The 57,671-nt window shown below is 45.7% G+C and carries 59 protein-coding genes (2 of these 59 running past the window's edge); 19 read left to right on the plus strand and 40 right to left on the minus strand.

Annotated elements, in window-relative coordinates; genetic code table 11:
* The 7 genes in view from SIK69_RS21590 to SIK69_RS21620 are tightly spaced (at most 45 nt apart) and all read right to left on the minus strand, a layout consistent with a single transcriptional unit that may run on beyond the window.
* Positions 1-374, minus strand: the 5' portion of a protein-coding gene (locus tag SIK69_RS21590) for a DUF8377 family phage-derived protein (RefSeq protein WP_319787062.1). 283 nt of this gene lie to the left of the window's left edge; the window shows 374 of its 657 coding nt (coding positions 1-374); its start codon is at positions 372-374; its stop codon lies off the left edge, out of view.
* Position 375: 1 nt separating this feature from the next.
* Positions 376-672, minus strand: coding sequence for a hypothetical protein (locus SIK69_RS21595; RefSeq protein WP_319787063.1), 297 nt, complete (start codon positions 670-672; stop codon positions 376-378).
* 45 nt (positions 673-717) lie between these two features.
* Positions 718-1,161 carry a phage tail tip fiber protein gene (locus SIK69_RS21600; RefSeq protein WP_319787064.1) on the minus strand — a complete coding sequence of 148 codons (444 nt, stop codon included), beginning with the start codon at positions 1,159-1,161 and terminating at the stop codon, positions 718-720.
* A 14-nt stretch (positions 1,162-1,175) separates the two neighbouring features.
* Complete coding sequence (locus tag SIK69_RS21605; protein ID WP_319787065.1) at positions 1,176-3,920, minus strand: hypothetical protein; 2,745 nt, start codon at positions 3,918-3,920, stop codon at positions 1,176-1,178.
* Complete coding sequence (locus tag SIK69_RS21610) at positions 3,913-4,314, minus strand: DUF6950 family protein (RefSeq protein ID WP_319787066.1); 402 nt, start codon at positions 4,312-4,314, stop codon at positions 3,913-3,915. Before SIK69_RS21610 ends, SIK69_RS21605 begins: the two co-directional genes overlap by 8 nt.
* The gene (locus SIK69_RS21615) at positions 4,314-4,937 is read right to left on the minus strand and encodes a DUF2163 domain-containing protein (RefSeq protein ID WP_159773642.1); all 624 of its coding nucleotides are present in this window, start codon (positions 4,935-4,937) and stop codon (positions 4,314-4,316) included. Before SIK69_RS21615 ends, SIK69_RS21610 begins: the two co-directional genes overlap by 1 nt.
* A complete protein-coding gene (locus SIK69_RS21620; RefSeq protein ID WP_319787067.1) occupies positions 4,937-5,494 on the minus strand; it encodes a hypothetical protein in 558 nt (185 codons plus the stop codon). The genes SIK69_RS21615 and SIK69_RS21620 overlap by 1 nt, the downstream gene beginning before the upstream one ends.
* 35 nt (positions 5,495-5,529) lie before the next feature.
* Here SIK69_RS21620 and SIK69_RS21625 point away from each other — a divergent pair, with 35 nt between their 5' ends.
* Positions 5,530-6,159, plus strand: coding sequence for a DUF6216 family protein (locus tag SIK69_RS21625; RefSeq protein WP_319787068.1), 630 nt, complete (start codon positions 5,530-5,532; stop codon positions 6,157-6,159).
* A gap of 7 nt (positions 6,160-6,166) precedes the next feature.
* On the opposite strand, the gene SIK69_RS21630 is transcribed toward SIK69_RS21625, so the two are convergent.
* The 12 genes from SIK69_RS21630 to SIK69_RS21685 are packed head-to-tail and all read right to left on the minus strand — an operon-like array spanning position 6,167 to position 19,387.
* Positions 6,167-8,377 (minus strand): hypothetical protein, encoded by a 2,211-nt coding sequence (locus SIK69_RS21630; protein WP_319787069.1) that lies wholly within the window; start codon positions 8,375-8,377, stop codon positions 6,167-6,169.
* Positions 8,364-8,729: a hypothetical protein gene (locus SIK69_RS21635; protein ID WP_319787070.1), complete on the minus strand. Its 366-nt coding sequence runs from the start codon at positions 8,727-8,729 to the stop codon at positions 8,364-8,366. Before SIK69_RS21635 ends, SIK69_RS21630 begins: the two co-directional genes overlap by 14 nt.
* A 32-nt stretch (positions 8,730-8,761) precedes the next feature.
* Positions 8,762-9,061, minus strand: a complete 300-nt coding sequence (locus SIK69_RS21640) for a hypothetical protein (protein ID WP_159773646.1) — start codon at positions 9,059-9,061, stop codon at positions 8,762-8,764.
* A gap of 52 nt (positions 9,062-9,113) precedes the next feature.
* Entirely contained in the window at positions 9,114-9,578 is a 465-nt protein-coding gene (locus SIK69_RS21645; protein WP_319787071.1) for a phage tail tube protein, read from the minus strand.
* Positions 9,579-9,634: 56 nt separating this feature from the next.
* Entirely contained in the window at positions 9,635-12,454 is a 2,820-nt protein-coding gene (locus tag SIK69_RS21650; RefSeq protein WP_319787072.1) for a tail fiber domain-containing protein, read from the minus strand.
* 17 nt (positions 12,455-12,471) lie between these two features.
* Entirely contained in the window at positions 12,472-12,864 is a 393-nt protein-coding gene (locus tag SIK69_RS21655; RefSeq protein WP_319787073.1) for a hypothetical protein, read from the minus strand.
* 1 nt (position 12,865) lies between these two features.
* Entirely contained in the window at positions 12,866-13,189 is a 324-nt protein-coding gene (locus SIK69_RS21660; RefSeq protein ID WP_319787074.1) for a hypothetical protein, read from the minus strand.
* 5 nt (positions 13,190-13,194) lie between these two features.
* Entirely contained in the window at positions 13,195-15,030 is a 1,836-nt protein-coding gene (locus tag SIK69_RS21665) for a phage major capsid family protein (protein ID WP_319787075.1), read from the minus strand.
* On the minus strand, positions 14,978-16,486 hold the full coding sequence (locus tag SIK69_RS21670; protein WP_319787076.1) for a phage portal protein: 1,509 nt from the start codon (positions 16,484-16,486) through the stop codon (positions 14,978-14,980). Before SIK69_RS21670 ends, SIK69_RS21665 begins: the two co-directional genes overlap by 53 nt.
* Complete coding sequence (locus tag SIK69_RS21675; RefSeq protein WP_319787077.1) at positions 16,486-17,016, minus strand: hypothetical protein; 531 nt, start codon at positions 17,014-17,016, stop codon at positions 16,486-16,488. The genes SIK69_RS21670 and SIK69_RS21675 overlap by 1 nt, the downstream gene beginning before the upstream one ends.
* A 12-nt stretch (positions 17,017-17,028) precedes the next feature.
* Entirely contained in the window at positions 17,029-18,816 is a 1,788-nt protein-coding gene (locus SIK69_RS21680) for a terminase gpA endonuclease subunit (protein ID WP_319787078.1), read from the minus strand.
* A 19-nt stretch (positions 18,817-18,835) separates the two neighbouring features.
* Positions 18,836-19,387 carry a terminase small subunit gene (locus SIK69_RS21685; RefSeq protein WP_319787079.1) on the minus strand — a complete coding sequence of 184 codons (552 nt, stop codon included), beginning with the start codon at positions 19,385-19,387 and terminating at the stop codon, positions 18,836-18,838.
* Between the two features lie 76 nt (positions 19,388-19,463).
* Between SIK69_RS21685 and SIK69_RS21690 the strand changes: the two genes are divergently transcribed.
* Positions 19,464-20,024, plus strand: coding sequence for a hypothetical protein (locus SIK69_RS21690; protein WP_319787080.1), 561 nt, complete (start codon positions 19,464-19,466; stop codon positions 20,022-20,024).
* A gap of 182 nt (positions 20,025-20,206) precedes the next feature.
* Positions 20,207-20,578 carry a hypothetical protein gene (locus tag SIK69_RS21695; RefSeq protein ID WP_319787082.1) on the plus strand — a complete coding sequence of 124 codons (372 nt, stop codon included), beginning with the start codon at positions 20,207-20,209 and terminating at the stop codon, positions 20,576-20,578.
* 120 nt (positions 20,579-20,698) lie between these two features.
* On the opposite strand, the gene SIK69_RS21700 is transcribed toward SIK69_RS21695, so the two are convergent.
* Genes SIK69_RS21700 through SIK69_RS21710 form a run of 3 tightly spaced genes read right to left on the minus strand, consistent with a single transcriptional unit; the run spans position 20,699 to position 21,970 of the window.
* Entirely contained in the window at positions 20,699-21,085 is a 387-nt protein-coding gene (locus SIK69_RS21700) for a hypothetical protein (protein WP_319787083.1), read from the minus strand.
* Positions 21,085-21,450: a hypothetical protein gene (locus SIK69_RS21705; RefSeq protein WP_319787084.1), complete on the minus strand. Its 366-nt coding sequence runs from the start codon at positions 21,448-21,450 to the stop codon at positions 21,085-21,087. Before SIK69_RS21705 ends, SIK69_RS21700 begins: the two co-directional genes overlap by 1 nt.
* Positions 21,451-21,460: 10 nt before the next feature.
* The gene (locus SIK69_RS21710) at positions 21,461-21,970 is read right to left on the minus strand and encodes an EAL domain-containing protein (RefSeq protein ID WP_319787085.1); all 510 of its coding nucleotides are present in this window, start codon (positions 21,968-21,970) and stop codon (positions 21,461-21,463) included.
* A gap of 180 nt (positions 21,971-22,150) precedes the next feature.
* Here SIK69_RS21710 and SIK69_RS21715 point away from each other — a divergent pair, with 180 nt between their 5' ends.
* Positions 22,151-22,462, plus strand: coding sequence for a hypothetical protein (locus SIK69_RS21715; protein WP_319787086.1), 312 nt, complete (start codon positions 22,151-22,153; stop codon positions 22,460-22,462).
* 100 nt (positions 22,463-22,562) lie between these two features.
* Here SIK69_RS21715 and SIK69_RS21720 read toward each other — a convergent pair whose 3' ends face one another.
* The 5 genes from SIK69_RS21720 to SIK69_RS21740 form a co-directional block, all read right to left on the minus strand.
* Positions 22,563-23,354, minus strand: a complete 792-nt coding sequence (locus SIK69_RS21720) for a hypothetical protein (protein WP_319787087.1) — start codon at positions 23,352-23,354, stop codon at positions 22,563-22,565.
* A gap of 107 nt (positions 23,355-23,461) precedes the next feature.
* Positions 23,462-23,941 (minus strand): hypothetical protein, encoded by a 480-nt coding sequence (locus SIK69_RS21725; RefSeq protein WP_319787088.1) that lies wholly within the window; start codon positions 23,939-23,941, stop codon positions 23,462-23,464.
* A gap of 511 nt (positions 23,942-24,452) precedes the next feature.
* On the minus strand, positions 24,453-25,832 hold the full coding sequence (locus SIK69_RS21730; RefSeq protein ID WP_319787090.1) for a hypothetical protein: 1,380 nt from the start codon (positions 25,830-25,832) through the stop codon (positions 24,453-24,455).
* Positions 25,833-25,869: 37 nt separating this feature from the next.
* The gene (locus tag SIK69_RS21735; RefSeq protein WP_319787092.1) at positions 25,870-26,418 is read right to left on the minus strand and encodes an HNH endonuclease; all 549 of its coding nucleotides are present in this window, start codon (positions 26,416-26,418) and stop codon (positions 25,870-25,872) included.
* A 105-nt stretch (positions 26,419-26,523) separates the two neighbouring features.
* Positions 26,524-26,676, minus strand: a complete 153-nt coding sequence (locus SIK69_RS21740) for a hypothetical protein (RefSeq protein WP_319787093.1) — start codon at positions 26,674-26,676, stop codon at positions 26,524-26,526.
* 998 nt (positions 26,677-27,674) lie between these two features.
* Here SIK69_RS21740 and SIK69_RS21745 point away from each other — a divergent pair.
* On the plus strand, positions 27,675-28,211 hold the full coding sequence (locus SIK69_RS21745; RefSeq protein WP_319787094.1) for a hypothetical protein: 537 nt from the start codon (positions 27,675-27,677) through the stop codon (positions 28,209-28,211).
* A 231-nt stretch (positions 28,212-28,442) separates the two neighbouring features.
* Here SIK69_RS21745 and SIK69_RS21750 read toward each other — a convergent pair whose 3' ends face one another.
* Positions 28,443-30,179 (minus strand): recombinase family protein, encoded by a 1,737-nt coding sequence (locus tag SIK69_RS21750; protein ID WP_319787095.1) that lies wholly within the window; start codon positions 30,177-30,179, stop codon positions 28,443-28,445.
* Between the two features lie 162 nt (positions 30,180-30,341).
* Here SIK69_RS21750 and rlmI point away from each other — a divergent pair, with 162 nt between their 5' ends.
* Positions 30,342-31,532 carry a 23S rRNA (cytosine(1962)-C(5))-methyltransferase RlmI gene (gene rlmI, locus SIK69_RS21755; RefSeq protein ID WP_319629877.1) on the plus strand — a complete coding sequence of 397 codons (1,191 nt, stop codon included), beginning with the start codon at positions 30,342-30,344 and terminating at the stop codon, positions 31,530-31,532.
* Positions 31,533-31,595: 63 nt separating this feature from the next.
* Complete coding sequence (gene hspQ, locus SIK69_RS21760; protein ID WP_319630566.1) at positions 31,596-31,913, plus strand: heat shock protein HspQ; 318 nt, start codon at positions 31,596-31,598, stop codon at positions 31,911-31,913.
* A 29-nt stretch (positions 31,914-31,942) separates the two neighbouring features.
* Here the strand turns inward: hspQ and SIK69_RS21765 are convergent, their stop codons facing one another.
* Positions 31,943-32,356 carry a CoA-binding protein gene (locus SIK69_RS21765; RefSeq protein WP_319629876.1) on the minus strand — a complete coding sequence of 138 codons (414 nt, stop codon included), beginning with the start codon at positions 32,354-32,356 and terminating at the stop codon, positions 31,943-31,945.
* A 168-nt stretch (positions 32,357-32,524) separates the two neighbouring features.
* Between SIK69_RS21765 and csgI the strand changes: the two genes are divergently transcribed.
* Positions 32,525-33,187, plus strand: coding sequence for a curli synthesis inhibitor (gene csgI / locus SIK69_RS21770; protein ID WP_319787097.1), 663 nt, complete (start codon positions 32,525-32,527; stop codon positions 33,185-33,187).
* Between the two features lie 94 nt (positions 33,188-33,281).
* The gene (gene mgsA / locus SIK69_RS21775) at positions 33,282-33,740 is read left to right on the plus strand and encodes a methylglyoxal synthase (RefSeq protein ID WP_319629874.1); all 459 of its coding nucleotides are present in this window, start codon (positions 33,282-33,284) and stop codon (positions 33,738-33,740) included.
* Between the two features lie 56 nt (positions 33,741-33,796).
* On the opposite strand, the gene helD is transcribed toward mgsA, so the two are convergent.
* Positions 33,797-35,851, minus strand: coding sequence for a DNA helicase IV (helD, locus tag SIK69_RS21780; RefSeq protein ID WP_319787098.1), 2,055 nt, complete (start codon positions 35,849-35,851; stop codon positions 33,797-33,799).
* Between the two features lie 124 nt (positions 35,852-35,975).
* Between helD and SIK69_RS21785 the strand changes: the two genes are divergently transcribed.
* Positions 35,976-36,422, plus strand: a complete 447-nt coding sequence (locus SIK69_RS21785) for a YccF domain-containing protein (RefSeq protein ID WP_319787100.1) — start codon at positions 35,976-35,978, stop codon at positions 36,420-36,422.
* A gap of 17 nt (positions 36,423-36,439) precedes the next feature.
* A complete protein-coding gene (yccS, locus tag SIK69_RS21790; RefSeq protein WP_319787101.1) occupies positions 36,440-38,575 on the plus strand; it encodes a YccS family putative transporter in 2,136 nt (711 codons plus the stop codon).
* On the opposite strand, the gene SIK69_RS21795 is transcribed toward yccS, so the two are convergent.
* Complete coding sequence (locus tag SIK69_RS21795) at positions 38,556-39,185, minus strand: TfoX/Sxy family DNA transformation protein (protein ID WP_319629870.1); 630 nt, start codon at positions 39,183-39,185, stop codon at positions 38,556-38,558. The genes yccS and SIK69_RS21795 overlap by 20 nt on opposite strands.
* 217 nt (positions 39,186-39,402) lie before the next feature.
* Between SIK69_RS21795 and sulA the strand changes: the two genes are divergently transcribed.
* A complete protein-coding gene (gene sulA / locus SIK69_RS21800; protein WP_319629869.1) occupies positions 39,403-39,900 on the plus strand; it encodes an SOS-induced cell division inhibitor SulA in 498 nt (165 codons plus the stop codon).
* A 354-nt stretch (positions 39,901-40,254) separates the two neighbouring features.
* Positions 40,255-41,307: a porin OmpA gene (ompA, locus tag SIK69_RS21805; protein ID WP_319629868.1), complete on the plus strand. Its 1,053-nt coding sequence runs from the start codon at positions 40,255-40,257 to the stop codon at positions 41,305-41,307.
* A gap of 100 nt (positions 41,308-41,407) precedes the next feature.
* Here ompA and matP read toward each other — a convergent pair whose 3' ends face one another.
* Entirely contained in the window at positions 41,408-41,860 is a 453-nt protein-coding gene (gene matP, locus SIK69_RS21810; protein WP_319787102.1) for a macrodomain Ter protein MatP, read from the minus strand.
* A gap of 184 nt (positions 41,861-42,044) precedes the next feature.
* Here matP and SIK69_RS21815 point away from each other — a divergent pair, with 184 nt between their 5' ends.
* Together SIK69_RS21815 and fabA are read left to right on the plus strand one after the other, a co-directional pair.
* On the plus strand, positions 42,045-43,802 hold the full coding sequence (locus SIK69_RS21815) for an AAA family ATPase (protein WP_319629866.1): 1,758 nt from the start codon (positions 42,045-42,047) through the stop codon (positions 43,800-43,802).
* A gap of 69 nt (positions 43,803-43,871) precedes the next feature.
* A complete protein-coding gene (gene fabA, locus SIK69_RS21820; protein WP_319629865.1) occupies positions 43,872-44,390 on the plus strand; it encodes a bifunctional 3-hydroxydecanoyl-ACP dehydratase/trans-2-decenoyl-ACP isomerase in 519 nt (172 codons plus the stop codon).
* An 80-nt stretch (positions 44,391-44,470) separates the two neighbouring features.
* Here fabA and rmf read toward each other — a convergent pair whose 3' ends face one another.
* The 6 genes from rmf to rlmKL form a co-directional block, all read right to left on the minus strand.
* A complete protein-coding gene (rmf, locus tag SIK69_RS21825) occupies positions 44,471-44,638 on the minus strand; it encodes a ribosome modulation factor (RefSeq protein ID WP_054179110.1) in 168 nt (55 codons plus the stop codon).
* A 255-nt stretch (positions 44,639-44,893) separates the two neighbouring features.
* Complete coding sequence (gene pqiC / locus SIK69_RS21830; RefSeq protein WP_319629864.1) at positions 44,894-45,460, minus strand: membrane integrity-associated transporter subunit PqiC; 567 nt, start codon at positions 45,458-45,460, stop codon at positions 44,894-44,896.
* Entirely contained in the window at positions 45,457-47,097 is a 1,641-nt protein-coding gene (pqiB, locus tag SIK69_RS21835; RefSeq protein WP_319629863.1) for an intermembrane transport protein PqiB, read from the minus strand. The genes pqiC and pqiB overlap by 4 nt, the downstream gene beginning before the upstream one ends.
* Before the next feature lies 1 nt (position 47,098).
* Positions 47,099-48,355, minus strand: a complete 1,257-nt coding sequence (gene pqiA, locus SIK69_RS21840; protein ID WP_319629862.1) for a membrane integrity-associated transporter subunit PqiA — start codon at positions 48,353-48,355, stop codon at positions 47,099-47,101.
* A gap of 14 nt (positions 48,356-48,369) precedes the next feature.
* Entirely contained in the window at positions 48,370-50,274 is a 1,905-nt protein-coding gene (locus SIK69_RS21845; protein WP_319629861.1) for an ABC transporter ATP-binding protein, read from the minus strand.
* 12 nt (positions 50,275-50,286) lie between these two features.
* Positions 50,287-52,392 (minus strand): bifunctional 23S rRNA (guanine(2069)-N(7))-methyltransferase RlmK/23S rRNA (guanine(2445)-N(2))-methyltransferase RlmL, encoded by a 2,106-nt coding sequence (rlmKL, locus tag SIK69_RS21850; protein WP_319629860.1) that lies wholly within the window; start codon positions 52,390-52,392, stop codon positions 50,287-50,289.
* A gap of 93 nt (positions 52,393-52,485) precedes the next feature.
* On the opposite strand from rlmKL, the gene SIK69_RS21855 reads away from it, so the two are divergent.
* Entirely contained in the window at positions 52,486-53,595 is a 1,110-nt protein-coding gene (locus tag SIK69_RS21855; RefSeq protein WP_319787103.1) for a YcbX family protein, read from the plus strand.
* Here SIK69_RS21855 and zapC read toward each other — a convergent pair.
* A complete protein-coding gene (zapC, locus tag SIK69_RS21860) occupies positions 53,592-54,134 on the minus strand; it encodes a cell division protein ZapC (RefSeq protein ID WP_319629858.1) in 543 nt (180 codons plus the stop codon). The two genes, SIK69_RS21855 and zapC, sit on opposite strands and share 4 nt — an antisense overlap.
* Before the next feature lie 167 nt (positions 54,135-54,301).
* Positions 54,302-55,312, minus strand: a complete 1,011-nt coding sequence (gene pyrD, locus SIK69_RS21865) for a quinone-dependent dihydroorotate dehydrogenase (RefSeq protein WP_319629857.1) — start codon at positions 55,310-55,312, stop codon at positions 54,302-54,304.
* Between the two features lie 235 nt (positions 55,313-55,547).
* Between pyrD and ssuE the strand changes: the two genes are divergently transcribed.
* The 3 genes in view from ssuE to ssuD are tightly spaced (each overlapping or abutting the next) and all read left to right on the plus strand, a layout consistent with a single transcriptional unit that may run on beyond the window.
* On the plus strand, positions 55,548-56,123 hold the full coding sequence (ssuE, locus tag SIK69_RS21870) for an NADPH-dependent FMN reductase (protein ID WP_319787104.1): 576 nt from the start codon (positions 55,548-55,550) through the stop codon (positions 56,121-56,123).
* Entirely contained in the window at positions 56,116-57,105 is a 990-nt protein-coding gene (locus tag SIK69_RS21875; RefSeq protein ID WP_319787105.1) for a sulfonate ABC transporter substrate-binding protein, read from the plus strand. The genes ssuE and SIK69_RS21875 overlap by 8 nt, the downstream gene beginning before the upstream one ends.
* Positions 57,102-57,671 carry the 5' portion of an FMNH2-dependent alkanesulfonate monooxygenase gene (gene ssuD, locus SIK69_RS21880; protein WP_319629854.1) on the plus strand. It continues 576 nt past the right edge of the window, so only the first 570 of its 1,146 coding nucleotides appear in the window; the start codon lies at positions 57,102-57,104; its stop codon lies beyond the right edge, outside the window. The genes SIK69_RS21875 and ssuD overlap by 4 nt, the downstream gene beginning before the upstream one ends.

Below are 57,671 nucleotides of genomic sequence, written 5' to 3' on the forward strand. Positions count from 1 at the left end.
GTAGCCGCCGATGCAGCAGACCATATCAAAGTACCAGAAGCATTAAACACATCGAGATAACCAGATGTAGGCGTTGCTGTGTGCGTACTCGTCATAAATCGCCCTATCCCCGGCTGGAACAACTCAGCACCGGGAAAACACCAGCCGCCATCTTTCTGTATCTGAAACCAGTACTGCGTAGTGTTCCTGCTCACGATAGTTGCAGGTGGCAAGAAGCCAAGAGCACCACCGTTACCAAAAGCACATGTAAAGCCAGTGTAGTACCCCTGATCAGTCAGTGTACCCATTGCCTTAACAGCACCTGTGAGAATTGACTTGTTAGTACTGTCAATCGTCAGAGCACCCGCAGAATTATAAACTTCAAAACCTGACATATTACACCGCCCACTTATATACGCTGAAACTATACGTACCAGCAAACGGTGATCCCGTTGGGAGATAAATGATAGTCATTGAGCCATTATTACAAATAACAGACCACTCATTAAAAACATCAGTAGACGGGGCATAATAGGCAATCCATCCTGTTGTTTTCATTCCAGGTACAGTAACAGTATAACTTGATGCAGTAGTAGCAGTAATTGAGTAACTACCCATATACCGCATATTATAATCACCGAGGTCTACTACTAATACCCCTGCACTATTCCAGCATTGTAATCCTTGTGCCATATTAAATCCTTTAAGTCATAGGGGAAGTTATCCCCTTGATATTTATTACCATAATCCCATACGTACACGTAACACATTATTATTATCATAGATTTGGATAATGTTATTACTGATAACCATACGACCAGTACCGCCACTACCATTAATCAAAATAGTTCCGGCTTTATTGATTTGCCAGCCTGTAGAGTTAGCAACATAGTTAGTTGATTGAATAGTACTGGCTATCTTCGCCGTAGTAATTGTTCCGTCAACTATTTTAATGGTATTGACTGATCCATTGGCGAGCTTTAAATTTGTAATCGCGGCATCAGCAATATAACCAGTACCGATACTTGCCGCCTGAATCATTGCGGTTTTCAGATAAGTAGTACCGTTAACAATTGCGAAAGGTGCAGTACCGCCCACGGTCGCCGCATCAGTACCAGATACAATAAATTTGTTCGCCGCAAAGTAGATAGCACTGTTGTTACTCGTTCCTGAACTCGCCACCAGACGTATACCCGCTACCGTACCATTAGCCGCACTGATAGAGAGTACTGGCTGTCTACTGTGCTTGCAGTTGCCTTTGTGCTCATCTGTTGGTTAACGGTAGCTATCTGCCCATTCACATCACTACGTAGCTGTGTGACGGCCTGTGATTGTGCTGTGTTGTTAGTCGCTACTGTCTGTGAAAGGTTACTGATTGATGCCGTGTTTCCATTTACTGTATTTTTCAATGTCGATATTTGCGTATTGGTGTACTCGTTCGATTCATTGACGGCGTTCTCTAACGTCTCTGTTAGTCGGTCATCGAGATCCAGAATACCGTTTATCGCATCTGCATCTTCTTCAGTGAACTGGTATTTGCTGTTAATACTAATCGTCTGCTCTGGACAGTACTGAATATTGTCCGTGCCGAATACGTCAAAGAATCCCATCTTAACCTTATATTCACCATCAACGATGTTCGGTACTGAATCGAATTCAGGTGCATAACTGGTAAACAATCGGCTGGTATTCCCGTTAACAATACTGATAACAGCCCCAGCATAATCACGTTCAGTTGATTGTGTCCATGAAGCAAATAAATTACCAAAACCTCCAGTGAATGATACGCCTTGTACTAATCCACATTGTTTGTTTTCTACTGTGATTTTCACTTCCTGTGAATACGTTCCATCATTAAATCCCTGTGCGATAATACCAATAGTTGGTTTACGTACTTTTAAACGATTCATCGCAAGAGCGAAATTGAAACTATTACTTTGCGTATAGAAAGTATCTACAAGGGTTATACCGTTATAGATTTTAATGATGTAGTACTTAAAGTAATCAGAAAACGAGCGACCATTAACGATTAAGTTCTTCTGTGAATCCCATGCAATATTAAAATCAGGTGCATCGGTGATTAACGCTGATTCAGTACGATTTGCCAGTACTACACCAGTTACGGAAGGTAAAGCAAAGTTATAAGACGGCACGATACCGTTAAGGGTTACACGCTGTGAAACAAGACCAAGGTTGTTATACGCCTCTACCCCAAAGTCATAGCTTGCAGTGTCAGACAATCCGAACAATTCGTAATCAAGTTTCTGTACGCCAGTTTGCCCCGCATATGTCCATGTACTGGCACTGTGAAGTTTGTAGTAAAGATAATAGCCCCGTAGGTACGGATCTTCTGAAGCCGTCCAGGTCAAATCAATGATAGAACCGCTGGTAGTGTTGCCCTTGCGTACTGCCTGTAGATTCGTTGGAGCCTTCACAGTAAGTTCAGGGAAGTTAATCACACCACCCGGCGACCATATGCCCGGATCTACCCCGTCATACATCTGGTCAGGGGCTTCTACGGCGGTGATAGTCACATAGCCTACGTTTTCTTGATCGGTGGCAATGTCCTTGTTCAGTACTTTAAATTTACCTGAGATATTCAATTCGGCATTACTGACATTGATAGCATCCCATACCTTGAGATCCCAGCCTTCGGACGTGGTAAAGCTGATAGTACGTAAAGCATACTTTGCCTTGAGTACATCAACGTTTGCCATCTTAGCGATGACATCAGGATCATATGACCAACTGTAATCACGACTAAGTGCGATTACCTGCCCGTCTTGCCGAACGGCTTCATCAACGGTGATATCTGAAGGTATGCGTACAACATCAGTTGTGTACATCGTTTCAGGGTTAGTGAATTTGCAATCAACCACATTGAAGTAGTCAGTACCGCCACTGGTTGAAATCTGTACCGCACCAACCATATTAGATTCATTAAATGACGCTACTGAAACTGTTTTACGGTCTGTCGTAATACAAATCTGTCCGGCGTGAACATACATAATACCGCCAAATGATTGACAGATATTTTCTATGTTTTCTTTATAGCTTGATTGATAACTGATCGCACCATTCGCGTAGTACTCAAAAGCATCACAATATGCCGCAGTTTCTTTGAATGTATCAAGATTAACTAATGCAGGATCAATACCCATCCCATATGTAGTATTTGTTAAATAATCATAGATAATTGACGGTGGATTACTACTTGCTTTAATACTGCCATCCACTAAATCAAAAATACGTTGCCCTTTCATTTCAACTGTCAAAGCAAACTGATCATTAACGAGAATGTTATTTTCTAATGATTTCTGTGTTTTCTTGATAACTGTACTGATACTAACAATTCCTTTACCAAGAAATTTGTTAGTCCATTTTGGCCCTGCATATTGGCTGGCTAACGTTTTAGTACTGGTATAATCACCACCAAAGCGTACTTCTAATTGCAGAAATTCCTGATACTTTGCCGCAATACTGGCTTTCGGTACTATGCCATCTTGTGTAATCGGTACGGCTAAGACTGGTTCGTTATCGATATAAATCTGTAGAATATTCTTTTCAGTACCAGCATATGCTACAGCCTGTTCTGAAAAGAGATTTTGAGAATCACTATTCGGTACGTTGTACCATGACACAATTGAACCTGTCAGTACGTATGAACCGCCTGATACCCCGTTTTTATGCGGTAACTCACCACCATAGATAACAGGTAATCCCGTCGTCGGAGAAGTACTACGGCTTAGTGAGTCCGACACATCCCCATAACCACTTACGCCTATTTGCCCCAACATTGATGTAGCGACCAGTGAAGCAGCTCCCGCAGCAGCACCCCAGGAAACTGCTACTAATACTGTACCGCCAGTAAAATAAACTGCTGCCGCGACAATTACCGCAGTTATGATAGCTCCAAAGAAGCCCCCTAAACTCTTACCCATTGTGTTTCCTTACTCTATAAAATGTTCCCTTCGTTGGTTTTGGATGAAGTTCAAAACCATCATGGTTTTCATTCACTCCAAGTACCCGACCTGATACAACCACTGCCATAAGTAAAGGGTTATCAGGATCTAGCCATATATCACCATCTATAACGACCTGTACGGGGTAACAATACTGTTCAACTATCTTCCCTGTATGATTCCATCCTTCAGCCTTTAGACCTGCTATACCTTCCTGTACGCTTGTATATTGGCGATCTGATAGAGTTGTTGTACCATTAATTAAATCGATAATACGTAATACAATAATATTGCAATCGTTATCTCCAAACTGATACGGGTTATCAATGGCGTACTGAATGATATTCATAATTTCATTGTGTAGATTTTTCATTATTTGTACTTCCAGTTTTGATTTTGATTAACTTGCCCTAACAGACTAAAGTACTCATCACCTTTGTAGTAAGATTGGTATACTGAGTTAGCAGCAATTAAGGCTGGTTGTCGGTCTAGCTTTTTATAAACACTGTTAACGTATATCGTCATTTCGTTAGTTTTCTGATTTGGGTCTGCTACGGCCTGAACGTAATCAATGAATCCTGAGAACATAAGCATTGAATCAATTACAGTACTGTCATATGGATTCAAGATTACTAATTTGATATTCATTTGAGCATCTTTTAAAAATCCACCTAATGCAAGAGCACGTACTGATTGATTCACATTACTGACTTTGAAGTTAATAGCATCATTCGTGATGCCCTTTTGTTCTGAATAGGAAGGAAGTGAACCACTGATAATATCGGGGAAACTAATATATTGATAACCGTCTAAATTGATATCTATAAGTGAATCAGTCCAGTGAAAACCATTTGTGCCTTTTGGGAGTACATCAAAGCAAGTTACCTGTACACCCAAGCTCATTACATCCATTAGTGATAATCGTGTCTTCGTCGTACCTTTAACTAACTTCCAGTACTTCAAAAGATTAGCATTAGTAAAAACTGCATCATTCATTATGTAATATTCTCCGTTGCCTTAAATGTCATATTCATTATGTTACCGACTGGCAATGTATATTCATTATCAGGGTCCAGCACTGCTTCGATCATCAAATTGTTATATTTAATAATCTCGCTTGCCTGTACTGTATTTTGTAAGACAGGGAAAATAGTAATTGATGTACTGGTACGTTCTATAATGCGATAGATTTTATTGTGGTTAGTAAATTGAATCCATTCACCTACCGCCAGTGTATTAGTACTGGTATTGATTACCCTATTGCCTTTGTTAACAAGTACAGTACTGGTTAACGAACCCGTTTGTGTGCCTCTGTACGTACTCAACAATCCAAGAGAAAAAGTGAAGGGCTTACCCTGTGAGTACTGAGCAAGGAAGTTTTGAACCTCGCCAACACTGACAGGATTGAAACTTAACTGAAACTGAATCTCATAGTATTGAATACCCGTACTTCTCATGATACGTTGACCTGTCCATGTCTGATTTGAATAGACAGGCTCAGTACTTTTAATCTGGAAGTTTGTTATTTTTATTTGATTTGAAAAAGATGCCATTGTAACCTCAACAATCCTTGTTTCGAGTATTTATTATGATTGACTTCTTGAACCACATATTGAAAATATTGCCTATATTATCTGCTATTGCATTCCCTATAGTTGTGGTAGTTGTAACTCTTTATATAGTCTACAGGAGTGGAAGCACATCCATCATTGCTAATAAGATATGGGGGATATTCATTGGTGAGAAGAATTTCTTCAATGAAGAATTAGCATTAAAGGAAAAGGTTGAACATGATGTTGCCAAATTCAATTTTAAAGTAAATCTGAAAACCAGGAACCTCACTCAAATTGAACTGTTTTATAAATTCCTGGGAAAATTCGATCTGGATATAGATAACTTTAAAGGACTTCGTGACTGCTACTTGCCATCATTGCAGAAGGTCAAAAAAACATCTAAAACTGAAATGTTTAATATTTGTCTGGTTGTAATATTAGTAGGTGGCTTTTTGTTACCTATATTCGTCGGAGTCTTTATATTCAAAGACATTTCTACTTTCGACGGTGGCAAATTAGCAAACCTATTCATTTATACTTTTCTCATTTCAGCCAGTACTGTGTTAAGTTTTAGTCAGTTACTTAGAAAGATTAAGTCGATCAAAACCCGTAAAATAATCTATAAAAAGAAATGCGAATATCTTGCAAAACGAAAGCCCACATAGGGCTTTCTTAAGTATTACGTCTCTGACTGCTTCTTACTGCCTGTGTAACGCTGTTAGCGTGCTTTTGCAACATCTCATTGAATTTCTTATCATCACCTGCAACGTCACCCTGAATTATTAAGGGAGCGTTAACGGTGATGTCACCAGCAGTACTACCGCCTTTGTCCTGAGTATCGAGGAACTTAGTCAGCTTCTTGTTAGCTTCTGGCTGTACTACACGCTCACCTGCTTTCAGTACAAAACTTTTGTTATCATACCCGGCTGGTAGGTCATCTACGCCGCCGTGGAACTGCCCCGCATCAGCACCTTTTGCAGTACTGATAATGCTCAATCCAAGAGAGGCTACCTGTGCATAGTTCGCAAGGTTTTGAGGCCACGGCGTAGCAAGTGCCTGTGCAAGTGCTGACTGAATTGATAGTACTGTCTGAGCTATCGTGATCCCACGTGAAACCATGAATGCCGCTTCGGCTGCACCAGACGATTCCCCAAATGCGGCCACCATCGCCCCACTAAGGTTTTGTGCAGTATCTGAGAAGATTGTGAGCTGTTGCTGTGCGTTCTGGTTACTGATATCAATGGCCTGAGCATTGTACTTTGCTGTTATCTGAGCCTTACGCTTTTCGTAGTCTTCATGACCTTTCAGCAGTAAATCATTCTGTGCTAATTCAGCATTCATCGCGTCCTGATTATCATTCAGGCGTTGATCAGTATCATCATAAGCAAATGGATTACCACCATTGATACGCTGATTTTGCTGTTGTGATAAGTACCCTTTCTGCTGATCATTTAGCAATCCAGAACCAATTAGAGAATTAGTATCTTTAAGACCTTGATTTGGATCTGAATAGCCAACCATAGAATTAATTAGATCAGTACGTTGTTTAGCACCAGAAGTATTAGCATTCTTTAGCATTTCATCAGGATTAATACCGAGTACTTTAGCTGAATCTGCAATCGTTTTAAGAAGTGCCTTTTGCTGTCTGTCAAACTGCTGTAGGCGTACTTTAAAACCATCTTCCCCAACCTGAGCAAGAGCAGTTTCTAAATTACGTTGAGCCTGTAGGCGTTTTGCATCGGCTTGCTTTTGGGCTTGTTCTGCTTGCTTGCGTAGCTGATCGGCTTTCTTCTGTGCATCTTCACGCTCTTTGCCCTGATCTACCCAACCACCTTTAGGGGCTGTCACTGTAGCAATATCATTCTGAAAGTTGCTCACCAGACCTTCAAGATTCTTTTTAGCGTCGGCGTACTGGTTCCCCTTGCCGTTATCCATCGAGCCAGTATGAAGGGCTGCACCTTGATAGTTTAACGCCCCTGCCATGCGTAGCTTCTCCCAGATATCTAACATATCCTGTAGACTACCTTTGGATTCCTTTATACGTTGGTTAAGATCCTCAAATAATCCCGCCTCATGTGGCTTTTGATTGGCGGCATCATATACACCGTTCATTGCATCAACTAAAGGTGAAAGACCATCGGCGATAGTACCTTTAATATTAGTGGTTAGCTTAGTTAGATTCTTATCAAATTCGGCGTACTTTTCGGCTGCCTCATTAGTAACATCGGCATTCTGTTGCTGGATATACGCAGTTGCATCTGCTTCATTATTGAACTGCTGTAAAGTACTAATCATATGAGATGAATCACTTGCTAATGTTTCCATTACGTTGACAATTTCACCCTGAGATTTACCCGCATCACGCATAGCATAAAACGTATGAATAACGGCTTTCATACCGCCATCAGTTTGTTTCAAGTACTTGTTATAGTCCTGTAGATTCAGGCCAAACTCTTTTAAATCATCAGACACGCCACCGCCAGCACGAAAGGCATCACCGAGTTTATCTAAAGTATCCTTGTTAAAGTCTCCAAACTTGTCCATTTCAAGACCAAGACCACTAAACGCCGATGATAGCTGTTGTAGCTGTACTACTGATAGACCAGTACTTTTACTGATTTCATTCATCTCGCGAACATACTCACGTGAAGACTGTACAAGTGCAGCAAGTCCACCAATACCAATAGCCGCAGCACCTGCAAGGCCAGTCATAGCAGTGCTGAACCCGCCAGCCATCCCACTAAAGCGACCTGTGAACTCTTCAACTACACCGCCAGCCTTACCACCAAATTCTTCAACTGCTTCAGTACCTTGCTGTAAAGCACGCTGTAAGCCACCGGAATCACCGTCAATTTCTACACGGATTACATTATTCTTTGCCATTCTGTTTCTTCCCTAAAACCTGAGATTTAATTAACTCTCCTATTGATTTAATATCACTGGATTGTTTATCTTTTGATTTCTCTTTCCGTTCCTGTTCTTTATCAGCAGTAGTTTTAGTACTGTCACCGAGTACATCCAGAAAATCGAAATCAGCTATTTTTATACTTTTTCTTGCTTCTGGTGTTAAGTTCCCATTACTGATAGTAGTGTAATAACACTGGTACGCATGTTTCATCATTTCAATCTGAGTACCGGACGGTTCAATAAAAGTATCGTAGATCATTAGCATATTAAGTACTTCAGGTTCTAAGTTAAAGTACTCTTCTGGTGATAAGCCTCTTTTGTTAACCATCTTACAAAAGTACTTTAATTCGATATCACCTCTTACTTTTTTTCTACTTCATCCGTAGGATTTGAATCATTTACAAGTTTGATAATTGCTGCGTAGATTTCATTTTGAATGACAAAATCAATACTGTTTACATTAATGCGTCCATCAATATCTTCATCTGAAAAGATAGGATCACCATTTTCATCTTTCGCACATAGGATTAGTGTTTGTGCAACATCAGTACATTTTGCAAAGTCTCTGCCATTTGGACGATGAATATAGATAGTTTCACCTTCCACTTCGTAGGGTTGTAGTACTGGCTGTAGTTTCTTCATAAGCTGGTTTAAGTTCATTTATTTCTCCAAAAAAAAAGGGAAAGTACAATACCTTCCCTTTATTTATTTTTTATTCACCAGTACCAGCAGTGATTAGACCTGAATCGATAGCAGCCCCATCTACAGCAAGTGTGAATGTCTTAGTTACTACTTCGTCTTTGTCACCACCGATAGTAGTACTAGAAACAAAGCATGTATAAATCACATAGAAGCCATTCTCTTTAGTAGCATCTTCAAAATAGCTTAGTTTGATTTGGCAACGTTTTTGATCATCTGCCAGTTGTTCTAATTTTTGGTGTACTGTGTTATCTGCAAGATAGTTAACCGCAAGTGAAATATCAGGGATAGATTTAGTACCCAATAGTTTACGGTCATATGCTGAGTTAAATGTTTTAACACTAATTACAGTACTTTCAAAACCGGAAGTTGTGAAGGTATTCACCTCTGGTACTTCTGCAAAATCAGTAGCAACGGTAGTACCCGCAGAACCTACCTCTACAGTAATATTAGCACCAGAAAAAATATCCATAGCCATAGTTTTTATATCCTTATATAAGTTTAATCGGGCAACGTCCTGTCACCCTTTTATATTTATTTATTATCGATTAGAGATTGTACTAATACTTTCAAGTTTTCAATTTCAGTACTGAGATCATCATTCATCTGTTTTAATGCTTTAATTGCAGCTAAACCATCTAACATCATTGGTGTTTCATCAAGATGGTAGAGATCACCAACTTCTTTTACGTATTGTGGATCTATATCCATAATCTGTTGTGAAACTACCCCACGGCGTGGTGTCTCGTCCTCATCAAATTTAAAGGTAAAGTTAACAAAGTCCATTCGAGAAATATTATCAAGAGCAATATTGAGATCTAATGGTTCCCCAATATTTTTAGCCCTTTCATCAGAGACAGAAGTTGTAGTTATCTGTGACCAAGGTTGCCATGCTTGTGCATTAGTTTGCACACGGCTATATATACGATTATTCGTATCGTAGAATCTTTGCTGAAACCATGTTTGAGCGGTATTCACTGCCGATGTACCACCTATCTGTAGTCCTTGGGTACATTGAGTGAAAAGTGAGCCATAAACATTAGTAGATGCAGAACCTAAAGGTGAATTAGTCCATGAGCCACCAACAGCACGCCATCCTTGAGCACCTATATTCATATCCGTACCGGAAGAATCGTATGATGTGCCATTAGGGGCAAGTCCTCCAGCAAGACCAATGGGAGAACCATAACCAGAAACTGGCGGTAGATACGCCCAGCCCTGTCCAGTAACTGACCCAATTTTATCTCTGAAATAGAAAATAAGTCCTTTTCCGGCTTCCTGGCTATTCTCAATTCTTACCCGGCGACCGACAACATCACTACCGCCAGTAACATCTAAGTTGATTGCAGCCCAATCATCACGCGATACCGTGAGTTGATTGTTAACCACTTGAGGTTGATTGAACGTATTTGACCTGTCCAATGTCGGTACTTCATGCCACTGCCATTTACCACTGTTCTGTGATGGCTGTACGCCTCCAGCAAAGACACGATTCCCATCAGGCTGAACAAGCATTCCAGAATAAGACGGTGAACCATCATACTGAGCAACAAAACCTGCACCGCCGAATGATGAAGGGGAATCAATAGTTGCTGTAGTCGTTCGAATGAACCCTTTCGGTGCATCTTTCATATCGGCAACATGGCGAGGATCGATTCCAAGCCCAACTTCAGATAATGTGTTATCAATTGAGTAAATTTGCTGTCCGTTCAACGTTGCAGTACTGGCAACTATTCCCAAAGTACCTTTGCCTGTAGCTGTTTCGCCGCCCGATGCAAACAGACGTACATCAAAATCGTTACCAGTACCGGAACTATGCATATCAAGGAATGTCAGTACTGCCGTAGTTGTACTACCCAGCTCAATACCCCTTGAAGTGGTTGAGTTGCTTCCAATAGCAATAGATCCGTTGAAATTCTGCCCCCCATCCCATGTATTGGTAGCGTTAAGCAAAGGTACTGTACCGCCAGATGTACCAACGTTTGCAGTCGCAGCCGTACCAAGTCCAAGATTCGTTCTTGCCGCCGCAGCCGTTGTAGCTCCAGTACCGCCACTCGTTAGGGGTAATGCAGTTGAAAGGGTTAAGGTCGATAACGTCGCCGTACCGCCTGTGATAGCGATTGCATTCGAGTTCTGTACTGCAAGGGAACCTAAACCGAGATTAGTACGGGAAGTGACAATATTATTAAGGTCTGCAAGATTACTTCCGATCTTTAGCTGTGCGTCATTAGTAACGTTACCTAAACCAACATCGGCTTTAGTTACTGTCACATTAGATGATAATGCATGACCATTTACTGTAATTGTTTTGGGCACAAAGTCCGTATTAACATGAGCAGTTAATGTATTAATTGAATTATCAATTTCATCCTTCGAATACACATCCAGATTAGTACGGGCAATTTCGCTATCATCGATATCGGCTAAATTACTGCTAATTTTTAACTGAGCATCATTAGTGACGTTTTCTAATTGAATATCTTGCTTTGTCAGTACTACATCGTCGGAAAGCTCATGACCATTTACGGTACGCTCTACGGGTACAGAACCGGTATCAGTACTGGTTAATGTAAGGTCTGCGGATAGTGCTTTACCGTTGACGGTTCGCGTGAGAGGAACATAACGTGCGTCCATCTGTGTAGCCGTGTAGATCCGAGTCCATGCTGTAGTAGCGTTTTTAGCATAGATACTTAACGTACCTGATTTTGTCATTGCTAATGAACTGACTGCCGAACCATCGACAAGCCCTATGCCCATCATATCGGCCCCGGCAGGATTACCCTGTTGTGTTGACGGTACTTTGATAAAGCTGTTACCCGTTGGTGTGACAGGTGCGTACTGCGGTATACCAGTAGTGTTAGCACCTACGCCGTAATCCCCCTGATAGACAGGAAGAAGTGCAGCCATTGTCATTACACGGGCAACTACATCAGCAGGTGTAAATGAATAGGATTTAGTAACTACCTGATCCTTATCCCCGGATAATTGAGTACCCGTAACGTAACCATTGACGATGGCATAAGTGATCTGACTTTCTTCTAAATCTAATTGATACTGAAGAATGACCTGAAATACAGATTGTGATTCAGCCATTTCATCTAAGAATTGGTGCGTAGGATCATCAGGTAAGTATGCAACCACAATATCAAATGGTTCTACTGATTTATCGGATAGTAGTACTGTCTTATACTCATTATCATAGGTTTCAAAATTATTTGTTTCTGACTGGATGGTTAGAGTAGGAAATTCAGTCACATTATTAATAGTAACATTGCCTATGCCCTGTGGTGAACGGTTTCCAGTGTCCGTATTATATTGGAAAGTTAATCCCTTACCTGAAAAAATGTCGGCCATTTTATATCCTTATAGCGTTATCTTGTTTTCTCCGTAACTTGAATATTTATCGTGAATGATAAAGAAATCGTGCCACTTATAGGGTCTGTGACGATATCGGATTGTTCATATGAGTAAGAGAGAATGATTAAATCTGCATCCTTGAAAGCACGTGCTTTCTCATTATCAAAAGTACTGATAATTTGATCATAAGTAATTGATGGTGCAGTATTGCCTGATTCTGGCTTTGGACTTATCAAGTACTGAATAGCAAAGTTACCTGCTTGCCTCTGCCCGCCAAAAGAAATTGAAGACAATGAGTAATCAAATGCTATCTGTTCAAATACATCTGCATCACGTGATACTGTTAGATTCTTAGTTGCGTTGATTAGCTGTTTCATTGTCTGGCGTACTTTCTGTACTAACATCATATTAGTAATCCTCTGCAAATGAAGCACCAGCAGAAGTACGAAAGTAGCAATTAACCATACCTGACCGATCATCTTCAATATTATAAATTGTTTGGTTTACACCATCGATGATCAGTACTGTACCGATAGCTATATCAGCATTAACTAAATCATCCTTTCTCATTGTTACGTATGTTTCTGTGCTTTCGATAAATCCACCTGCGGCTTCAATAGAAACGGGAAGTACTTCTACAATTCCAGTAAAAGTACTTCCCGTAGAAGTTTGGATTAATTGACCGAAAGCATTTAGAAACGTACCTTGTTGACCGTTAGAAAATGCTCTCATAGTTATTACTCACCAATAACGATATTAACGAATGCTTCAGAATGAGCAAGTGCAATATCTGAGTAATCCCATACGCGGTAAACGATAGTGTTACTTGAACGATAAGTAGTATCGTCAAAATCCACTTCCTGACCTTCCCAATTTGCGATAATTACATTACTGAAATCACCAATTAGGATCTCACCATCTGCAACGAATTCAGAAACAACTACCTGTACTTCATCTGCTAACCACATAGCTTCACTACGATAGCCTTCAACCATCGCTTTAGCGGCGGTATTCTCAAGTACGGCAATCTGACGTAAAGTAGAAAGAGTCTTTGCATTCATCACGGCTTTCGCAGCTCGAACATTCACGTTAGCTTGTGCCAGTTGAGCAACAGCTTTTTGGACATCTTCAAGAGTGATAGAACCCGCAGTAGCAACGTTCAGTACTGGAGCAGCCGCAACGATTTTATCCATTACGTTTTGTTCCAAGCCCTGAGCCGCATAACGCATTAACTCAGACTGTACGAATGTTTCAATATTTGGAGCAGTAAGAATTGCAGTTTTACTTAGTGGAATAGCACCACCGAATGCTTTTGGTGTTAGGGTAACTTTAGTGAAGTTAGCAATAGAATCATCTTGTGCTTCTGCTTCGCCGTAGAATTTAAATACCGGAGCTACACCATTAGCTTTAGGAATGGAAAGATTACCACGACCAGCCAAGCCTGAATAAACAGTAGTATTTAGTTCACCAAGAGCAGATAGCTTTAATAGCTCTGGAATATATTGGTCTTGTAGATCATCTGCGACTACACCAGCAGCCGTAGTAGTATTAGTTGAAGGTACTACAGCACGTACATAACCATTCTTACCGAATTCATAACCTTCAAGAGAGGTTTTATCACCGGCTTTGATAGCACGTAGCATATCCTTTAATAGATTTTTATCCATCGATTTGATTTCCTTATCATGATTAGGATTGTTTTTAATGTCATTCAATTGACGTTTGAAATCGGTCACGGTAATTCCTTTACCAATGGCATCCGATACATCAATATTAAGTACTTTACCGAGTGCTTCTAATTCGCGTACACGTTCAGTATCATCAGTACTATTTATAATTTCCGGTTCTTCACCTTGTACTTTGTTGAGTAAGTCAGGACGTTTAGAAAGAATATCTAAAAGTTCTTCATCACTTAGATCGCGTTTAACTTCATCTACGTGTTCTACTACTTCTTCAACTTCGTCACCTTCGTCTTTTACTTCCTTTTCGGTAGCGTCTACTGTCGTTTCAATTTCGCTATCGTTATTTGTTTCTTCCATGAATTGATCCTTTTGAATTGTTTCACCTGCTTTATTTAGTGAATCAATTTCAATATCGGATTCCATTGAACGGCCTACGCCTACAGAAGCATCTGCTGGTACTGTAACTAAGCTAATTTCATAGATTTCATAATCGGAAACGTAGATATTATTTCCAGAAATGTAGTAATCATTAATGTTATAGCCAATACTGATATGTGTTAGTACACCTTCCTGAATCATTTCCCATTCATCATTAGCGGTAGTACTAATACGTAGCGTTGCACGTCCTACACGGTCGGCATCCATATGTGCAGATACAACAGCACCAATGAGATCATCACGATTATGATTAAAGAGTACTGCACCATTTTGATTAAGACGGCGTAGGTCTGCGTTATCGGAACCGCATAGAAGGATTTCATTATAGATTTCACCATTGATTTCACGTTCTACTGGTGTTTCTGAGCAAAACGCTACATCGATAGTTCGCGATTCTGTATTAATCGCCTGTAGGGGTATCGTTAGTTCCCTCTTCTGGTTTTTGATTTCCATCCTGGTTAACTTCCTTGTTTGGGTTTTCTTTTTCCTTTTCTGCCTGTACCTCTGCTAATACCTTGACTGGATCACCACCAAGTTCGGCGATAACCTGAGTTTTAGATTTAATACCTGCTTCCAATTGAAGTAGCTCAGCCTGTATATCCTTTACAGGATCTAAACTAATTGGCTTTTGTAATATGTAGCGAGCACAAATGAGATCATCAAAGTCTGAAAAACTTAGATTCAATTTGCTGTTATTAATCATTTCATTCTTTAACCAAGCTATATAGATTGGCTTAAGTACTTTACTGATAAGTACATTGGTTCGAGTACGGAAAGTAGTTTGTTGTAGTTTTTCTGTTAATCGTGCAGCACTGAATGAAGCATTAGATGTGTCAGATAATAGAGCCTGTTTAGTTACGTTTAAGCCCATGCTAATTTGATTCATGAGTTCATTAGTGAAAATATCAATCCCGTCTACACCATTCGTCGGAGTGACAGTTTTAATGTCCTGCCCTTCACCTAATTCACCAATAAAGCCCGCTTCAAAGTACTCTGTGTATACGGGTGTAACTTCATCACGCTCATCAGCACCTAACAGATCAGTACTAGTAGTGTCGTTATTATTAGTAATGAATGCCATACTGGAAGCACTTACACGTTTTGCTGTTAATGCAGCCTCTGTGAAGTTTTTCAGATCTTCAATTAACTTACTTGTAGCGACTAAATCGCTTAATCCGCGTTCCTGCCCTTGCTGGTCTGCTATGAAGTAGTGGCATATTTCATTAGCCGGAATGACTTCATAATCTCCAGTACTGTATGTGTACGTAACGGGATCAAATCTACAGAAATAGTAATTTACTGGTCTGTGCCATTGGTCAAATTCGATACCATTACTGATATAATTACCATTGGCCAAATGTTGGTTATTGGATTGTTGTAAACGAGATGTATCTAAGATTTCTAATTTTATTTGACGGTTAATAGTATGAATTCTGATAAAGCATTCACCATCTTGTACCCTGATCTTCTCTACATTTTGTTGGAATAGCTCGAAACTTAAAGCACCATCGACGCTAAATCGGTCTGGATCATAAGCCCAACGATCAAATAGTTTCTCTAATTGTTCATTAATCTGGTTAATTTCTTCTTCGCTTCCGTCAATCTCTACCGCAGGTTTCACATAAACACCATCAGAACCTACTACACCATCTACGGAAAGGTTCATGTACTTTCGCCCAATTGGGTTTTTAAGTACTGCATCACGTGAAAACGCTCGCATGGTAGGTAGTGCTTTAAGTATCAGAAAGTTAATATTGCTTCCTGAATTAGCATTAAATCCAAAATTCATAACCGATGTGTTGCGTACTGCCTGAATATCACGTTTAAGTGTTGATGGTTTAGTACTACGCTCTTGTTTTTGTCTCTTAGGTTTTGCTTCTTGTGTGATTTCTTTTTTATTCCAGAACATTAGCGTGTACTCCCTGGCTTAGGCTTGAAAACCGTAATACTCTTGATTGGTTTACCGCCACTGGATAAAGTACCGCCATTCATTTTCACAAATAGTGAGTTTGCACGCTTCACATAGCGTTCACGCATGGATTCAAGTGATGATAGTGATTCACTTACAAGAGTTTTATTATTTATTGTGATTGAGTAATTAGCACCACCTGCGATTTTATTAGCAATTACCGTATCAATTTCACTGATCATCTGTTTCAATTGTGCGTATTCAGAAGTATAAAGTAATGGATTAATGACCTCAGAAGTAAATGTACTGGCTTGTCCGTTAGATATTTGAGTACAGAAAAGTAATTCCTGTGCTGTACTCATATCTAATGTAACCGTAAAATCTTTTGAAGTACTGCCATTGAGATTATCTAATGATGTACTTTGACCGGATGAAGTAAAACTAATAACGAGAATCGTAGCAGCGGGTACTTTTACCGTTAGATCCATTGGATTTGATACCAAATAGATCTTGTCTGGTAGTAGTGCCATTTGATTTCCTTATCATTTGCCGAACCAATTAGAACCCATACCAGTACGTCTACGCGTCTGTTTTTTCTCTGGTTTGGTTATTGGTTCTTCTACTTTATTTATATTATATTTAGTACTTTCCTGTACTTTATGTTCGCGTAATTTCCTGAATGGTTGAGTACCTAATTGACTTTGTGCATATACAATCGCTATCATTCCATATACAAGGCAATCTAAAGCCTCATTACGCTTTTGACCTTTCTTTAATCGCCAAACTAATTTTCCACCAGCAGGTTTTAATTCTTCTGCTGAAACTTGTTCAAAGTAATCGGACGGTAAAGTGCTGCTAAAGCGTAATTTAACTGGTGCGTTATCGGCTTCAGTACTGAGCATTAGGTTTAAAAGTTTACGTATCGTATTCTTCTGGTCATGTACGTTTAGGATCTGTAGCTGGTAGCCAGCCTGTGTACTCGTCTTGAAGAGATCACCAGTAGTGCTACTTGAACCCTTGATAGGATGGTACTTAGCCCAACGAGCGGTGAACTTCTTAACTGTATCGGTGGCATTACCGTTCGAACTGTCCACGAATACGGCAAGTGTCGGTACTAGGCGACCATCTACAGTACGGAAATCTTGACGGCAAAACTTATCTAGATCCGCCCATGCGGTACTTTCAATCTTTGTACAGTCATGTCCATAGAAAAATTCATGTCCAAGTACATATATGTTCTTTTCATCAAACCCAAGAATACTGGCCTCATTTCTGTCTAATTGTTGGTCTACTGATATACAAATTCCTAGAGTACTTTCAGGGATGTTATGAAGGTTAAATTCATCTTCACGTAGTGATTCCAATTGAAGTATATCCAGTTCTTTCTGGTACTCATCTTCATATGGCAATCCAAGTTCATTATTATAAAATGTTTGCAGATTGAAGTTGTAAAGAGCATCGGCAAACTTTGAAACCATTTCAGTTATAGTATTCAAAGGTGAATACATACGGCTGATTTGATATCCAACCACACCCGGTTCACCCTCTTTGTTAGTAGCAATCCATCGACCACCGTCAATCATTTGGTGGCGTGTATGTTCATCAATCTCTTCATTACAATGAGGACAAATTAAACGGGTAGTAGTACTGTCTGGTATTGCTCGTCCGTTTTCTAATGTTTTAAATTCAAATGCTACTTGTTCCCATTCAAATGTATATTCATGACCGCATATATGCGTAATAAAGTACCGTCGCTTATCTGAAAGGTTATATTCAGCATTGATTAAGTCGTCTTTATATAATGGTGTGGAAGATACAACGACTAGTGAATCACTGCCAAAAGTACTGGTACGTGCTTCAGCCAGTTTAATTGGATTTCCTTCATCAGTAATCTCACAGGTACTGACTTCATCCAACAGAACAACACGTGTTGTAATACCGCGTAGGTTTCCTGGTGTATTAAGGTTTAGCCAATAGATAAACGTGCCGTTGATCATCTGTGTTTGTTTCGAGTTATTGGCGGCGTTTTTATCATTCTTATCTGTTACTAATGGCTTCAGTACTGAACTGGTTTCAATAGCTGGTAAAAACTTACCATCTTTGAACTTCTTCACTTCAGATTCCGAACTACTACCAAAAGCAAAGTTACAGGGATCATTAGCCATTAGATTAAATGCAATTGATTGTAGTACTGTCGTTTTTAAAAGCTGGCTGCATGACTGAAGTACTATCTTTTTAGTACTTCTATCCTGAGCTATATCCATCGGTTCTTTTTGAAAACTAAATGGAAGCCAATCAAGCCCCATATTTGGACCATCAACAAACTTCACTACCCCGTTACTGATCCATTCACTGGTTTTCTGTATTTTCGGTGGCTGTAATGTCGGTAGTACTTTCTTCAATAACCTCGTTAGTTTCTTCTTGTTTGTCTCCATCCTCTAATACATCCATGTCATCGGGTAGCTCAAATTCCATTGAGCCTAATTGGTATAATGTTTTATCAATATGCGTTCTTAATACGTCGCGTAAATCCTTGGAATCTGCTTGTGCAAATAATTCAAGATAGGTTTTTGATGGTATTGCACGCATTGCGGTTTTAACTTGAAACAGATATTCTGTCAGTACTTGTTCTAGATATTCAGTACTGACCACCTGCCCATTCTTTTCAGCTAATTCAAGTTCTGCCAGTTGGCGTTCTGCTGATAGCTTCTTCAATCTTTCTTGTTGTATCTTTTCATTAATATCTGTTTCACGTAATGGTTTTAGTATATTTTCCACAATCCAATTACGTGTCATAGTTTCTTCAATATCTTTACCAATTGGCATCCCTCTGGATTTCCATTGTCTGGCTGTACTCTCATCGTAGCCATATTGTTTTGCAATTGACCTTAAACTTACCATGGTTTTTCCCCTTTCTTGTGTTAAAGTATTTATCTGATTTTCCGGTAACGATCAGTACTTAAATTATGAGGAATCCATGACAGACAAAGCAGATGCAATAACAGTTAGAACCATTATGGAACAATTTGTAAAAGATGAAGGTGTAAAGTCAAGACTGAGAATGATTCGTAAGCGTGATAGAAATGATTGGGAGAAATGGTTACAAGTAGAGCTAGAGTACTTTATAAGCCAAACTGAAGGCATACAAGTAGAAAGAGAAGTAGAAGCATTTCCAGATAATAGAAAATTACGCGAGCGATATAATATGTATATTGATCTTGCTATTAGAAAAAAACGTACCCGTTTAAATTCGTTTATCTTCCTTGAATTAAAATGCTCTCGCAATGTGCAAACATTAATTAATGGATTTGAGAAAGACATTAAAAAGATAAATGCGATTAAAAGATGTATTTACGAAACAAGATCTTTTTGGTGTGTAGGTTTTCACTTGAATTGTTCACCTAATAACATAACTAAAATTAAAAACTATATTGATGAATATGACTATGGTTATCATGATCTGATCAAGTTGTGCGACTGTGATGACGATTTAGAATGTGACTGTAGTGACAGTAAAATTGGTTTTGCCGTAGTTTAAATGCGGTGCGGGAAGCTATCTAAACTTCACACATAACTTAAAGAATCCGGTGCCGAAAACTCGCGTTCTAAGCTGGGCTGCCGGAGTACCTTTTTGAATCATATTGTTAGGCCATATCTTTGATCGTTCGTTCTTTCGGAACTATAATAGTGGTGTCTTTACTTTATAGTAGGCATAACCGAATGAAAAAATTAGCCTTTCTTTTGTTTTTTTCAATACCTGTAGCCGCACAGTTGAATGATAATCTTGTCTTAGATACTTATACTTGTGACAATGACGAGAGGATAGTGTTATCAAAAGACCATATGGATACAATGAATTTTGGCAATCTCCGCTATACTAATGTTCAAACCACTCAAACTAAAAACAAAAATTTCATCACATTGGTCTACACTTCTGAATATTTAATAAGCATTGGTCAATCTGTTTCTTCTGGCTTTCCTCAACTAGTTAAGTATGATTATATTAACCATGCCAATAAACATTTCGGTGATGGTGGCGAATGTATAGCTCAACGTAATTCTAAATTTATTAAACTAACTTCTTATAATTAACATGCTCAATACTCTCATAGCTATATGTATTGCCTGTGAGCATTGTATATTAGCATCGGTGTATTACTACGTTGATAAAAAACCTCATAGGTGTTTACTATGAGGATATAGGCAGCGTGATTATAACTGTTTTATTGGGTAGGAATTACTTGTACTTGACCCGTCACTGTATACTTCCATGATAGTTAGTTTATTCCCACTAACAGAGTATCTTACAATGCTGTCTGCCGGATCATTCCTCCAACGACCTGTGCTATCAGGGTTATCAGAAGCCCACATAACCTGATCTCCTATCAGTTTGCACTTAATCGCCCACCTTGTTCCATCATCCTTCCTAATATAATGAACATAGGCAATACCAGATTCGGTCTTGTCTAATTTCATGATCTTATGGTCACGCCCAAACATTGCAGCCGAAGCGGCCTTGCAAATCTGACCAACATTAACTTCTGCTGCAAGTACTGAAGAGCTAAACACCAATGGTGCAATCAGTAATAGTTTTTTCATTAGATATTGTCCGGGATATACATTGGTGAGTTAACACCATCAAAGTTTTCGTAGTAAGTATCGGTGCGTTTAGTCATAACTTTAGGGGTATGCTCTCTGTAGCTATGCAAATCGGCGATCCGCTCCGCTCGAATCATACATCCAGTACTGCCATTGTCCACCTGGTAAATCGGATTGTAGGTGCGGCCACAATCACTATGAAACTGAGGCCGGTAGTACTTCACCCCGTTACGTGTACCTGCATCAAACAGTACTATTGTAGCCTTGTCATCAACGTTGCCGACAAAGGCTTTATCCATGAATGAGTGATGTACACTGCCGCAGCCTGTGAGCAGTACTACCAACATGACGATTAGTATTTTCATTGTTATATCCCTATAGAAGTTGTTCGCATTGTTCAAAGCGGATTGGCCTGTACTCTCCCTGTACTGCCCATACACCCGACTCTCGTAAAATCTTGTGATTGTTATTGCCGGTGACTTGTACGATCACCTTGTCGCAGTACTGCATGATGTTCTTAATGAGTACCGGGAAGATCAGCCGCTCTATGTGTTCTTCAGTGAACCGTCTATTTAGTCGAACTAAGTCGCAACCGTCCTTTAGCAGTTGTTCAGCAACCATGTACCGTATGAATGGTAGATCGTCATAGCGTGTACCTGTGCCAGTACTGAGTACGCATAACAGCCCCTTTTCTTTGAACCATGCGGCTTTGCCCTGAATCATTCTTAACTGGTTCTGATAGACCACGTGACGGATATATTCACTTTCCTTTCCTGCCCCCATCAGTACCCGGCAACCGTTTATCAGTACACGGGTTTCCAGCTCTACGCCGAGTAATTTTCCATTCAATGAAGTGATCGGAATTGCCCAATGTTCGAGTTTCATGTTGTTCTCTCAGTTGTCATAACTGATTGATAATTGATCATTTTTAATCATTGATCAAATTAAAATGATCGATAATTATATTTCTACCGTTTTTAGTGGTAAGTGATTTTCATGGCTGGATCTGTGCGAAATGTGATGCAATACTGTATGGATAACCAGCATTCATATGGAGGGCATATCATGGGCAAGAATGGTTTTGATCCGGCAATCAAACACGGGGTTCAGCAGTTTGAGCATTTAGGCCAATGGGCTACGGTCTGCTATTGGCGATACAGTCTTGATGAGTTTTCATATGGGGATCGCGTTTTCTTCCAGAACCAGCAAGGTACATACTGGTTAGGCACGATTGAGCGGGATTGCTTCGTGTTCATACTGGAAACGCCGCTATGTTCAGTACTGGAAGGTTTGCATTATCTGAGTACTGAGAATGCCGTCTATAAGCAGCATGATGAAGATGGATGGTTCTGTGAGCAGGGAGAATTACCGTTTTGATAGCACTTCCACCAATCGCCCAAACAAACCTACCCAAATGCGAAAGGTGGAAGTACTACAATTATATCTTTTTGCGTCAAAAATATAACCCAAACTTTGTTCACTTATCCAAAAGCGTCATAAGTTTACTCTTAATCTCATCCGTTATTGCTGGGTGATTCGATTTATAGATGATTTTTAGTGCTTCAACGTTGTCGCCATTCTTAAATACTCTTCGCATTGAAGATGCCTTTGTTCTTGCAGTACTTTCCTTCCATTCTGGATGGTCAGTTACCATCTTTTCAACAAGATCAGTTGTGTTCATACCACGTTCAACATATTGATAGTACTCAACAAATGTCTGCATTCCTATTGTCTGTACATCCCGGATAGTGTTTGAATCTGGCTTCACCGTGATCTCTTCCTTTGAACGTTCAGTATCTGGATCAATAAATTCAATGATGTCAGTTACACGTGGGTCATTAAGTAATAAATTGCTGATTCTTAGAGTGTAACCATTCTGGTGCTCATTATAAAAACCATATTCCTTCACTAATTCATGTGGTATGGATATAGCATAACGAATTGAGAAATCATGGTTATATATTACGGCAATGAGTTCATCGAATTGGTTCAGATCATAATTCCTGATAATTCCAAGAATTAACGATCGGTTTTTTAAATTATTCTTACGAGACTTAATCTGAATTTTTCGATCATCAATCGTTATAGCGTCATACCCTTTAGTACTAGGTGCAGCCAGTACCATTTGCATCTTATCCGCAACCAGCCATTCAGTGTATTCACTGATAGGATTATTTCTGGTTCTGATAACATCTCGTCGTTCTAACTCATCAAGCGTCAACTGATTCAATTGCATCAATTCGACGTTACTCAATTGTGATAAATCCATTTTTCGCTCCAGAATATGTTTTTATTTTTCAAGTCTGCAATTGGAAGTACTTCGCTTCCACGATGCAAATTTAAGCACCACGTAATTGCATAATTATAAAGTCCGCTTTAGCTATTAAAGTCATGTCCGTTTGATAATTTTTTTACCAACTCTTTAGAGTGTTTTATTTTGGTTTGTTTTCTTTCAATATCCAATACTGTAATATCAATCAATTCAGCAACATCGCCCTCACCAACTGATATAATGTATTGGCTTCGGTCGACTTGAAATACTCGCCTTTCTTTTTCCCTAATTTCTATACCATTTTTTTCATAATCATATCTTGTCTCACCGTTATCGTAGTGACATAAAACACCTTCAAGTACCGCAGAACGTCGTCCAATGTTCAATACAGTAATCTCAATTCGATCAATCTGATTGTAAAAAGGCTCACGGATAACTCGTGCATTAATTTTAAGATTTACTCTATCAAGGAAGGCTGTACGAAGTGAAACCCCTAAAGAAACCATTGAAATCAAAAATGCCAAAGGTGCTATAACGAACGTCATAACATCTTTATATTTTAATGCAACCTCTTGAATATTCATTTATGTACCTTTATCCAGTTAGCCGCTTAAGATTATCAGAAAATGGAATTTATGTCATTATCCACGAATAGTCTCTGTCCTCTAGCCAATGAAAAATCACAAACATGAAAGGAAACGGATCGATTGGGTTTCGCTTCGCTCTTATAAGTACAAAAGAATTGGTTTGATGTACATCTCTACACTCATAAAAAGGAAATGAATTCCATTTAGTAGGAAATCGGCAGTATATGTAACTTTAAATAAGAAGTAACTCAATACTTATGCCGATTTCCTACTAAATGGAATTTAAGCTGAACGCTTCGCGTTCGAGCTTCCAGACATTTATATGCATGTATAAAGGCAGTTAGGCGAGCTAACCGCCTTATAGAGTAATCCAAGTACATTCGAACGAGCAAAGCCCGTCCTCATGTACTTGGGATTCCTCTCTTTTATTGCATTTCGGGGGGTAATTACCTATAATCTCTTTGGTATTTTACCCCCTTTATTATGAAGGGGTTCTGATAGTGAAATTTTATTTTGATAGTGAATGCCATTTGTTATAAAAATGTTGACGTTGACGCTCATTTAACTTTGCATTTGATTTCTTGTTCATATACTTTTCGAATATTTCAATATTAGGGTAACGCTCAAGAGTGATACCACCATATCTTTTATAATCATTTTTGGATAAACCTATTGGTTCAAACTTATAAGTACCGTCATCTAAACCCACATCAATGTAGTAAATGTTATCTGTTAATGAACGTGCTTGTTCTTCATCAAAAACGTAAATTACGACTTCTTTTATACTTTCATAGTCACGCAAATTTGACCGATTTGCGAATTGATAAATATTCTCAAATTCACGATTTTGTAAAATTTCTTCGCGTGTGATATTGAACATCATTTCACACAGACGTGATTCTACTGGTGACGGTTTCTGGCTTGCTAACCACACTGCCGTAGTGTACTCCTGGTACTTGTTCATACCACGGCTATTAGGCTTGATATGTTCACCATTGAGTACCTTACCTATACTGTTATTAGTTGTGTAGTAGAACTGCTCTTTTACGTTAGTGTTGATGTACTCAACGACTTGCTTCAAAGCATCTGGGTTAGCGTCTCTGTAGGTGCGTGTGAAGCGGTTGTTTTTCGAGAAGTAGTACACCTTCAAACGATCCAGTACTGGTACTTTACGCTGGCGTATCCCTTCTAATTTGACCTCTTTGAATAGTTCTGGATTCCCCTTATAGATTAGGGTTTCATCGAACCTGTTAGCCATAAATGTCAGATCAAGTCCCTTGTACTTCTCTAGATCAACCCATGCAAAGATAGAAAGTTGTTTACATTCCGTACTGTACACATCCATGTGACCTATCTTGCCGTTTTTGTCGAAGAAATTACTGTTCATAATGAAGTGATCGTAGGAACTTATAAAATTAAAGTTACAGGACATTGATTGAACAAGATCATCTGTAAAAGCAGTTACTGGTTTCGCCGTGACGTAGTTTTCTGTTACCTCGGCAAAGTCCTTGAAAAGTTCATGTTCGATTTCATATTTCTTCTCAGTATTAATTACGCGATAAGTATGAAAATTTACCACATCATCAAGATAGATCTTCCACTGACGTAACAATGAAAGATCTGAAATATGCATGAATGCCTTTTCAGAAAGAATAAGTACTCGATTTGTTGGATTCAGTAGAAAATCACTAACATCTTTTTCAACATTACCCGAATAATCAGATGTTATTACTTTGCAGATACCATCAAGTTCTTTAGCTGTTTGTTCGATCAACTGTTTAGTAGCTTGTACGATGATATAATGATCGTTGGTTCTTTGGATTAGTTTAGTTAGACCGTAGGTTTTCCCGCCCCCACAGTCTACACTTATAAATTTAAATAATGACATAATAATTCCCTTTTATTATAAAGGCGTAGCATTCCTGCTACGCCTTGTTACCTTGTGTAATTTCTTTGATTTTATCTTTAGTAGTTTTTGAAAGTTTATTGAAGTACCTACTATAGGTTTTACCTTTGAAAAGTAGGTGATATGCCGTCTTGTCTGTTGTTCTTACAAAACGTGCATTCGCCCATTTAGTGATAGTAGTAAATGTATATTTCCCGGTAAGATATTCGAGTACTACTTCATCATATTCTTTTTCTGAAAGGCTTCTTTCTCTAAATCCTTTATGTTTACATTTAGATCTATTCGCAGATGGTGTTAACCATTGAAGATTACTGCATCTGTTGTCTAACTTATTTTCATTAATATGATCTACATGCGTACAACCTGCTTGTGGTGAAGGTAGGAATGTTTCTGCAACTAATCTATGAACATCAACCGTTTTCGTAAAATTATTGACTCTTAGATTAACCTTTCTATATCCAGTATTCTTATTAATACTTCCTTGAAGTACATTACCTTTCTTAGCGTGTCGTACCGCCCCCTCATCACTGACTTCGTAATTAGGGTATTTTGTTAGCATCCATGCCATTTTGTTTTTTCCTTATTATACGGAGTACTCCATGTACAACCGTTTATGTTGTTAATTCATTTATTACCTTTTCATAGTTGAATGGGTTAAACTGAATGTAGTGTGTTACTTACCTAAAATGATGTGCTGTAAAACTAAGTACTGTATCGCTCCTGCATATGTCTTAGCTTTTCCATCATCAATTATTTTTTGCAGTGCTTTTTTCTCTGTATCTGTAAAACGTACAGTTGCAATGTTATTTTTATTTTCTTTCATCATTATTTTCCTTATTATGATGTAATCATTCCTGTGTTAACCCCGGCCAAAAATGACCCCGTGGATATACGGGGTCTTTTTAATACTTAGGGAATTATACTTCGCTGATTAGTTTAATCGCATAAATGGATTAATCTAAGAAAGGGATACAACAAGATGTAGTACTTGTTCTATGTTTATCATTCATGACTATTTATCAATCTACCAGTTATAGTATAGTCTACACGGCCTTAACGTTTCAGGAATTATCTTTTGTACCTTCATTCTTATTTATTAATATCGAACAACAATAACTGATTATGAACATTATGCTTTCTGATTCATAAGTATTTAGTACTGCACATTAAAAACTGTTCCAAATTACGTTTAAAAACCCTGGTTCAACACGGCTACGTTACTACTGTACCCTTCGTTCAGACCATCGATAATAGAGTGCTTTTCGTTTTTATCTTTTCTTTGAACATTCAAGGTAATTTCTTACTAATCTATTCATAGCTGGTATCTTCAATGGTAATGCAATGATAAATAGCATCATAAAGAAGAAGGTACAGACTATGTAGAAAGGGAAAAGTACACAAACGCAAAAAATGAATGCCAGTACTTCTAAAATAATTTTAACTAATAAATTCATACATACTCTCAAGTACATTATTTATAGTATTTAGTACTTTAATCGGATGAAGTATTGTTTACTAAAGTACCTATAAGTACTTCTGATGTATTTATTCCTAAAGTACCTATAAGTACTTCTAATGTATTTATTCCTAAAGTACCTTTAAGTTCTTTTGATGAAATAATTCCTAAAGTACTTTTAGTTATTAAGTCTAAAATTATTTTATTGTAACTTAACATATTGATATAAAAGACTATTTTTGTTAGCGTTTTATTCTTTTAGTCAGACTAAAAATATATTTGATTTTTATGTTTTCACTTATTATTATTCACCTCATCGAGCCGCTGCGATTAAAAATAACCACCTAAACATCTCAGGACTAATAAAAATGACATTAAACTTTGATAATAAGACTATTGAGCAAATTCAAGAAATCATTGCTAATGCAAATATGGTATTAGAAAAACGCGAGCTGATAAATGAAGGAATGAACAAGATCCGCGATATAATTAATGAGTATAACATCAACCCTCAAGAATTAATCTATGGCTTAGGGATGCAAGTAACGACAAAATCCATTAAAGAAAACAAAAAATATCGTATTGCAATTGGAAATAATGAATACTATACAAGTAATAAGAAGTTAGTGAAAAAACTAACTGAAAGTAGCGAGTATCAAGAACTAATTAAAGAGCAACCTAAAATGATAGTACTTGATGTGTTCATGCGAGCTTATAACATAGATGGAACATATGAGCAGGATTTTCCTCTAAATGCAAAATACAATGGGGAGAGATTCCATTTAAATAAGAAAGGTGTGTTTAATTCCATTACAAAACATCATTATGACATGTATTTAAAGACAAACAACTTTACAGATGGAAGCCATAGTCGAAAGAAATTTATTACTGATGTCTCTGTATAACGATACACTGAAATAGTAAGCCCGCAGATTTGACGCTGCGGGTTCTCATTTTATATTAATTCTGTGATTTTAGTCATTGGAATAGATTCCAGCCTTCATAAATAACGGCCACGATAAAAATGATACTGAAGAAGTAAGGCCAGAATCTAAGAATGACCCAACCAATACTACATACAAAACCTATGGCTAATATGGTATCGATTAAAGGATTAATCCACATTCTAACCTCTCTTAAATCTCAGGTATTTCTATACTACTATCATATGCAATCAACTTTTTACGCATTGAGATTAATGTTGTTTTAACCAGTAAAGTTTCAATATCATTTGGTGTATGTTTTGTATTGATTTCTCCTGTTTTTAAGTTTATATCAATACATGATGATTTAAGAGATAAGTCATCTTTATCTTCAATGTAACTATATGCCAATAACTCACCATCTATACTCAATGCCACATAATGCATTGCATAATCATGATGATATTCAAAATTAAAAATGAACATCTTTTCATCGTTGTTATTATCTTGAATGATTTTTATTGTTCTAAGTACTTTTTTTAAACTTTGATTATATCTTTCACGCAGCTCTACGTTAGTCTTATCACATAATTCATCTATATCACATGATAATTCTTCGTTATCTATTGTAATCTCTTTCATCAAAGTTGAAAGTTCATTTGTTATTCTCTCTTTTTCACTAACCTTTTCTCTTCGTGCTTTGGTAAGAGGAATTATCTCAGCATGTGTTTCAGATGTATTCAGGAAAATTTCTATTTCGTTGATTTCAGCCACAACAACATTTAATCTTTTTTGTAGAGTATCGATCTTTCCCACATCTTTATTATTACTGTTGTATATCATGCTAAAATCAATGCTTTTAACATGTTCAATAATCGCTCGCTGGCAGTTATCATACCGAATTAAACTACTATTACATGAACCTAATTTTGATCGTTTTCCTAAACAACGCAAATAGTTGCCTTTATTCGTAAAATGACCGATTAATGGCTCATTACAAATTCCGCACCTTGCTATTCCATTGAATAATGATACTTGTTTTGTTGAGTTCCTTATTGTTTTGGCTACGGCATTTGCATCAATCCTGCGTTGTACTAAATCGAACAATTCTTTACTAATAATTTCTGGGTAAATTTTTATCTCACGCGATTTCCATTCTGCTTGTGTTTCAGAACTTTTACGCTTCCCCGTTAACCACCCAATCAAACGCCGATCACGTAACATTACGTTAATGAAATTAGTACTAAACAATTTACCATCATACTTACCACCAACTTTATTAAGTTCACGTACTATTGCAGTAACCCCTTTCCCATTGGCATAACTGTTAAATATCGATCTTATTCTTTCAACTTCTGTTTCGTTTAGTTGATAATTATCCCCATCGAGTTTTAACCAGTACGGGATATTACGCTTTAGTGCTATACCTTCATCTACGGCTTTACGTTTGAGATTCGCCCAACTCTTAGTGACCATTCGCGACTTACGCTTACTTTCTTGGTAAGCACGTTCTATACTCGTCGAAAGTTGGGTAAGTTTGTGATCTAGCTTATAGCTAAAGATTTGCCCTGTTTCTACTTCAATTATGTCAATATTACGTTTTATCAAAAAGGTAAATTCATCGATTGCATCGAAACCTTGTTTACGTGAAAATCGGTCAACACTTTCGATTAATAAACAACCTTCACTGATTTCACCGCTGGCAACGCGACTTTTGAACCGCCCTAGTGAACCCTTAGTGAAGTTGTGGCCTTTGAATCCACTGACGCCCGCGTCAGAATCCAGTACTTCATAATTATTTGGATCTAGCTGGTAGCCAAGTTCTTTCGGTAGGGTAGCGTTTTCAAGAAAATCCATAATGGTAGTGATTTGACGGTCAATCCCAAAACCCCCAAATACTCCAGTCTGTTGTAGTGTAGAAACACGTGTATATATGTAGGCTTTACTCATCGTCTTTTGCGACCTTAAGTACTTGTATGTATCAATGTTAGCATTTGTACCCATGCGATTGTGCACACCTGTGCCATGACTGTTCCCCCGTTATCCATTGCATTTCCCCGCTGACGTGGGAAAATAGCGCCCATTTTCTTTGAATCAACAGAATAGCAAATTATGAGCGTACGTTTAGTGTTAGCCAAAGGCCGCGAAAAATCCTTACTTCGCCGCCATCCCTGGATCTTCTCTGGCGCTGTGGCGCGAATGGAAGGTAAAGCCTCTCTCGGTGAAACGATTGATATTGTTGATCATCAGGGTAAATGGTTGGCCCGCGGAGCGTACTCTCCGTCTTCGCAAATTCGTGCGCGCGTCTGGACGTTCGATCAGAACGAAGCCATTGATATTGCTTTCTTTGAACGTCGTTTGCAGCAGGCACAAACCTGGCGCGACTGGCTGGCGAAGAAAGACGGCCTTGATAGCTACCGTCTGATTGCTGGCGAATCCGATGGCCTGCCGGGCGTGACGATTGACCGCTTTGGCAATTTCCTGGTGCTGCAATTGCTGAGCGCGGGCGCGGAATACCAGCGTGCGGCGCTGATTAGCGCCCTGCAAACGCTGTTCCCGGAATGTGCCATTTACGATCGCAGCGATGTGGCGGTGCGTAAGAAAGAAGGGATGGAACTGACTCAGGGTCCGGTAACCGGGGAAATCCCACCGGCCCTGCTGCCAATTGAAGAACATGGCATGAAGCTGCTGGTCGATATCCAGGGCGGTCACAAAACCGGTTACTATCTCGACCAGCGTGACAGCCGTCTGGCGACCCGTCGCTACGTGGCCGACAAGCGCGTGCTCAACTGTTTCTCCTACACCGGCGGCTTCGCGGTGTCGGCCCTGATGGGCGGCTGCCGTCAGGTGATTAGCGTTGATACGTCTCAGGAAGCGCTGGACGTGGCGAAGCAGAACGTTGAACTCAACAAGCTTGATCTCAATAAAGCCGATTTCGTGCGCGACGATGTCTTTAAACTGCTGCGTAAATACCGCGAAGAAGGCGAAAAATTCGACGTCATCGTAATGGACCCGCCAAAGTTCGTCGAAAACAAGAACCAGCTGATGGGCGCTTGCCGTGGTTATAAAGACATCAATATGCTGGCTATTCAGTTGCTCAATCCGGGCGGCGTGCTGATGACTTACTCTTGCTCTGGCCTGATGACCACCGATTTATTTCAGAAAATCATCGCCGATGCCGCAGTTGATGCCGGGCGTGATGTACAATTTATAGAGCAGTTCCGTCAGGCAGCCGATCACCCGGTGATCGCCACCTACCCGGAAGGCCTGTATCTGAAAGGGTTTGCCTGTCGCGTCATATAAGTTGAAAAGTGAAACATTGCCCACATATCCCCTGTAAGTAATGTTTCCCGGGAGGTGACTATGATGATTGCCAGCAAATTCGGTATCGGCCAGCAGGTCCGCCATTCGCTGTTAGGGTATCTTGGCGTGATTGTCGATATCGACCCGGAATATTCCCTCGACGATCCCTCTGATGATGAGGTGGCGGTGAACGACGAACTGCGCGCCTCACCGTGGTATCACGTGGTGATGGAAGATGACGACGGTGAACCCGTCCATACTTATCTCGCAGAAGCTCAGCTGAAAAGCGAAGCCTTTGACGAGCATCCGGAACAGCCCTCGATGGACGAACTGGCGCAGTCCATTCGCCAACAGCTTCAGGCTCCTCGCCTGCGCAACTAATAAAAAACCCCGCTGATGCGGGGTTTGTTTTATTTGGCGAGTCCCAGTCGCGGGATTTCAATCGCCGGACATTTATCCATAACCACGTTCATTCCCGCATCGCGCGCCAGCACCGCTGCCTGCTCGTTGATTACGCCCAGCTGCATCCACAGGGTTTTCGCGCCAATAGCAATAGCCTCTTGCGCCACACCCCACGCCGCTTCGGAATTACGGAACACATCGACCATGTCCACTTTTTCGGGCACCTCTGCCAACGTTCCATAGCCCTGCTGGCCCAGCAGCGTTTTACCTGCCACTTTCGGCGAAACCGGAATGACGTGATAACCCTGATCCAGTAAATATTTCATCACCCGATAGCTTGGGCGATCCGGCTTGTCGCTCGCCCCGACCAGGGCGATAGTGCGGGTCTCGTTCAAAATGCCTGCAATCTGGTTCTCTTTCATTTTGTCCTCCGGGCAATTTTGCAAAGTGTACGTCAATCCTGACATGCCAGCCATTCAGTCATACCTGAGTATGAGGGCGGAAACGTGGAATATGTCTATATGTTAATAAAAACCTATTTCGTAAAGATTTGATACACTCTATAAACAGGCTTATTTCAGGAGATAGCGATGAAAACGGGGATGGTCATGTTATGTCTGTTGCTTCTGATGCCTGCCTGCGTATCTGCCACGACGCTTCGGCTCTCGGGTGATATTAATTTACTGGTCCTGGACGGCAAAAAAGTCTCCAGCCTGCTGTTACGCGGAGCAGAAAGCCTTGAGGTAGATAATGGTCTTCATCAGGTCGTATTTCGGGTGGAGAAAATCATTGTTTTGCCCGATCAGAATCGTCAGCTGTACGTCTCCCCTCCGCTGATTGCCAGCTTCAACTCGCAGTTAGTTGGTCAGATAAATTTTAGCTTACCGCGCCTCGAAACGCTGGAAGAGACCCAGGCCTTCACCAGCACGCCCCACGTCAGCCTGCTTGATGGCAATGCGATGCCTATTCCGGTCAAACTCGATATCCTGGCCATTACCCAGGCGGGCGGGGAGACCGACTACGAAACAGCCACCGAAGCCTACAACCAGGCGAATAAGCAGGCCTCCAGCAGCCCATTCAGCACCCCCCTTCCTGACGACAGCACGCTATTATCGAAAACCAACGAGCTTGATAATCCGGCGTATCAGTCGCAAACCTTGACCGAACAACGGCTCAAATACTGGTTTCAGTTGGCCGATCCGCAAACCCGCCATCGCTTTCTCGAGTGGGCAAAATCGCAGCCGTCCTCTTGAGATCATGACCTGACACAGGAAAAATTGCCGTTGCCGCTTGCAGCAACAATCACTTCCAGTAATCTGTCCGCATGTTGAATAGTGGAAAATAATTATGGAACAGACAACCCGTACTCTGCCGGGCCGCAAACATATCGCCCTGGTCGCGCACGATCACTGTAAGCAGATGCTGAAAGCCTGGGTGGAGCGCCATCAACCGCTGTTGGCACAGCATAAACTGTATGGCACCGGCACCACCGGGAATCTGGTTCAGCGGGCGACCGGTCTGGATGTAACCGCCATGCTGAGCGGCCCGATGGGCGGCGATCAGCAGGTTGGCGCAATGATCGCCGAAGGCAAAATTGACGTGCTGATCTTTTTCTGGGATCCACTGAATGCGGTGCCGCACGACCCGGATGTAAAAGCCCTACTGCGTCTGGCGACGGTGTGGAATATTCCGGTCGCCACCAACGTGGCTACCGCCGATTTCATTATCCAGTCGGCGAACTTCAATGCCCCGGTTGAGATTCAGATCCCAGATTATCAGCGTTATCTGGCTGAACGGTTGAAGTAAATAAGCGGTGCCCAGCGTTTGCGCGGGCCTACAGGTTGAGTCTGTAGGCCTTTTCATCACGGTTTGCGCGCAACCGGCACATCCAGGTTTTTCAGCACCTCAACAAACGACGACGGCTGTGCTTTGTTGTACATCAACCATACCCGCTGCCGGGCCCGCGTCATCGCCACGTAAAGCAAACGCCGTTCTTCCGCATCCGGAAAATCCTCTGGCTGCGGCAATAGCGCCTGCTCCATCACTGATTCACGTGCGGGGGCCGGAAACGCATCCTGCCCGTCCTGTAAGCCCAACACAATCGCATAATCGGCCTGCTGACCTTTGCTGGCGTGAATAGTCATAAAATCAATTTGCAACTTCGGCCAGCGCGTCGCCGCTTTGTCCAGCGCCGCAGGCTTCAGATGGTGATAACGCGCCATGATCAGAATGCGCTGCTCTGGCTTTGCATACCCGCTGAGCTTATCGAGTAGCGCATCCAGCTGATCGTCGGCCAACAGCGTGACGGCCTTTTTATCGCCAGCCGTCAGGCTGTTCAGCGGCTTGCTAAGCTGATGCGGATTTTGCTGAATAAAGCGATTGGCAATCTCGCCGATTCGGCTATTGAAGCGGTAGGTGGTGTCGAGCGCACAGCAATCACCTTCGCCAAAATAGTGATTAAACGCGGTGGTCAGCGACAGTTGCGCCCCGCTGAAACGGTAGATTGCCTGCCAGTCATCGCCGACGGCAAACAGCGTGGTCTGGGAGTTTTGTTTACGCAAGGCCGCCAGCAGCGCGGCACGCTGCGGCGAAATGTCCTGAAACTCATCCACCAGAATATGTTTCCAGGGGCTGACAAAACGCCCTTTCTCCAGCACGTTAATCGCCTGATGAATCAAGCCGGAGAAATCCAGCGCACCTTCGTCTTTCAGCGCCGTTTTCCATGCTTTAAGCAGCGGGGCCATCAGCTTGATGCGCTTGCCAAACAGCTCGCGTACCTCTTCCGGCGCGCCTTCAATCATTTCGGCCTGTGAGCCACCGTGGCTACGCATCAGACTCACCCAGCGGTCAAGTCGGCTCCCCATACGGCGCAGGATTTTCGGGTCATGCCAGTAGTCTTCCTCCGGCACTTCCCATTCCATTTCCTCTGTTAGCCATTGTCGCCAGCCTTTGGCCTGCGCTTTTTTCTCCTGACATTGCTGCTGCCAGCAGTCGGTCAGTAATTTCTGGCGAGCCACCGTGTCATTTTCCAGCTTGCTGATGACCGGCACTTTTTTACTGCCCTGCTGGATAATATGCAGCGCCAGCGCGTGAAACGTTTTGGCGCTGATGGCGTCAGTATGCAGACGTTCACGGATACGTTCGTCCATCTCCTGTGCGGCCTTTCGGCCAAACGCCAGCAGTAATATTTGTGAGGCATCGGCTTCACCGCGCGTCAGCAGCCAGCCCGCCCGGGCCACCAGCACTGAGGTTTTGCCACTGCCAGCCCCGGCAAGTACCAGTAATGAACGCTCGCCATTCACTACCGCCCGCGCCTGAGCGCTGTTCAACGGCGAGGATTCGATCCCTGCGAAGAAGGCGGCATACTGGCTCAGCATTGTTTCAGTAAAAGCCTGATTGTGCTTCAAGCGGCTGGCATCCCTATCCTTCAACCACGCCTGACACTGCCGCCACAGTTCGCGACAATTGTCAAAACTCTCCAGTCGACTGACGGGTACAGGCAGTGCTTCAAGCGCATGAAGAATTTTTTGTCGCAGCTGTGCGACCGCATCGCGGGTCAGCCATTTGCCTTCCGCGCTGTGACGGGAAATCACCGTCAGCTGCTGGTGCAGTACCTCGGCGGCGATGCTGCTCATCTCCTCGCTCCACTGCTGCCAGCGGGTATACAGGTGATGATGAAAACGTTGGGTATCGGCCCATTCAGTGCCGTGCAGACGCACCACTTTGTCGTCCGGCAGGACGAACTCCAGTTCGCCCCACACCAGCCCACGCTTACAGTGAATAGCGGTTAGCTGATTAAAAGGAATCAGATATTCGTGGCGATCGCCGGACACTTTGACCCCGGCATTCAGGAGTTCAACCCGATCATAAGGATGCTGAGCCATTCGTTTGCCGAGGGCGGTTGCTTTTAGTTCCATGTCTTGCCAAATCCCGGAGGTAGACTTATGCATGACAGTGTAACCGCCAGATTCCAGGTGCTCCAGCGCTAAAAAACGTTACAATCATCGGGTCTTTCGATTCACAGGACTGAACAGAGGTCATATGCGTACCGTTCTGAATATTTTGAATTTTGTGTTAGGTGGTTTTTTTACAACTCTGGGCTGGTTACTGGCTACTGTCGTCAGCATGGTGCTGATTGTGACCTTACCGATGACCCGTTCCTGCTGGGAAATTACCAAACTTTCGTTCCTGCCGTTTGGTAACGAAGCCGTACACGTAGATGAGCTGAATCCGGACGACAAAAGTGGTCTGATGAACACCGGCGGCACAGTGCTGAACATCCTGTGGTTCGTGCTGTTCGGCTGGTGGCTGTGTCTGACGCACATCGTCGCAGGCATTGCGCAGTGTCTCACCATTATCGGTATTCCAGTGGGAATAGCGAACTTCAAAATCGCCGCAATCGCTCTGTGGCCGGTGGGCCGCCGCGTGGTCTCTGTCGAAACGGCCCGCGCCGCGCGCGAAGCCAATGCGCGTCGCCGTTTTCAGTAATCGGGGCTGATTGCCAAATGTTAAGCCCAATATTGCGTCGCTATACCTGGAACAGCGCCTGGCTGTATAACGCCAGAATCTTCATCGCTCTGTGCGGGACCGCCGCCCTGCCGTGGTGGCTGGGTGACGTCAAACTGACCATCCCTTTGACACTTGGTGTGGTGGCCGCCGCGCTGGCGGACCTCGATGACAGACTGGCCGGACGCCTGCGCAATCTGCTGATTACGCTGGTGTGCTTTTTCATCGCTTCGGCGTCGGTAGAACTGTTATTTCCCTGGCCATGGGCATTCGCGCTGGGCCTGACGCTGTCCACCAGCGGATTTATTCTGCTGGGCAGCCTGGGTCAGCGTTACGCCACTATCGCGTTTGGCGCACTGCTGATTGCCATCTACACCATGCTCGGTGTATCGCTGTATGAACACTGGTATCAGCAGCCGTTGCTGCTGCTCGCGGGTGCCATTTGGTACAACCTGCTGACCTTAACCGGGCATCTGATTTTCCCGATTCGTCCATTGCAGGATAATCTCGCCCGCAGCTTTGAACAGCTGGCCTATTATCTGGAACTCAAATCCCGTCTATTCGATCCGGATATCGAAAATGAAGCTCAGGCCCCGCTGGTTGAACTGGCGATGGCTAACGGACAGCTGGTCGCGACGCTTAACCAAACCAAAGCATCGTTGTTGACACGTCTGCGTGGAGATCGCGGCCAGCGGGGGACGCGTCGTACCCTGCACTACTATTTTGCCGCGCAAGATATCCACGAACGCGCCAGTTCCTCGCATGTACAATACCAGTCGCTGCGCGATACTTTCCGCTACAGCGACGTAATGTTCCGTTTCCAGCGCCTGCTTTCGATGCAGTCTCAGGCGTGCCAGCAGCTCTCCAGCTCCATTCTTTTACGCACGCCGTATCAACACGACTCTCGTTTTGAGCGCGTTTTTGCGCATCTGGATGCCGCCCTCGATCGTGTGAGCGCCAGCGGGGCAGATAAAGAACAGATGAAAGCGCTGGGCTTTTTGCTGAACAACCTGCGCGCTATCGACGCCCAGCTGGCAACCATTGAGTCTGAACAGCAAATGGCGATGCCGCAAAGTGAAACCGAGACGCAGCTGGCCGACGATCGCTTGCACGGATTCAGTGATGTCTGGTTGCGATTGAAGCGTAATTTTTCGCCAGACTCCGCTCTTTTCCGCCATGCGGTGAGAATGTCGTTGGTCCTGTGCGCGGGCTATGCCTTTATTCAGTTTACCGGGATGCATCACGGATACTGGATTTTGCTCACCAGCCTGTTCGTGTGCCAGCCGAACTATAACGCGACGCGCCACCGTCTGGCGCTGCGCGTTATCGGCACCTTAATTGGGGTGGCCATCGGGCTACCGGTAATTTTACTGGTGCCGTCTGTGGAAGGACAGTTGTTACTGATTGTGCTGACCGGCGTGCTGTTTTTCGCGTTCCGCAATGTGCAGTATGCCCATGCCACGATGTTTATTACCCTGCTGGTGCTACTGTGCTTCAACCTGTTAGGCGAAGGGTTTGAGGTTGCCCTGCCGCGCGTTATCGACACGCTGATAGGCTGTGCCATCGCCTGGGCCGCGGTCAGCTTTATCTGGCCCGACTGGAAATTCCGTAATTTGCCGACCGTGATGGCGAGAGCGGTCGACGCGAACTGCCGCTATCTGGATGCGATTCTGGAGCAGTATCATCAGGGCCGTGATAATCGTCTGGCATACCGCATTGCCCGTCGCGATGCGCATAACCGTGATGCAGAACTGGCGTCGGTGGTTTCTAATATGTCGACCGAGCCTCGGATAACCGCTGACATGCGTGAAACGGCTTTCCGGCTACTGTGTCTGAATCACACCTTTACCAGTTATATTTCGGCGCTCGGCGCTCACCGGGAAAAGTTAACCAATCCCGATATCCTCGCCCTGCTTGATGATGCGGTGTGCTATGTCGATGACGCATTCCACCACACGCCCTCAGATGAGCAGCGTGTGCAAAGTGCGTTAGCGGGATTAATGGAACGGATCCGCCATCTTGAACCCGGGTCTGATATCAAAGCACCGCTGGTCCTGCAGCAGATTGGATTGATGGTGAGTCTGTTACCTGAGTTTTGCCGCCTACAGCAGCAGGTTACTCCTCAGTCGGTCTGACTTTCCTTTTCGCCGTCATCATCTCTGCCCACGCCTGGAGATGCTGACGGCGCTGCATTGGAATGATAGCCGCATGTATCCCTTGAATCGCCCCTTCCAGTGCAAATAACACACTGATGCTGAGATCTTTGCGAATACCGCGAAGACGAGTCCAGACCGCCACCGCCCCTAATCGACGCAGCGTAACCTCATCATGAATTCCCGCCTCAAACAGCAGGAGTTCAAGCTGAAAAGTGATGTTGGGCAAGTTGCGTAATCGATGTGAATCACAGCGCAAATTCTTTTCGTTTTGCGCCCCCCTTAATGACAGCGCTGACAAGCGCAATAAAAGCGGCTGGTTGTGCCAAAGCGTTTCATCCACCCAGTAATAGTTCAATGAGATTGGTCGCCCACGCTTAGCTAAGGTCAATAATCGAGGCGGCGTTGTGGCGTGATAGGCCGCACTTTGCTCGCAAACCCTAAGGTAAAGGTCGCCATGCGCCACCATGGCAAACACGGTGTCATCGATTGAGAGGCTGTATCCGCCAAATAATGCGCGGTGATGAATCGTTCCTAATGAGGACAAACATTCCTCACATTGATAGATCCGTTTATATGATAGTTTTCCCATGATTATATCCTGTAATCATGCAGTTAGATGAAAGAGTTCTGGTAACGGATCCGTTAGAAATGACCATAAGGAACTTCATTTGCCGGGGCAAGAGGTTCTTTACGAAGGGGACAAATTCTGTGCAATTTTGCGAGGCGCTTTCAGAAAATGAGGTTGATCTTTAAACCCACCGGGTATACTGTATATTCATACAGTAACCCACAGGGCGGGATTCACCATGTACACTTCAGGTTATGCAAATCGCAAAGCAATGGTTTCTGCAACCGCAGTCAACCAACCCCAGCAGAGTGCCACTGGGCTTATTAGCGAAGTGCTTTATCGTGAGGATCAGCCGATGATGACTCAACTGCTGCTGCTTCCTCTTTTGCAGCAACTGGGCCAGCAAGACCGCTGGCAGCTGTGGCTCACCCCGCAGCAAAAGTTGAGCCGCCAGTGGGTTCAGGCCTCTGGTCTTCCACTGTCAAAAGTGATGCAGGCGAGTCAGATGTTGCCAGGTACTACACTTGATTCAATGATTCGTGCACTGCGTACCGGAAACTATAGCGTGGTCATTGGCTGGATTGCTGAAGAATTGAGCGAAGAAGATCAACACCGGCTCGCTAATGCGGCCGAAGAAGGTCACGCCATGGGGTTCATTATGCGTCCCGTTCGAACCACTTCTCAGCCATCGAGACAGTTTCCTGGGCTAAAAATTCACTCGAATTTGTATCATTAAGTAAATTTAGGATTTTTCCTGGTATTTTTTTTGCGCGATCGATAAGCCATGATTATGTACGGGTTATTTTAGGAAAGTGCTTGTGTGGTGCGGTTCTCAGCATTTTGTTCGGAACAAAAATTCAACATAAATGTTAAATAATGTGTATACAACTCTTTTTTTTTCATATGCCTGACGGACTTCACACTTGTAAGTTTCCAAGTACGTTGTAGACTTTACATCGCCAGGGGTGATCGGCTTAAGCCACAGATTATGGCGTACTTATAGTTAGGTCCCGCCCCCGGTGAAGGATTTAACCGTGAACTTCTACATGGATATTCATGGCGATTTTTGGATGATAACGAGGCGCAAAAAATGAAAAAGACAGCTATCGCGATTGCAGTGGCACTGGCTGGCTTCGCTACCGTAGCGCAGGCCGCACCGAAAGATAACACCTGGTATGCTGGTGGTAAGCTGGGCTGGTCTCAGTTCCACGATACCGGTTGGTATGACAGCTCCCTGAACAACAACGGTCCAACCCACGAAAGTCAGCTTGGCGCTGGTGCTTTCGGTGGTTACCAGGTAAACCCGTATGTTGGTTTCGAAATGGGTTATGACTGGCTGGGCCGTATGCCTTATAAAGGCGACCAGGTTAACGGTGCATTCAAAGCTCAGGGCGTTCAGCTGACTGCTAAACTGGGTTACCCGGTAACCGACGATCTGGACGTTTACACCCGTCTGGGCGGCATGGTATGGCGCGCTGACTCCAGCAACAACGTTGCTGGTGACAACCACGACACTGGTGTTTCCCCAGTATTCGCTGGTGGCGTTGAGTGGGCAATGACCCGTGATATCGCTACCCGTCTGGAATACCAGTGGGTTAACAACATCGGCGACGCTGGCACTGTAGGTGTTCGTCCAGACAACGGCATGCTGAGCGTAGGTGTTTCTTACCGTTTCGGTCAGAACGACGTTGCTCCAGTTGTAGCTCCGGCTCCAGCTCCAGCTCCAGAAGTACAGACCAAGCACTTCACTCTGAAGTCTGACGTTCTGTTCAACTTCAACAAAGCGACTCTGAAACCAGAAGGTCAGCAGGCACTGGATCAGCTGTACTCCCAGCTGAGCAACCTGGATCCTAAAGACGGTTCCGTAGTGGTTCTGGGCTTCACCGACCGTATCGGTTCTGACGCTTATAACCAGAAACTGTCTGAGCAGCGTGCACAGTCTGTTGTCGATTACCTCGTATCTAAAGGTATTCCGTCTAACAAGATCTCCCCACGTGGTATGGGTGAATCCAACCCAGTTACAGGCAACACCTGTGACAACGTGAAAGCTCGCGCTGCACTGATCGATTGCCTGGCACCAGATCGTCGCGTAGAGATCGAAGTTAAAGGCAGCAAAGACGTTGTAACTCAGCCACAGGCTTAAGTTATCGTCTAATAAAAAACCCCGCGATGCGGGGTTTTTTTTGTCCTGCGAATCTGAAATAGATAAGCCTGCAGCTACAATTTACCTGAATTATTCCCTGTTACTCTTTCCCTAACATCGCCTGCAAGTCCTGCTTCAGCGTGCTCATCTTAGTAGCATACTTCTCTTTGTTTTCCGCATCTTCAATCAGCTGCACGATTGTTTCTGACAGCGTTTTACCCCGACGTTGTGCCAGGACTGCCAGCCGTTGCCAGACAATAAATTCCAGGTCGATAGATTTCTTGCGAGTATGCTGATGCTCAGCGTTGAAATGCCGCTTGCGCCGCGCCCGAATCGTCTGTTTGAGACGATTGAACAACCCGGGGTTCATGTGTTGCTCAATCCAGTCGTTAACCTGTACAGGTTCGTTTTCGAGCGTCAACAAGGTATCTACCGCGTCCTGTGCCGCGCTGGCCTCAATGTAGCGGGTGATGAGCTCACCTTCCCGGTGCTTTTTCACCAGGTACTTCCATTTCCAGCCGCTTTCAAGGTTTTCCAGTTGTTGATATTTCATTGCGATCTCAATGTGACCGTGTAACTCATTTCAGGATAACAGGTTTTTGCTGATGTGCTGAGAAGAAATCACCCTTGCCTCACAAGGCTCACGCCATCACAAAAGTAGCCTACTAATCCCCGTGTGCTGACTGACGCCTTGAGGTATAATCACCCGCTTTACATCTGACTAAAAAACAGCGACTTTGACGATTACAAAACTTTCACGGCGCGATTTAGCCCCTGACCTTGAAGCTTATCAGACGCTGTTCGCCCAGCCTGATTTAGCCACTGAAACCGATTCCTTACCCAGCGAACTGCAGGCTCGTCTGCACTACGCGCTGGATCAATTCCTTTATCCTCAGGCTATCTCTGACATTCTGCTTGTTAAAGCCCCAGAGGAGCCGGAATACCTGCAACTGCTAGCGGATGCGACGCGCGAATTGCGAACTATCCCGTCAGCGCTGTGTGGCGTTCGCTACACGGTGAAGGGTAGCACTGTCAGTCTGACCCCCGCCTCTACGCCAGAAGACAACTTCGCAAGTCAGGGCCCGGTAATTCAGGCTGATTGGGTTGAAGCCGAGCAATTGTTCGGCTGCGTCCGCCAATTCAATGGCGAAATTACGCTCCAGCCGGGTCTGGTACATCAGGCTAACGGCGGCGTGTTGATCCTGTCACTGCGCAGCCTGCTCTCGCAGCCACTGCTGTGGATGCGTCTGAAAAATATCGTTTCCCGCCAGCGCTTTGACTGGCTGACCTTTGATGACGCCCGTCCCCTGCCGGTCACCATCCCCTCCATGCCGTTGTCGCTGAAGGTGATGCTGGTCGGTGAACGCGAATCTCTGGCGGATTTCCAGGAGATGGAACCGGAACTGTGCGAAAAAGCCCTCTACAGTGAATATGAGGATAATCTGCAGATAGTCGATGAAGACGCGCAGAAACTCTGGTGCCAGTGGGTGTGGCATATCGCTCGTGGCCTGAATTTACCAGGCCCCGATACTGATGCGTGGCCGCTGTTGATTCAGGAAGGCGCTCGCTACACCGGCGACCAGCAGGCATTGCCGCTGTGTCCGCTGTGGATTGGTCGCCAGCTGCGTGAAGCGGCGGCCTTCTGTGAAGGTGAACGCTTTAACGCAGAGCAATTGGCGACGATGCTTAATCAGCGTCAGTGGCGTGAAGGCTACCTTGCCGAGCGTATGCAGGACGAGATTCTGCTTGAGCAGATCCTGATTGAAACCGAAGGCGAACAGATTGGGCAGATCAACGCTCTGTCAGTGGTTGAGTTCCCGGGTCATCCACGTGCCTTTGGTGAGCCTTCACGTATCAGCTGTGTAGTGCATATTGGTGATGGCGAGTTCACTGATATTGAGCGGAAAGCGGAACTCGGCGGCAACATCCATGCCAAAGGCATGATGATCATGCAGGCGTTTCTGATGTCAGAGCTCGGGCTGGATCAACAAATCCCCTTCTCTGCATCATTGACGTTCGAACAATCCTACAGTGAAGTGGACGGGGACAGCGCATCAATGGCTGAACTCTGTGCGCTCATCAGTGCGCTGTCGAACGTGCCGGTCAATCAGAGCCTGGCGATTACCGGTTCCGTTGATCAGTTCGGTCGTGCGCAGCCGGTCGGTGGCCTCAATGAAAAAATTGAAGGCTTCTTCGCCATCTGTCAGCAACGCGGCTTAACGGGCAAACAGGGTATCATTATTCCTGCCGCCAACGTGCGTCATCTTAGCCTCGCGCAGGATGTGCAGCAGGCCGTAGAAGCGGGTGAATTTTCACTGTGGGCGATAGATGATGTGACCGATGCCCTGCCACTCCTGACTCAGTTGATTTGGGATGGGGAAGGTCAAACCACGCTTCTGCAAACTATTCAGGAACGTATAGCTCAGGCAAATCAGCAGGATACACGTCATCGCCCGTGGGCGTTACGCTGGATGAACTGGTTTCATTCAAACTGATCGGACTTGTTCAGCGTACACGTGTTAGCTATCCTGCGTCGCGAACTCAAAATAAGGCTTACTGAAAACATGGTAGATAAACGCGAATCCTATACAAAAGAAGATCTTCTTGCCTCCGGACGCGGCGAGCTGTTTGGCGAAAAAGGCCCACAGCTGCCGTCAGCCAACATGCTGATGATGGACCGTGTCGTTAAAATGTCCGAAACAGGCGGTAACTTCGATAAAGGCTACGTGGAAGCAGAACTGGATATCAATCCAGACCTGTGGTTCTTCGGTTGCCACTTCATTGGTGACCCGGTAATGCCTGGCTGCCTCGGCCTTGATGCCATGTGGCAGCTGGTTGGTTTCTATCTGGGCTGGCTCGGCGGTGAAGGCAAAGGCCGTGCGCTGGGCGTGGGTGAAGTGAAATTCACCGGTCAGATCCTGCCGACCGCGAAAAAAGTGACCTATCGTATCCACTTCAAACGCGTTATCAACCGTCGTCTGATTCTGGGTATCGCGGATGGTGAAGTGCTGGTTGACGGTCATCGCATCTATGAAGCGACCGACCTGAAGGTTGGCCTGTTCCAGGACACCTCTGCGTTCTAATTCGTTTCATTGCCCTTCAGGGCTTTCAGAAACGGCGAAGCCTCTGCATGCAGAGGCTTCTTTGTTTTAAAGAGACAGCATCAGGCGATAACTGCCCTGTCCTCCATGGCTTCTCGCCAGCCTCCCAGCCAGTGTGACCTTTGATTTAAGGTCTGATAAGGACAGATTTCTTTTGATTTACCAGCGATGCCAGCCTGGTATCCACGTTGATGTGCCCGTTCCAGGCGATCACGTTTTTGTCTCTTCATGCCTCGTTTCCCTCATTTTTTGATCTGGTGGAAAAGAAAACAATGGTCACCAAATGTGCAACCACACATTAGGGATAACCTGAATCGGGCGCAGCGTCAATGCGCAAAATTCACGCCAGTGTCATATTTGTGAGCTACTCAGAAGTTCATTTGTACAAAAAGTGTGAAGCGGCACAACTAACCGCCTGAGGCCAAATGCAAAAAAAACCGCAGCAGAAAATTGTCTGCTGCGGCTTTAACGGTGATGAATTTTACTTATGGCAAGCGATTCATCGACTGAGCAATCGCGGCGGCTTCCTGACTCCAGGCCTGCGCCAACGTTTTTACCATCGCATCATAACCGTCCTGCTGTTGCTTGATTTCGATGTGGAATGGACGCTTGATAAGCTGCCCCTGATGGTTCAGAAGCCACTCACCGCTGACAATCACCTTCCCATCGTAACGACCATGGAAACCGCTGACATTGACGTTCAGCGTATCCTGGCTGCTGCCTAACGGCTGTGAGGCCACTACCCAGCCCGGAAGCTGGTTACTCAGGTTCGCCACCAGGGTGGTACGCAACTGCTGATCCAGCGGGCTGGCCCACAGATTGTTATTGGCAATCACGTACTGCACGTCGCTGGTCTGATACACCACGCCGTTTCCGGCGAGGTAATCAGGAATGCTCACTTGCTCCACCCACAGCAGCCGTCCATCCTGGCTGGTGGTGCTTTGTATTCCCGTTTGCGGGAGCGGCAGTTGATAGTACGTTTTGCTTTCAGTGCCGCTGCTGCATGCCGACAGCAGGCAGACCATCGCTACGGCGGGTAGCCATTTTTTCATTGTTTTGCCCTCTTCGGCTGCGGATCCTTTTTATCCTTCGCTTCGAACACCAGTGCGTTGCTCTTATCGTTGAGCGTCTTCAGTACCGGCTGGAGTTCACGCAGGACCTGATCCAGACGCTGCATATCACCGACCATCTTGTTGTAGGCCGCGGAACCCGGCTGGAAGCCCTGCATACTGCGGTTCAGCTCACGCAGCGTTTTCTGCATGTCGGCTGGCAGGTCCTGCATCGACTGGCTGGCGGTAATCTTATTCAGATTATCCAGTGTAGCCTGCATATGCTTCATGGTAGTCTGGCTTTCTTGCAGCGTACTGGTTGCCTGCTGTAACAGCGGGTTCAACGGCAGGTTGTTGATCTTATCGAGAGCATCCATCAGACGCTGTTGAATCTGCGCCAGGCCACCACTCACGGTTGGAATGATGGCGAAGCCGCCGAATTCACGGAACTTGCCGCGCGGTTCAGCCTTCGGATAGAAATCGAGATCGATATACAACGCGCCGGTGACCAGATTCCCTGACTTCAGAGAACCCCGCAGTCCCCGGTCAATCAGGGTATCCAGATGTTTACGAATATCCGGATCGCCGCCGAGCTGATTAATCAGGCGTTCGGGCTCGATACGCACCTGGACCGGAATGCGATAATCGTCATTCAGACGCTGATGCAGCCCTGGAATAAAGAACGGCACTTTACCGACAGTCCCGAGGCGAATACCGCGGAATTCTACCGGTGCGCCAGGCTGAAGGCCACGAACCGAATCTTTAAAGAACATCACATAATCAATATGTTCGGTGTACATCGCATCCTGAATGGTGCGCTGATCATCAAACAGGTGATATTCCGTTTTATTCGCCACCGGCTCGCCGAGTTCCTGCCCTTCCGGCACGTCAAAGCTCACGCCTCCGCCAAACAGAGTGGCCAGCGATCCCATCTCGACACGCATCCCGGCCGAGGTCAGATCCACCGCAATGCCGCTGTCTTTCCAGAAGCGTACGTTGGTGGTCACCAGTCGATCGTTCGGCGCATTGATAAACAGCTGATAACTGATAGTGCGTTTTTCCGCATTAAAGCTGCTGGTTTCCACCGAGCCTACGCGATAACCGCGGAAAAGGACTGGATCACCTGGAGAGAGTTGTCCTGCCTTTTTGCTTTCGAGGTTTATGCGGATGCCTTTCGCATCTGGCGGTGCCAGCGGCGGCGCATCCAGCAGCGAGAACTGGGCAGGCTGAGCGCCCTTTTTACCCGGTTGCAGTTCGATGTACGCCCCCGACAGCAACGTGCCAAGGCCGCTGATCCCTTCGCGCCCTACCTGTGGTTTGACCACCCAGAACACGGAATCGCCATGCAGCAGTTTTTCCATGCCGGTGTTTAGACGCGCCTTAATTTCGACGTGCGTCAGGTCATCAGTCAAGGTGGTACTTTCCACCACGCCGACGTCTACGCTGCGGCTCTTAATGCGGGTTTTTCCGCCTTCAATACCCTCTGCGTTGGTCGTCATCAGCGTCACTTCCGGGCCCTGATGGCTGTAGTGATAAAAGATTATCCAGGCACCGATCAGTGCGGTGACGATGGGAAAGATCCACACCGGCGACCAGTTCTTCACCTTCTGCACTTTGGCCTCTCCACTCTTATTTTCCATGTTATTGCTTTTCCTCATGGCTTGATTCTGGCTCACGATCCCATAACAGACGCGGATCGAAGGTCATGGCGGAGAACATTGTCATCACGACCACCAGCGCAAACATCACTGCTCCAATCGCCGGATAGATATTCATTAACCCTCCCATGCGTACCAGTGCTGACAGCACTGCTATCACAAAGACATCAATCATTGACCAGCGGCCAACGAATTCAACCACCTCATACAGCAAATGCAGCCGCTCGCTGTCTCGCTTCCCTTTCCCGTTGGCATTCCAGCACAGCCAGGCGATGGCGATCATTTTCAGCGTCGGCACCATAATACTGGCAATAAATATCACCATGGCGACCGGATAGGACCCTTCACTCCAGATCAATATGACACCCGCGATAATGGTCGAGGGCATTTTATCGCCCAACAGATCCGTAATCATGATCGGCATAATATTGGCAGGAAAGTAGAGAAGAATAGAGGTCACTAACAGTGCCAGCGTCCACTGTACGCTGTTTTTACGCCTGACCGTGCCCTTTGATTCACAGCGCGGACATACGTGCTGGTCAGCAGGCAAAATGGCCGTGCAGCAGGTGCAGGACCGTAGGCCTTGCTGAATGCCCGGCACGCCTACTTTTAGCGGCTGCTCCAGTTTCGGCATCGGGGCGATATCTTCCCACAGCCAGCGGCGGTCAACGCACTGAAAGGCGCGCAGCTGTAGCAAACAGAACAGACACCAGGGGATAAAACTGCTGCCGACACCGACATCGCCGTAAGCCATCAGCTTCACAAAGCTGACTAATACTCCGGCGAGAAATATTTCCGCCATTCCCCAGCTTTTTAAATGGAACAGGATGCGGGCAAGAAAGGCCTGGATTTTTTCCGGCAGCGGCACCCGATTGACCAGCAAGATAATGGTCAGCAGGCAAAACGCCGGGACCAACTGGACAAACAGCAGGAAAAAGGTGCCGAGGCTGGCGTAGTCTTCGGTGAATAATACGCGGGGAATTTCCAGCAGTTCGACTTCACTGTTAATTCCGCCCACGCTCATATTGACGAAGGGAAACAGGTTAGCGAGCAGCAGCATGAACAGCGCCACCAGCGCATAGGCGGTGGGCCGCTGTCGCGGCTCATCCCATTCCGTGGTAAGCGTTGTGTGACAACGAGGACACAACGCTTTGTGGCGGTGCTCAAGGTGCGGTAACGCCACCAGCATATCGCATTGTGGGCACAGAATGTGCCCGGTCGCAGGGTGATGCTCGCACATGAACGTTCCTCTCATTAACCGCCGTTTTTTAACGCTTCAAGGTATTCCCAGCGTTCAAAGGCTTCTTCCAGTGCCTTTTCCGCTTGCGCCATATCCGCCAACACCTGTTGCGTGTGGTCATGAGATTGACTAAAGAAAGTCGGGCTTGCTACCTGCGTCTGTAAACTTTCCAGGTTCGCTTCAAGTTCCTCAAGCCGTTGAGGAAGCTGCTCTAATTCGCGCTGCAGGTTATAGCTTAGTTTGCTGGGCGCACGTTTGACAGTTCCTGCTTTCGCCTGTTCTTTGGGAATCTTCGTATCGACAGACTGTTTTCTCGCCAATGACTGCGATTGTTGACCACGGGCATCATGATAGCCGCCAACGTAGGCACCGATTTTGCCATTGCCTTCGAAGATCCAGCAGTCGGTGACAGTGTTATCGACGAACTGACGATCGTGGCTGACCAGCATAACCGTACCCTGATAGCCGTCGATCAGCTCTTCAAGCAGTTCGAGGGTTTCAACGTCCAGGTCGTTGGTTGGTTCATCGAGGATCAGCAGGTTGCTGGGTTTGAGGAACAAACGCGCCAGCAGCAGGCGGTTACGTTCCCCACCCGATAGCGCGCGCACCGGCGTCATGGCGCGTTTAGGATGGAACAGGAAATCCTGCAGATAGCCGAGCACATGGCGCGGTTTACCGTTGACCATCACTTCTTGTTTACCTTCGGCCAGGTTGTCCATCACCGTTCTGTCCGGGTCGAGCTCGGCGCGGTGCTGATCGAAATAGGCCACTTCCAGCTTGGTGCCCACATGCACGCGACCGCTGTCAGCCTGCAACTGCCCCAGCATCAGTTTCAACAGCGTGGTTTTACCACAGCCGTTCGGGCCGATCAGCGCAATTTTATCGCCGCGCTGAACCTGGACAGAGAAATCCTTCACCAGCACTTTGCCATCGACCTGGTAATCGACGTTTTCCAGCTCAAATACGATTTTGCCTGAGCGGCTGGCTTCTTCGACCTGCATGCGCGCGCTGCCCAACACTTCGCGGCGCTCGCTACGCTCACGGCGCATATCTTTCAGCGCACGGACTCGGCCTTCGTTACGGGTACGGCGGGCTTTAATACCCTGGCGGATCCAGACTTCTTCCTGCGCCAGCTTGCGGTCAAACTCAGCATTTTGCAGTTCTTCCACGCGCAGCATCTCTTCTTTTTCCAGCAGATACTGATCGTAGTTACCCGGGTAGGTCACCAGCTTGCCGCGATCGAGATCGACAATGCGCGTGGCCATATTGCGGATAAACGAACGGTCGTGCGAGATGAAGATAATGGTGCCTTTGAACGTTTTCAGGAACCCTTCCAGCCAGTCGATGGTTTCGATGTCCAGGTGGTTCGTCGGTTCGTCGAGCAGCAACACGCGCGGGCCGCTGACCAGTGCGCGGCCCAGCGCCGCTTTACGCAGCCAGCCGCCGGAGAGCGAACTCAACGCCATGTCGGCCTCGAGGCCCAACTGTTCCAGCACTTCGTTAATACGGCTTTCAATCTGCCACAGACCGTGGTGATCCAGCAGCTCCTGTAGCTTCGCCATCTCGTTGAGATTTCTGTCGCTCGGGTCGGTCATCACCAGATGAGAAATCTCGTGATAGCGCTTGAGGTATTCCGCCTGTTCTGAGATACCTTCGGCGATGAAATCGTACACGCTGCCTTCCACATTGCGCGGCGGATCCTGTTGCAGACGCGCCACGACCAGGTCCTGTTCATAGATGATGCGACCATCATCCAGGCCCTGTTCGCGGTTGAGGATTTTCATCAGCGTCGATTTACCGGCACCGTTGCGCCCAACCAGACAGACGCGTTCGTTATCCTCGATATGCAGTTCGGTGTTATCAAGGAGAGGCGCATCGCTGAATGACAGCCATGCGCCATGCATACTAATTAAAGACATTTATTCTTTCCTTCAGGCTGCAGTAATCAGCCAGCAGTTATGGATCTGACGGTTACGGGCAAAATCAGGCGAAAGCGTTTTTTGAGTAATTTCTTCTGCTTTCAGGCCCAGTTTTGCCATGCCGTCGCTATCGAGTTTGAAGCCACGCTTGTTGTTGGAGAACATGATCGTGCCGCCTTTACGCAGCAAGCGTTTCAGATCGGCCATCAGTTTCAGGTGATCGCGCTGCACGTCAAACGTATCTTCCATGCGCTTGGAGTTAGAGAAAGTCGGCGGATCGATGAAGATCAGGTCAAACTGTTCGTCCGCATCACGCAGCCAGCCGAGCACATCTGCCTGCAACAGACGATGTGGACGCCCGGTCAGACCATTGAGACGCAGGTTACGTTCAGCCCATTCCAGATAAGTACGCGACATATCCACGGTAGTGGTGCTACGTGCGCCGCCCAAACCTGCATGTACGCTGGCGCTGCCGGTGTAAGAGAACAGATTAAGGAAGTCTTTGCCTTTGCTCATCTGGCCCAGCATCCGGCGAGCGATACGGTGGTCAAGGAACAGGCCGGTGTCGAGATAGTCAGTCAGGTTCACCCACAGGCGCGCGTTATACTCGCTAACCTGCATGAATTCGCCCTTCTCGCTCATTTTCTCGTACTGATTTTTACCTTTCTGACGCTCACGGGTTTTCAGCACCAGACGGTTGGCGGCAATGCCCATCACCGAAATGGTCGCGGCAATCACATCGAACAAACGCTGACGCGCTTTGGTCGCATCCACGGTTTTCGGCGGAGCATATTCCTGAACCACCACCCACTCACCATAGCGATCGACCGCCACGTTGTATTCCGGCAGGTCGGCATCATACACACGGTAACACTCAATGCCTTCCTGACGCGCCCATTTCTCAAGCTTCTTGAGGTTTTTGCGCAGACGGTTGGCGTAATCATCGGCCAGCATCACCGTAGCGGTGCCATCGGTTTCGGCCAGATGATAGTTTTTCTGTACGCAGTCCAGTGGGCCGTTCTTAGCTTTGAACTGGCGCTCGGCGCGCAGTTGCAGACAACTCAGCAGCTCTGGAGAGGCGCTGAACAGCGACAGGTTCCAGCCGCCGAACTGGGTTTTCATCAAGCGACCCAGCAGGTTGTGCAGGGCAATCAGGGCCGGTTCGCTGTCCAGACGTTCACCGTAAGGCGGGTTACTGATAACCGTGCCATATGGGCCTTTCGGCAGCGGATTGCTGAGCTTAGCAACGTCTTTGACTTCGAAGGTGACGAGATCGGCAATGCCTGCCCGGCGGGCGTTGCTGCGTGCGCGCTCAATCACGCGGCTGTCGATGTCAGAACCGTAGAAGTGGGATTCGTAAGCGGCAAGCCCGGCACGAGCGCGCGTCTGTGCCTCAGCTTTCACTTCCTGCCAGACCGCTTCGTCATGCTGTGCCCAGCCGCTAAAGCCCCAGTGACCACGGTGCAGGCCCGGTGCCCGGTCGGTCGCCAGCATCGCGGCTTCAATCAGCAATGTACCGGAACCACACATCGGGTCGAGCATCGGGGTACCCGGCTGCCAGCCGGAACGCATCACGATGGCCGCCGCCAGCGTTTCTTTGATGGGTGCAATACCCGTCGCGTCACGATAGCCACGCAGATGCAGACCTTCGCCACTCAGGTCGAGGGAGATGTACGCGACTTCTTTATTCAGACGCACGTTGATGCGTACGTCCGGATTTTCTTTATCGACGTTCGGTCGCGGCAGATTTTTACGGGTGAACGCATCGACGATGGCGTCTTTCACCTTCAGCGCCCCATACTGGCTGTTACGAATTTCTTCGTTCACGCCGCTGAAGTGCACGGCAAAGGTCGCGTCCTGATTGAACATCTCTGTCCAGTTGATGGCCTGCACGCCAAGGTACAGGTCCAGATCGCTGTAAACCTTGCACTCGGTGAGTGGCATCATGATACGGGACGCCAGGCGGCTCCACATCAGGCTCTGATAGAGCAGTCGCGTGTCTCCTTCAAAATGGACACCACCCTGAACCACCTGACACGCCGTAGCGCCCAGGTTTTCCAGTTCAGTTTTTAACAGCTCTTCCAGCCCACGGGCCGTACTGGCAAACAGAGAATTCATATCGTCACTTATTACTCGCAGAAAATTGTTGCGCATTATAGCGAATCTGGGCTTCATATAGGGCGACTTTTTTCAAACGCAGGGGATTGCGGAATGGCGACGTTGGGAAAGCTCTATATTCACCCGGTAAAATCTATGCGCGGGATCGGTGTCACTCACGCGTTGGCTGACATAAGCGGTATGGCTTTTGACCGTATTTTTATGGTCACCGAGCCAGACGGCACCTTCATTACCGCCCGTCAGTATCCGCAGATGGTGCGCTTTACACCGGTGCCGATGCATGATGGTTTGCACCTCACCGCTCCTGATGGCAGCGTGGCGATGGTGCGTTTTGCTGATTTTACCGCTGACGCCGCACCAACCGAAGTCTGGGGCAACCATTTCTCCGCATTCATCGCGCCCGCAGATATTAATCAGTGGCTGTCGGTCTTCTTTAAGCGCGATGTCCAGCTGCGCTGGGTCGGCCCCGAGCCTACGCGTCGGGTAAAACGTTATGACGCTGTACCGCTCTCATTCGCTGACGGTTTCCCCTATCTGTTGACCACCGAAGCCTCGCTACGCGACCTGCAAAATCGCTGCCCGGCCAGCGTGCAAATGGAACAGTTCCGCCCCAATCTGGTGGTCACCGGAACCCGGGCGTGGGAAGAAGATGGCTGGAAAGTGGTTCGCATCGGCGACGTGGTCTTTGATGTGGTCAAACCTTGCAGCCGCTGCATCTTTACCACTGTCAGCCCGGAGCGCGGACAAAAACACCCGGCTGGTGAACCGCTGGCTACCTTACAACAATTCCGTACTGCCCAGGATAACGGCGACGTCGATTTTGGTCAGAACCTGATTGCCCGCAACAGCGGCGTGGTTCGCGTCGGCGATGAAGTGGAAATTCTCTCCACCGGCCCGGGCAAAGTCTATGGGGCTGGCGCAACGGAAGAGATGCTGGAGGTTGAGACCGCGCAGGACGCGGTGGTTGATATTGACTGGCAGGGCAAGGTGTTCAAAGGAAACAATCAGCAGGTATTACTGGAACAGCTGGAACAACAAGGGATTCGCGTACCTTATTCCTGTCGGGCCGGTATTTGCGGAAGTTGCAGGATTACGTTGGTTGAGGGAGAGGTGAGCCCGATGAAGCAAAGCGCAGTGGCAGACGATGGTACTATCCTGTCCTGCAGCTGCGTTCCGAAAACCGCGCTGCGACTGGCGCGTTAAACGGCCTGACCGTAGCGCATCGTTGCCGATATTGGCTGCGGCTGGAGGCGGTCATTCATCACTTTAATCGCATCACCTAACTGCATGGTACGACCGGCCAGCGTCAGACCCGGTTGTGCCAGCAAACAGAGCGCCGCATTATCGCCCGGCTCGACCACCAGCAAATTTACGCGTTCACCACTGTCGCTCAACCATACCGCGGCCGCATCGCCCGTTACCGGCTGCCAGCTATCGCCATGCGCGACAAAGTGCCAGCTTTTAGGCATCTGCGGTTTCAGGAAACGAATGGCCACCAGCGCGTTAAGAATGAGTTCGGCGCGATGTTCTTTGGTTAATTCAAGGTCACGGCATTTTTCTTCAAAAGAGAAATAGAGGGCGGCGTCATCAACACAAAAGCCTGTAGAATCAAAGGCATCGGGTGTCAGCATGCGGCGGGCAAAACGAGAACGAAACAACATACCATTGGCTAAATCGAGCATCATACGATCGTGCTCTTCATCAAAATACCAACGCCAGTTATCGTCAGGTTTAATTCGCATTTCTGTTCCCCGCTCTCTTAAGCATCCGATGCCCGAAACTCATATTCCCGTTTCGTTAATTTGTCTGAATTAAGAAAAGACCATAAAGTTTAAATTAGCAACACTTGTGGAATATAAAACAACCAGGGCAGGAAATAAAGCCCTGGTTGTAAACTGTGCAGGAAAGATTAGAGATGGGTAACGATTTCTTTTATCAGCGGCGGGCCTTTAAAAATAAACCCGGAATAGATCTGTACCAATGATGCACCGGCAGCCATCTTCTCACGTGCGGCGATCACCGAATCGATACCGCCCACGCCAATAATAGGTAAGCGTCCCTTTAATTCGGCAGACAGCAGGCGAATAATTTCGGTACTTTTTAACTGTAATGGACGACCGCTTAAACCGCCGCTTTCATCACAGTGTTTCATTCCCTGGACGAGAGAACGATCGAGTGTCGTATTGGTGGCAATAACACCATCAATATTATGGCGAAGCAAACTATCAGCCACCTGGATCAATTCTTCGAGCGAAAGATCGGGTGCGATCTTAACCGCCACCGGGACATATTTATGGTGGATCGATTGCAGCTCATTTTGCTTATTCTTAATCGCCGACAGCAAATCATCCAGCGCTTCACCATATTGTAAGGTGCGCAGGCCGGGGGTATTTGGCGATGAAATATTAATCGCAATGTAACCGGCGTAGGCATAGACTTTTTCCATACAAATCAGATAGTCATCTTTGCCCTGTTCGACCGGTGTGTCTTTATTTTTGCCGATATTAATTCCGAGTACGCCATCGAAATGCGCTTTTTTAACGTTCTCAACCAGGTTATCGACACCCAGGTTATTAAAGCCCATACGGTTGATCAAACCCTCGGCATCGACCAGACGGAAGATCCTCGGTTTGTCATTTCCCGGTTGAGGGCGTGGCGTTACGGTGCCGACTTCGACGGATCCGAAACCCATCGCCCCGAGGGCATCAATACACTCTCCGTTCTTATCGAGTCCTGCGGCTAAACCCAGCGGGTTTTTGAACGTCAGCCCCATGCAGGTTACCGGTTTTTCAGGCACTTTCTGGCGCACCAGCGCTTCGAGTGGCGTACCGGTGACACGGCGTAATTGTTGAAAAGTAAATTCATGAGCGCGCTCAGGATCGAGCTGGAAAAGGGCTTTACGAACGAAGGGGTAGTACATGAACTCTCCTGGATTCCCGGTAGCAAACCGGGGGCGTATTATGTTCTATCCGTCGCCGAAAGGGAATTGACCTGTCGCAAAAAATACCCTTTTAGACGCAATCGTTTACTTACATGCGTTTTTTGGTAATCCACTGCCAGAAAAATCATTTAGCGAACGCGCCTGCCTCTGACACACTCCTGTTAAATGTTATCAATGTTAGATAAAAGCAAACATTTAGTTGTAAGGAGAGGTTATGCGTGTCATTACGTTAGCGGGCAGCCCGCGTTTTCCTTCACGATCCAGCGCATTACTGGAATATGCCAGAGAAACGCTATCCCGGGTCGACGTCGAGGTTTGCCACTGGCATCTGCAAAACTTCGAGCCGGAAGACCTGCTCTACGCCCGCTTTGATAGCCCTGCCCTGCTCACACTCATAGAACAACTGGCGCAGGCCGATGGCTTAATCGTTGCTACCCCGGTTTATAAAGCGTCATTTTCTGGCGCATTGAAGACCTTGCTCGATCTGTTACCGGAACGCGCGCTGGAAGGCAAAGTGGTGTTACCGCTGGCTACCGGCGGCACCGTGGCCCATATGCTGGCGGTGGATTACGCGCTCAAACCGGTGCTCAGTGCGTTGAAGGCACAAGAGATCCTGCACGGCGTATTCGCCGACGACAGCCAGGTGCAGGATTACCAACATAAGCCGCAGTTCAGCCCAAATCTGGAAAAACGCCTCGACAGCGCGCTGGAAACCTTCTGGCAAGCGCTGCATCGCCGTGATATTCGCGTCCCGGCTTTTCATCTTAAGCAAGGAGTCGCCCATGTTTAATTTGTTCCGTCCCCGCATTCGCACCTTAGCCCTGACCGGTTTGTTAACGCTCTCCGCCTGGAGTCAGGCTGCTGAACCGGCCCCCGATGCCCTGCGGATTGGCTATCAGAAAGGCAGCGTCAGTATGGTACTGGCCAAAAGCCATCAGTTGCTGGAAAAGCGCTACCCGAACACCAAAATTTCGTGGATTGAATTTCCCGCCGGGCCGCAAATGCTTGAGGCCCTGAACGTGGGTAGCATCGACCTGGGCAGCACTGGCGATATTCCACCCATTTTTGCCCAGGCCGCCGGGGCGGACCTGGTGTATGTCGGGGCTGAACCACCAAAACCGAAAGCAGAAGTGATCCTCGTCCCGGAGAACAGCCCGATCAAAACCGTGGCCGATCTGAAAGGACACAAGGTTGCGTTCCAGAAAGGTTCGAGTTCGCACAACCTCTTATTACGTGCGCTACAGCAGGCGGGCCTCAAATTTACCGACATCCAGCCAACGTTCCTGACACCTGCCGACGCCCGCGCGGCCTTCCAGCAGGGTGATGTCGATGCCTGGGCCATCTGGGATCCGTATTATTCCGCTGCGTTATTGCAGGGCGGCGTGCGGGTATTAACCGATGGCAGCGAACTGAAACAAACCGGCTCGTTCTATCTGGCATCCCGCCCCTACGCCGAGAAAAACGGCAGCTTTATTGAGGGCGTGCTGAACACCTTCAGCCAAGCCGATGCATTGACCATTAGCCAGCGTCAGCAAAGTACCGAACTGCTCGCCAGAACCATGGGTCTGCCGGAAGCGGTGATTGCCAGCTACTTAAGCCATCGCCCAACGACGGTAATCGGCCCGGTCAGTGATGAAACCGCCCGTCGTCAGCAGCAAACCGCCGATCTGTTTTATGAGAATCGCCTGGTGCCGAAAAAAGTCGATATCAAAAGCCGCATCTGGCAACCCACGACACAACCTTCTACACAAGAACAAGGAGCAAAATCATGAGCCTGAATATGTTCTGGTTTTTACCGACTCACGGTGATGGTCACTATCTTGGCAGCGAGGAGAATGCCCGCCCGGTCGATCATGGCTATCTCCAGCAGATTGCCCAAACCGCGGACAGACTCGGTTTTACCGGGGTACTGATCCCCACCGGGCGCTCCTGTGAAGATGCATGGCTGGTGGCCGCGTCAATGATCCCGGTCACCCAGCGGCTGAAATTTCTGGTGGCGCTGCGCCCGAGCGTGATTTCACCGACCGTTGCCGCTCGCCAGGCTGCAACGCTGGATCGATTATCGAATGGTCGGGCGCTGTTTAACCTGGTGACCGGCAGCGATCCGCAGGAACTCGCCGCGGACGGGGTGTTCCTCGATCACACTGAACGTTATGAAGCTTCGGCGGAATTTACCCACATCTGGCGGCGCTTGCTGGAAGGTGAAACCGTTGATTTTGACGGCAAGTATCAGAAAGTGCGCGGGGCAAAACTGCTGTTCCCGCCGATTCAGCAGCCGCGACCGCCGCTTTACTTTGGCGGTTCATCAGAGGTCGCGCAGGAGCTGGCGGCTGAGCAG

The sequence above is a fragment of the Scandinavium lactucae genome, from assembly GCF_033843265.1.
Lineage (GTDB): Bacteria > Pseudomonadota > Gammaproteobacteria > Enterobacterales > Enterobacteriaceae > Scandinavium > Scandinavium lactucae.

Excerpts from the sequence above, each read along its gene's own strand:
- SIK69_RS21595 (WP_319787063.1), bottom strand. The coding sequence starts at position 672 with ATGGCACAAGGATTACAATGCTGGAATAGTGCAGGGGTATTAGTAGTA.
- SIK69_RS21605 (WP_319787065.1), bottom strand. The coding sequence starts at position 3,920 with ATGGGTAAGAGTTTAGGGGGCTTCTTTGGAGCTATCATAACTGCGGTA.
- SIK69_RS21610 (WP_319787066.1), bottom strand. The coding sequence starts at position 4,314 with ATGAAAAATCTACACAATGAAATTATGAATATCATTCAGTACGCCATT.
- SIK69_RS21615 (WP_159773642.1), bottom strand. The coding sequence starts at position 4,937 with ATGAATGATGCAGTTTTTACTAATGCTAATCTTTTGAAGTACTGGAAG.
- SIK69_RS21620 (WP_319787067.1), bottom strand. The coding sequence starts at position 5,494 with ATGGCATCTTTTTCAAATCAAATAAAAATAACAAACTTCCAGATTAAA.
- SIK69_RS21625 (WP_319787068.1), top strand. The coding sequence starts at position 5,530 with ATGATTGACTTCTTGAACCACATATTGAAAATATTGCCTATATTATCT.
- SIK69_RS21630 (WP_319787069.1), bottom strand. The coding sequence starts at position 8,377 with ATGGCAAAGAATAATGTAATCCGTGTAGAAATTGACGGTGATTCCGGT.
- SIK69_RS21635 (WP_319787070.1), bottom strand. The coding sequence starts at position 8,729 with ATGGTTAACAAAAGAGGCTTATCACCAGAAGAGTACTTTAACTTAGAA.
- SIK69_RS21640 (WP_159773646.1), bottom strand. The coding sequence starts at position 9,061 with ATGAACTTAAACCAGCTTATGAAGAAACTACAGCCAGTACTACAACCC.
- SIK69_RS21645 (WP_319787071.1), bottom strand. The coding sequence starts at position 9,578 with ATGGCTATGGATATTTTTTCTGGTGCTAATATTACTGTAGAGGTAGGT.
- SIK69_RS21650 (WP_319787072.1), bottom strand. The coding sequence starts at position 12,454 with ATGGCCGACATTTTTTCAGGTAAGGGATTAACTTTCCAATATAATACG.
- SIK69_RS21655 (WP_319787073.1), bottom strand. The coding sequence starts at position 12,864 with ATGATGTTAGTACAGAAAGTACGCCAGACAATGAAACAGCTAATCAAC.
- SIK69_RS21660 (WP_319787074.1), bottom strand. The coding sequence starts at position 13,189 with ATGAGAGCATTTTCTAACGGTCAACAAGGTACGTTTCTAAATGCTTTC.
- SIK69_RS21665 (WP_319787075.1), bottom strand. The coding sequence starts at position 15,030 with ATGGAAATCAAAAACCAGAAGAGGGAACTAACGATACCCCTACAGGCG.
- SIK69_RS21670 (WP_319787076.1), bottom strand. The coding sequence starts at position 16,486 with ATGTTCTGGAATAAAAAAGAAATCACACAAGAAGCAAAACCTAAGAGA.
- SIK69_RS21675 (WP_319787077.1), bottom strand. The coding sequence starts at position 17,016 with ATGGCACTACTACCAGACAAGATCTATTTGGTATCAAATCCAATGGAT.
- SIK69_RS21685 (WP_319787079.1), bottom strand. The coding sequence starts at position 19,387 with ATGGTAAGTTTAAGGTCAATTGCAAAACAATATGGCTACGATGAGAGT.
- SIK69_RS21690 (WP_319787080.1), top strand. The coding sequence starts at position 19,464 with ATGACAGACAAAGCAGATGCAATAACAGTTAGAACCATTATGGAACAA.
- SIK69_RS21695 (WP_319787082.1), top strand. The coding sequence starts at position 20,207 with ATGAAAAAATTAGCCTTTCTTTTGTTTTTTTCAATACCTGTAGCCGCA.
- SIK69_RS21700 (WP_319787083.1), bottom strand. The coding sequence starts at position 21,085 with ATGAAAAAACTATTACTGATTGCACCATTGGTGTTTAGCTCTTCAGTA.
- SIK69_RS21705 (WP_319787084.1), bottom strand. The coding sequence starts at position 21,450 with ATGAAAATACTAATCGTCATGTTGGTAGTACTGCTCACAGGCTGCGGC.
- SIK69_RS21710 (WP_319787085.1), bottom strand. The coding sequence starts at position 21,970 with ATGAAACTCGAACATTGGGCAATTCCGATCACTTCATTGAATGGAAAA.
- SIK69_RS21715 (WP_319787086.1), top strand. The coding sequence starts at position 22,151 with ATGGGCAAGAATGGTTTTGATCCGGCAATCAAACACGGGGTTCAGCAG.
- SIK69_RS21720 (WP_319787087.1), bottom strand. The coding sequence starts at position 23,354 with ATGGATTTATCACAATTGAGTAACGTCGAATTGATGCAATTGAATCAG.
- SIK69_RS21725 (WP_319787088.1), bottom strand. The coding sequence starts at position 23,941 with ATGAATATTCAAGAGGTTGCATTAAAATATAAAGATGTTATGACGTTC.
- SIK69_RS21730 (WP_319787090.1), bottom strand. The coding sequence starts at position 25,832 with ATGTCATTATTTAAATTTATAAGTGTAGACTGTGGGGGCGGGAAAACC.
- SIK69_RS21735 (WP_319787092.1), bottom strand. The coding sequence starts at position 26,418 with ATGGCATGGATGCTAACAAAATACCCTAATTACGAAGTCAGTGATGAG.
- SIK69_RS21740 (WP_319787093.1), bottom strand. The coding sequence starts at position 26,676 with ATGATGAAAGAAAATAAAAATAACATTGCAACTGTACGTTTTACAGAT.
- SIK69_RS21745 (WP_319787094.1), top strand. The coding sequence starts at position 27,675 with ATGACATTAAACTTTGATAATAAGACTATTGAGCAAATTCAAGAAATC.
- SIK69_RS21750 (WP_319787095.1), bottom strand. The coding sequence starts at position 30,179 with ATGAGTAAAGCCTACATATATACACGTGTTTCTACACTACAACAGACT.
- rlmI (WP_319629877.1), top strand. The coding sequence starts at position 30,342 with ATGAGCGTACGTTTAGTGTTAGCCAAAGGCCGCGAAAAATCCTTACTT.
- hspQ (WP_319630566.1), top strand. The coding sequence starts at position 31,596 with ATGATTGCCAGCAAATTCGGTATCGGCCAGCAGGTCCGCCATTCGCTG.
- SIK69_RS21765 (WP_319629876.1), bottom strand. The coding sequence starts at position 32,356 with ATGAAAGAGAACCAGATTGCAGGCATTTTGAACGAGACCCGCACTATC.
- csgI (WP_319787097.1), top strand. The coding sequence starts at position 32,525 with ATGAAAACGGGGATGGTCATGTTATGTCTGTTGCTTCTGATGCCTGCC.
- mgsA (WP_319629874.1), top strand. The coding sequence starts at position 33,282 with ATGGAACAGACAACCCGTACTCTGCCGGGCCGCAAACATATCGCCCTG.
- helD (WP_319787098.1), bottom strand. The coding sequence starts at position 35,851 with ATGGAACTAAAAGCAACCGCCCTCGGCAAACGAATGGCTCAGCATCCT.
- SIK69_RS21785 (WP_319787100.1), top strand. The coding sequence starts at position 35,976 with ATGCGTACCGTTCTGAATATTTTGAATTTTGTGTTAGGTGGTTTTTTT.
- yccS (WP_319787101.1), top strand. The coding sequence starts at position 36,440 with ATGTTAAGCCCAATATTGCGTCGCTATACCTGGAACAGCGCCTGGCTG.
- SIK69_RS21795 (WP_319629870.1), bottom strand. The coding sequence starts at position 39,185 with ATGGGAAAACTATCATATAAACGGATCTATCAATGTGAGGAATGTTTG.
- sulA (WP_319629869.1), top strand. The coding sequence starts at position 39,403 with ATGTACACTTCAGGTTATGCAAATCGCAAAGCAATGGTTTCTGCAACC.
- ompA (WP_319629868.1), top strand. The coding sequence starts at position 40,255 with ATGAAAAAGACAGCTATCGCGATTGCAGTGGCACTGGCTGGCTTCGCT.
- matP (WP_319787102.1), bottom strand. The coding sequence starts at position 41,860 with ATGAAATATCAACAACTGGAAAACCTTGAAAGCGGCTGGAAATGGAAG.
- fabA (WP_319629865.1), top strand. The coding sequence starts at position 43,872 with ATGGTAGATAAACGCGAATCCTATACAAAAGAAGATCTTCTTGCCTCC.
- rmf (WP_054179110.1), bottom strand. The coding sequence starts at position 44,638 with ATGAAGAGACAAAAACGTGATCGCCTGGAACGGGCACATCAACGTGGA.
- pqiC (WP_319629864.1), bottom strand. The coding sequence starts at position 45,460 with ATGAAAAAATGGCTACCCGCCGTAGCGATGGTCTGCCTGCTGTCGGCA.
- pqiB (WP_319629863.1), bottom strand. The coding sequence starts at position 47,097 with ATGGAAAATAAGAGTGGAGAGGCCAAAGTGCAGAAGGTGAAGAACTGG.
- pqiA (WP_319629862.1), bottom strand. The coding sequence starts at position 48,355 with ATGTGCGAGCATCACCCTGCGACCGGGCACATTCTGTGCCCACAATGC.
- SIK69_RS21845 (WP_319629861.1), bottom strand. The coding sequence starts at position 50,274 with ATGTCTTTAATTAGTATGCATGGCGCATGGCTGTCATTCAGCGATGCG.
- rlmKL (WP_319629860.1), bottom strand. The coding sequence starts at position 52,392 with ATGAATTCTCTGTTTGCCAGTACGGCCCGTGGGCTGGAAGAGCTGTTA.
- SIK69_RS21855 (WP_319787103.1), top strand. The coding sequence starts at position 52,486 with ATGGCGACGTTGGGAAAGCTCTATATTCACCCGGTAAAATCTATGCGC.
- zapC (WP_319629858.1), bottom strand. The coding sequence starts at position 54,134 with ATGCGAATTAAACCTGACGATAACTGGCGTTGGTATTTTGATGAAGAG.
- pyrD (WP_319629857.1), bottom strand. The coding sequence starts at position 55,312 with ATGTACTACCCCTTCGTTCGTAAAGCCCTTTTCCAGCTCGATCCTGAG.
- ssuE (WP_319787104.1), top strand. The coding sequence starts at position 55,548 with ATGCGTGTCATTACGTTAGCGGGCAGCCCGCGTTTTCCTTCACGATCC.
- SIK69_RS21875 (WP_319787105.1), top strand. The coding sequence starts at position 56,116 with ATGTTTAATTTGTTCCGTCCCCGCATTCGCACCTTAGCCCTGACCGGT.